This window comes from Salinicola sp. 4072 (assembly GCF_036663415.1).
Lineage (GTDB): Bacteria > Pseudomonadota > Gammaproteobacteria > Pseudomonadales > Halomonadaceae > Salinicola > Salinicola salarius_A.
The window spans coordinates 1-54,634 of sequence record NZ_JAXOVV010000007.1 but is presented as its reverse complement, the minus strand read 5'-3'; the positions used below and the strand labels follow the sequence as shown (position 1 = coordinate 54,634).

The 54,634-nt window shown below is 60.9% G+C and carries 59 protein-coding genes, 1 tRNA gene, 1 pseudogene and 1 riboswitch (1 of these 62 cut by a window edge); of the genes and pseudogenes, 29 read left to right on the top strand and 32 right to left on the bottom strand.

Annotated features, from left to right (window positions below):
* On the top strand, positions 1–675 hold the 3' portion of the coding sequence (gene dnaQ, locus R3F72_RS07210) for a DNA polymerase III subunit epsilon (RefSeq protein WP_071231232.1). It extends 75 nt beyond the left edge of the window; only the last 675 of its 750 coding nucleotides appear in the window; the start codon falls outside the window, past its left edge; it ends in the stop codon at positions 673–675.
* Positions 675–1,445, top strand: coding sequence for an NAD(+) diphosphatase (nudC, locus tag R3F72_RS07205; protein WP_087719427.1), 771 nt, complete (start codon positions 675–677; stop codon positions 1,443–1,445). Before dnaQ ends, nudC begins: the two co-directional genes overlap by 1 nt.
* 10 nt (positions 1,446–1,455) lie before the next feature.
* Here the strand turns inward: nudC and R3F72_RS07200 are convergent, their stop codons facing one another.
* A complete protein-coding gene (locus tag R3F72_RS07200) occupies positions 1,456–1,776 on the bottom strand; it encodes an SCP2 sterol-binding domain-containing protein (protein ID WP_179208896.1) in 321 nt (106 codons plus the stop codon).
* 238 nt (positions 1,777–2,014) lie between these two features.
* On the opposite strand from R3F72_RS07200, the gene sohB reads away from it, so the two are divergent.
* A complete protein-coding gene (gene sohB, locus R3F72_RS07195; RefSeq protein WP_071231229.1) occupies positions 2,015–3,055 on the top strand; it encodes a protease SohB in 1,041 nt (346 codons plus the stop codon).
* 45 nt (positions 3,056–3,100) lie between these two features.
* Here the strand turns inward: sohB and R3F72_RS07190 are convergent, their stop codons facing one another.
* On the bottom strand, positions 3,101–3,403 hold the full coding sequence (locus R3F72_RS07190) for an ArsR/SmtB family transcription factor (protein ID WP_071231228.1): 303 nt from the start codon (positions 3,401–3,403) through the stop codon (positions 3,101–3,103).
* Between the two features lie 270 nt (positions 3,404–3,673).
* On the opposite strand from R3F72_RS07190, the gene R3F72_RS07185 reads away from it, so the two are divergent.
* Both R3F72_RS07185 and R3F72_RS07180 read left to right on the top strand, forming a co-directional pair.
* On the top strand, positions 3,674–4,354 hold the full coding sequence (locus R3F72_RS07185; protein WP_087719423.1) for a 7-cyano-7-deazaguanine/7-aminomethyl-7-deazaguanine transporter: 681 nt from the start codon (positions 3,674–3,676) through the stop codon (positions 4,352–4,354).
* A 142-nt stretch (positions 4,355–4,496) separates the two neighbouring features.
* The gene (locus R3F72_RS07180) at positions 4,497–5,288 is read left to right on the top strand and encodes an alpha/beta fold hydrolase (protein ID WP_087719421.1); all 792 of its coding nucleotides are present in this window, start codon (positions 4,497–4,499) and stop codon (positions 5,286–5,288) included.
* A 26-nt stretch (positions 5,289–5,314) separates the two neighbouring features.
* Here R3F72_RS07180 and R3F72_RS07175 read toward each other — a convergent pair whose 3' ends face one another.
* From R3F72_RS07175 to R3F72_RS07160, 4 genes are all read right to left on the bottom strand, one after another.
* Positions 5,315–6,214 carry a hypothetical protein gene (locus tag R3F72_RS07175; protein WP_332779293.1) on the bottom strand — a complete coding sequence of 300 codons (900 nt, stop codon included), beginning with the start codon at positions 6,212–6,214 and terminating at the stop codon, positions 5,315–5,317.
* 24 nt (positions 6,215–6,238) lie between these two features.
* Complete coding sequence (locus R3F72_RS07170) at positions 6,239–7,261, bottom strand: ABC transporter substrate-binding protein (protein WP_247643241.1); 1,023 nt, start codon at positions 7,259–7,261, stop codon at positions 6,239–6,241.
* Between the two features lie 85 nt (positions 7,262–7,346).
* The gene (locus tag R3F72_RS07165; protein ID WP_087719418.1) at positions 7,347–8,123 is read right to left on the bottom strand and encodes an ABC transporter permease; all 777 of its coding nucleotides are present in this window, start codon (positions 8,121–8,123) and stop codon (positions 7,347–7,349) included.
* The gene (locus R3F72_RS07160) at positions 8,116–8,859 is read right to left on the bottom strand and encodes an ABC transporter ATP-binding protein (RefSeq protein WP_087719417.1); all 744 of its coding nucleotides are present in this window, start codon (positions 8,857–8,859) and stop codon (positions 8,116–8,118) included. The genes R3F72_RS07165 and R3F72_RS07160 overlap by 8 nt, the downstream gene beginning before the upstream one ends.
* A gap of 31 nt (positions 8,860–8,890) precedes the next feature.
* Positions 8,891–8,994: riboswitch (TPP riboswitch) on the bottom strand.
* A 120-nt stretch (positions 8,995–9,114) separates the two neighbouring features.
* Here R3F72_RS07160 and R3F72_RS07155 point away from each other — a divergent pair.
* A complete protein-coding gene (locus R3F72_RS07155) occupies positions 9,115–9,930 on the top strand; it encodes a hypothetical protein (RefSeq protein WP_143543273.1) in 816 nt (271 codons plus the stop codon).
* A gap of 348 nt (positions 9,931–10,278) precedes the next feature.
* Positions 10,279–11,988, top strand: a complete 1,710-nt coding sequence (locus R3F72_RS07150; protein ID WP_071231221.1) for a potassium/proton antiporter — start codon at positions 10,279–10,281, stop codon at positions 11,986–11,988.
* Positions 11,989–12,095: 107 nt separating this feature from the next.
* On the opposite strand, the gene R3F72_RS07145 is transcribed toward R3F72_RS07150, so the two are convergent.
* The 5 genes from R3F72_RS07145 to R3F72_RS07125 form a co-directional block, all read right to left on the bottom strand.
* The gene (locus tag R3F72_RS07145) at positions 12,096–12,311 is read right to left on the bottom strand and encodes a hypothetical protein (RefSeq protein WP_139284269.1); all 216 of its coding nucleotides are present in this window, start codon (positions 12,309–12,311) and stop codon (positions 12,096–12,098) included.
* 168 nt (positions 12,312–12,479) lie between these two features.
* Complete coding sequence (locus R3F72_RS07140; protein ID WP_071231219.1) at positions 12,480–12,782, bottom strand: hypothetical protein; 303 nt, start codon at positions 12,780–12,782, stop codon at positions 12,480–12,482.
* A 126-nt stretch (positions 12,783–12,908) separates the two neighbouring features.
* Positions 12,909–13,151 (bottom strand): DUF1654 domain-containing protein, encoded by a 243-nt coding sequence (locus tag R3F72_RS07135; RefSeq protein WP_087720369.1) that lies wholly within the window; start codon positions 13,149–13,151, stop codon positions 12,909–12,911.
* A gap of 148 nt (positions 13,152–13,299) precedes the next feature.
* A complete protein-coding gene (locus tag R3F72_RS07130) occupies positions 13,300–13,644 on the bottom strand; it encodes a hypothetical protein (RefSeq protein WP_332779292.1) in 345 nt (114 codons plus the stop codon).
* Positions 13,645–13,933: 289 nt separating this feature from the next.
* Positions 13,934–14,024 (bottom strand) — tRNA-Ser (locus R3F72_RS07125).
* A gap of 164 nt (positions 14,025–14,188) precedes the next feature.
* On the opposite strand from R3F72_RS07125, the gene R3F72_RS07120 reads away from it, so the two are divergent.
* From R3F72_RS07120 to R3F72_RS07095, 6 genes are all read left to right on the top strand, one after another.
* Positions 14,189–14,860, top strand: coding sequence for a Bax inhibitor-1/YccA family protein (locus tag R3F72_RS07120; protein ID WP_087720367.1), 672 nt, complete (start codon positions 14,189–14,191; stop codon positions 14,858–14,860).
* 112 nt (positions 14,861–14,972) lie between these two features.
* A complete protein-coding gene (gene tusD, locus R3F72_RS07115) occupies positions 14,973–15,365 on the top strand; it encodes a sulfurtransferase complex subunit TusD (RefSeq protein WP_087720375.1) in 393 nt (130 codons plus the stop codon).
* 14 nt (positions 15,366–15,379) lie between these two features.
* Complete coding sequence (gene tusC, locus R3F72_RS07110; protein WP_087720374.1) at positions 15,380–15,766, top strand: sulfurtransferase complex subunit TusC; 387 nt, start codon at positions 15,380–15,382, stop codon at positions 15,764–15,766.
* Between the two features lie 16 nt (positions 15,767–15,782).
* Positions 15,783–16,073, top strand: a complete 291-nt coding sequence (tusB, locus tag R3F72_RS07105) for a sulfurtransferase complex subunit TusB (protein WP_087720366.1) — start codon at positions 15,783–15,785, stop codon at positions 16,071–16,073.
* Positions 16,073–16,423 (top strand): TusE/DsrC/DsvC family sulfur relay protein, encoded by a 351-nt coding sequence (locus tag R3F72_RS07100; RefSeq protein WP_087720365.1) that lies wholly within the window; start codon positions 16,073–16,075, stop codon positions 16,421–16,423. The genes tusB and R3F72_RS07100 overlap by 1 nt, the downstream gene beginning before the upstream one ends.
* 18 nt (positions 16,424–16,441) lie before the next feature.
* On the top strand, positions 16,442–16,990 hold the full coding sequence (locus R3F72_RS07095) for an acyl carrier protein phosphodiesterase (RefSeq protein WP_087720364.1): 549 nt from the start codon (positions 16,442–16,444) through the stop codon (positions 16,988–16,990).
* 21 nt (positions 16,991–17,011) lie between these two features.
* Here R3F72_RS07095 and R3F72_RS07090 read toward each other — a convergent pair whose 3' ends face one another.
* The 5 genes from R3F72_RS07090 to R3F72_RS07070 form a co-directional block, all read right to left on the bottom strand.
* Positions 17,012–18,214 (bottom strand): molybdopterin molybdotransferase MoeA, encoded by a 1,203-nt coding sequence (locus R3F72_RS07090; RefSeq protein WP_332779291.1) that lies wholly within the window; start codon positions 18,212–18,214, stop codon positions 17,012–17,014.
* The gene (gene moaB / locus R3F72_RS07085) at positions 18,207–18,737 is read right to left on the bottom strand and encodes a molybdenum cofactor biosynthesis protein B (RefSeq protein WP_332779290.1); all 531 of its coding nucleotides are present in this window, start codon (positions 18,735–18,737) and stop codon (positions 18,207–18,209) included. The genes R3F72_RS07090 and moaB overlap by 8 nt, the downstream gene beginning before the upstream one ends.
* The gene (locus R3F72_RS07080; protein ID WP_087720362.1) at positions 18,734–19,069 is read right to left on the bottom strand and encodes a DUF1244 domain-containing protein; all 336 of its coding nucleotides are present in this window, start codon (positions 19,067–19,069) and stop codon (positions 18,734–18,736) included. Before R3F72_RS07080 ends, moaB begins: the two co-directional genes overlap by 4 nt.
* A gap of 58 nt (positions 19,070–19,127) precedes the next feature.
* Positions 19,128–19,760, bottom strand: coding sequence for a helix-turn-helix domain-containing protein (locus R3F72_RS07075; RefSeq protein WP_332779289.1), 633 nt, complete (start codon positions 19,758–19,760; stop codon positions 19,128–19,130).
* Between the two features lie 105 nt (positions 19,761–19,865).
* On the bottom strand, positions 19,866–20,801 hold the full coding sequence (locus tag R3F72_RS07070) for a histone deacetylase family protein (protein WP_332779288.1): 936 nt from the start codon (positions 20,799–20,801) through the stop codon (positions 19,866–19,868).
* A 153-nt stretch (positions 20,802–20,954) separates the two neighbouring features.
* Here R3F72_RS07070 and R3F72_RS07065 point away from each other — a divergent pair, with 153 nt between their 5' ends.
* The 4 genes from R3F72_RS07065 to R3F72_RS07050 all read left to right on the top strand — a co-directional run bounded on the left by R3F72_RS07065 (position 20,955) and on the right by R3F72_RS07050 (position 26,973).
* Complete coding sequence (locus R3F72_RS07065; protein WP_332779287.1) at positions 20,955–23,750, top strand: bifunctional acetate--CoA ligase family protein/GNAT family N-acetyltransferase; 2,796 nt, start codon at positions 20,955–20,957, stop codon at positions 23,748–23,750.
* A 204-nt stretch (positions 23,751–23,954) separates the two neighbouring features.
* On the top strand, positions 23,955–25,157 hold the full coding sequence (locus tag R3F72_RS07060) for a quaternary amine ABC transporter ATP-binding protein (protein ID WP_087720358.1): 1,203 nt from the start codon (positions 23,955–23,957) through the stop codon (positions 25,155–25,157).
* Positions 25,157–25,999 (top strand): ABC transporter permease, encoded by an 843-nt coding sequence (locus tag R3F72_RS07055; RefSeq protein WP_303853307.1) that lies wholly within the window; start codon positions 25,157–25,159, stop codon positions 25,997–25,999. The genes R3F72_RS07060 and R3F72_RS07055 overlap by 1 nt, the downstream gene beginning before the upstream one ends.
* Positions 26,000–26,088: 89 nt before the next feature.
* Complete coding sequence (locus tag R3F72_RS07050; protein WP_332779286.1) at positions 26,089–26,973, top strand: glycine betaine ABC transporter substrate-binding protein; 885 nt, start codon at positions 26,089–26,091, stop codon at positions 26,971–26,973.
* A 139-nt stretch (positions 26,974–27,112) separates the two neighbouring features.
* Here the strand turns inward: R3F72_RS07050 and pdxH are convergent, their stop codons facing one another.
* The 6 genes from pdxH to R3F72_RS07020 form a co-directional block, all read right to left on the bottom strand.
* Positions 27,113–27,763, bottom strand: coding sequence for a pyridoxamine 5'-phosphate oxidase (gene pdxH, locus R3F72_RS07045; RefSeq protein WP_332779335.1), 651 nt, complete (start codon positions 27,761–27,763; stop codon positions 27,113–27,115).
* 119 nt (positions 27,764–27,882) lie between these two features.
* A complete protein-coding gene (locus R3F72_RS07040; RefSeq protein WP_332779285.1) occupies positions 27,883–29,133 on the bottom strand; it encodes a hypothetical protein in 1,251 nt (416 codons plus the stop codon).
* Positions 29,130–29,516, bottom strand: coding sequence for a DUF2069 domain-containing protein (locus tag R3F72_RS07035; RefSeq protein ID WP_087720354.1), 387 nt, complete (start codon positions 29,514–29,516; stop codon positions 29,130–29,132). The genes R3F72_RS07040 and R3F72_RS07035 overlap by 4 nt, the downstream gene beginning before the upstream one ends.
* Positions 29,513–30,157 (bottom strand): NAD(P)H:quinone oxidoreductase, encoded by a 645-nt coding sequence (gene wrbA / locus R3F72_RS07030; protein WP_087720353.1) that lies wholly within the window; start codon positions 30,155–30,157, stop codon positions 29,513–29,515. The genes R3F72_RS07035 and wrbA overlap by 4 nt, the downstream gene beginning before the upstream one ends.
* Before the next feature lie 35 nt (positions 30,158–30,192).
* Complete coding sequence (locus R3F72_RS07025) at positions 30,193–30,537, bottom strand: arsenate reductase family protein (RefSeq protein WP_087720352.1); 345 nt, start codon at positions 30,535–30,537, stop codon at positions 30,193–30,195.
* A gap of 151 nt (positions 30,538–30,688) precedes the next feature.
* The gene (locus R3F72_RS07020; RefSeq protein WP_303853320.1) at positions 30,689–31,114 is read right to left on the bottom strand and encodes a gamma-glutamylcyclotransferase family protein; all 426 of its coding nucleotides are present in this window, start codon (positions 31,112–31,114) and stop codon (positions 30,689–30,691) included.
* A gap of 175 nt (positions 31,115–31,289) precedes the next feature.
* Here R3F72_RS07020 and smrA point away from each other — a divergent pair, with 175 nt between their 5' ends.
* A complete protein-coding gene (gene smrA, locus R3F72_RS07015) occupies positions 31,290–31,889 on the top strand; it encodes a DNA endonuclease SmrA (protein ID WP_087720350.1) in 600 nt (199 codons plus the stop codon).
* A gap of 90 nt (positions 31,890–31,979) precedes the next feature.
* Here smrA and R3F72_RS07010 read toward each other — a convergent pair whose 3' ends face one another.
* From R3F72_RS07010 to metH, 3 genes are all read right to left on the bottom strand, one after another.
* Positions 31,980–32,531: a DUF934 domain-containing protein gene (locus R3F72_RS07010; protein WP_087720349.1), complete on the bottom strand. Its 552-nt coding sequence runs from the start codon at positions 32,529–32,531 to the stop codon at positions 31,980–31,982.
* The gene (locus R3F72_RS07005; RefSeq protein ID WP_087720348.1) at positions 32,524–34,176 is read right to left on the bottom strand and encodes a nitrite/sulfite reductase; all 1,653 of its coding nucleotides are present in this window, start codon (positions 34,174–34,176) and stop codon (positions 32,524–32,526) included. The genes R3F72_RS07010 and R3F72_RS07005 overlap by 8 nt, the downstream gene beginning before the upstream one ends.
* Before the next feature lie 114 nt (positions 34,177–34,290).
* Entirely contained in the window at positions 34,291–38,070 is a 3,780-nt protein-coding gene (gene metH, locus R3F72_RS07000; protein ID WP_332779284.1) for a methionine synthase, read from the bottom strand.
* A 197-nt stretch (positions 38,071–38,267) separates the two neighbouring features.
* Between metH and nfuA the strand changes: the two genes are divergently transcribed.
* On the top strand, positions 38,268–38,855 hold the full coding sequence (gene nfuA / locus R3F72_RS06995) for a Fe-S biogenesis protein NfuA (RefSeq protein WP_071231194.1): 588 nt from the start codon (positions 38,268–38,270) through the stop codon (positions 38,853–38,855).
* Positions 38,856–39,085: 230 nt separating this feature from the next.
* Positions 39,086–40,066, top strand: coding sequence for a TAXI family TRAP transporter solute-binding subunit (locus R3F72_RS06990; RefSeq protein ID WP_332779283.1), 981 nt, complete (start codon positions 39,086–39,088; stop codon positions 40,064–40,066).
* 26 nt (positions 40,067–40,092) lie between these two features.
* Here the strand turns inward: R3F72_RS06990 and R3F72_RS06985 are convergent, their stop codons facing one another.
* Positions 40,093–41,064, bottom strand: a complete 972-nt coding sequence (locus tag R3F72_RS06985; RefSeq protein WP_332779282.1) for a DNA-binding protein — start codon at positions 41,062–41,064, stop codon at positions 40,093–40,095.
* Positions 41,065–41,241: 177 nt separating this feature from the next.
* Here R3F72_RS06985 and R3F72_RS06980 point away from each other — a divergent pair, with 177 nt between their 5' ends.
* On the top strand, positions 41,242–41,670 hold the full coding sequence (locus tag R3F72_RS06980; protein ID WP_087720343.1) for a SufE family protein: 429 nt from the start codon (positions 41,242–41,244) through the stop codon (positions 41,668–41,670).
* Here R3F72_RS06980 and yidD read toward each other — a convergent pair.
* The 3 genes from yidD to R3F72_RS06965 are packed head-to-tail and all read right to left on the bottom strand — an operon-like array spanning position 41,664 to position 42,904.
* Positions 41,664–41,972 (bottom strand): membrane protein insertion efficiency factor YidD, encoded by a 309-nt coding sequence (gene yidD / locus R3F72_RS06975; protein ID WP_442978336.1) that lies wholly within the window; start codon positions 41,970–41,972, stop codon positions 41,664–41,666. The genes R3F72_RS06980 and yidD overlap by 7 nt on opposite strands.
* 8 nt (positions 41,973–41,980) lie before the next feature.
* The gene (gene hisI / locus R3F72_RS06970; RefSeq protein WP_087720342.1) at positions 41,981–42,424 is read right to left on the bottom strand and encodes a phosphoribosyl-AMP cyclohydrolase; all 444 of its coding nucleotides are present in this window, start codon (positions 42,422–42,424) and stop codon (positions 41,981–41,983) included.
* 36 nt (positions 42,425–42,460) lie between these two features.
* Positions 42,461–42,904, bottom strand: a complete 444-nt coding sequence (locus tag R3F72_RS06965) for a transcriptional repressor (RefSeq protein WP_087720341.1) — start codon at positions 42,902–42,904, stop codon at positions 42,461–42,463.
* A gap of 499 nt (positions 42,905–43,403) precedes the next feature.
* Between R3F72_RS06965 and cyoA the strand changes: the two genes are divergently transcribed.
* The 7 genes and pseudogenes from cyoA to R3F72_RS06930 all read left to right on the top strand — a co-directional run bounded on the left by cyoA (position 43,404) and on the right by R3F72_RS06930 (position 48,705).
* Positions 43,404–44,396 (top strand): ubiquinol oxidase subunit II, encoded by a 993-nt coding sequence (gene cyoA / locus R3F72_RS06960; RefSeq protein ID WP_332779281.1) that lies wholly within the window; start codon positions 43,404–43,406, stop codon positions 44,394–44,396.
* 4 nt (positions 44,397–44,400) lie between these two features.
* Positions 44,401–46,383 (top strand): cytochrome o ubiquinol oxidase subunit I, encoded by a 1,983-nt coding sequence (cyoB, locus tag R3F72_RS06955; protein ID WP_332779280.1) that lies wholly within the window; start codon positions 44,401–44,403, stop codon positions 46,381–46,383.
* Positions 46,384–46,385: 2 nt separating this feature from the next.
* A complete protein-coding gene (gene cyoC, locus R3F72_RS06950; protein WP_332779279.1) occupies positions 46,386–47,003 on the top strand; it encodes a cytochrome o ubiquinol oxidase subunit III in 618 nt (205 codons plus the stop codon).
* 1 nt (position 47,004) lies between these two features.
* Positions 47,005–47,337 (top strand): cytochrome o ubiquinol oxidase subunit IV, encoded by a 333-nt coding sequence (gene cyoD / locus R3F72_RS06945; RefSeq protein WP_332779278.1) that lies wholly within the window; start codon positions 47,005–47,007, stop codon positions 47,335–47,337.
* Positions 47,295–48,239, top strand: coding sequence for a heme o synthase (gene cyoE, locus R3F72_RS06940; protein WP_332779277.1), 945 nt, complete (start codon positions 47,295–47,297; stop codon positions 48,237–48,239). Before cyoD ends, cyoE begins: the two co-directional genes overlap by 43 nt.
* Before the next feature lie 81 nt (positions 48,240–48,320).
* Positions 48,321–48,467, top strand: a pseudogene (locus R3F72_RS06935) (IS3 family transposase); the annotation flags it as partial.
* A gap of 76 nt (positions 48,468–48,543) precedes the next feature.
* Complete coding sequence (locus R3F72_RS06930) at positions 48,544–48,705, top strand: metal-sensing transcriptional repressor (protein WP_239496096.1); 162 nt, start codon at positions 48,544–48,546, stop codon at positions 48,703–48,705.
* A gap of 318 nt (positions 48,706–49,023) precedes the next feature.
* Here R3F72_RS06930 and R3F72_RS06925 read toward each other — a convergent pair whose 3' ends face one another.
* Positions 49,024–50,277 (bottom strand): IS256 family transposase, encoded by a 1,254-nt coding sequence (locus R3F72_RS06925; RefSeq protein WP_332779276.1) that lies wholly within the window; start codon positions 50,275–50,277, stop codon positions 49,024–49,026.
* 133 nt (positions 50,278–50,410) lie between these two features.
* Here R3F72_RS06925 and R3F72_RS06920 point away from each other — a divergent pair, with 133 nt between their 5' ends.
* Positions 50,411–51,316, top strand: a complete 906-nt coding sequence (locus tag R3F72_RS06920) for a cation diffusion facilitator family transporter (protein ID WP_087719749.1) — start codon at positions 50,411–50,413, stop codon at positions 51,314–51,316.
* 521 nt (positions 51,317–51,837) lie between these two features.
* On the opposite strand, the gene R3F72_RS06915 is transcribed toward R3F72_RS06920, so the two are convergent.
* Positions 51,838–54,378 (bottom strand): heavy metal translocating P-type ATPase, encoded by a 2,541-nt coding sequence (locus R3F72_RS06915; protein WP_256961291.1) that lies wholly within the window; start codon positions 54,376–54,378, stop codon positions 51,838–51,840.
* 85 nt (positions 54,379–54,463) lie between these two features.
* A partial coding sequence (locus R3F72_RS06910) for a transposase (protein WP_332779334.1) occupies positions 54,464–54,634 on the bottom strand: 171 nt, incomplete at its 5' end.

The window sequence follows — 54,634 nt, the reverse complement described above, 5'->3', positions numbered from 1 at the left end:
GGCATCGAACTGATCAATCGCCGTTTTACCGGGCGCACCTATCATCAGTACGTCAATCCGGAGCGGGATATCGAGGCGGAAGCCGTCGAGATCCACGGCATCACCAACGAACGAGTCGCCAACGAGCCCGTGTTTGCCCAGATCGCCGACGAGCTGTGGGAATTCATGCGCGGCGCGCAGCTGGTCATTCACAATGCGCCGTTCGATGTCGGCTTCTTCGATCACGAGTTCAAACTGCTGAAGGCGGTGCGTGGCGAGCCGGTGCTCGGCCCCGTGGCCGAGCATTGCAGCGTGCTGGATACGCTGAAGATGGCTCGGAAGATGCATCCGGGGCAGCGCAACAGTCTCGATGCACTGTGCAAGCGTTACGATATCGACAACGGCCAGCGCGTACTGCACGGGGCGCTGTTGGACTCCGAGATCCTGGCTGAGGTCTACCTGGCCATGACCGGGGGGCAGACCGCATTGTCGCTCGCCGGTAACGACGACGGTGATGACCGCGCGCCCGGCGCTGCCAGCGGCATGCGTCGGGTCGAACGAAACGGCGTGCCGCTGGCGGTGCTCAAGCCGAGCGAAGCCGAGTGGCAGGCTCACCAGCAGCGGCTCGAGCAGATCCGCCAATCGGCCGGGCAGTGCCAATGGGATGCCCTGGAAATGCCGGAGACCCAACACTGATGCTACACCGCGAGATACCGCCGATGGATGTCGTCGGCGGCTGGTTGCTGCGCATGGGCGAGAGCGGGGTTGCGCGGGCTGAATCCGGCAGCATGCTCGTCTATTGCGAACGATGGCCTGAACAGGCGCTGCGGCTGGGATACTGGCACGGCGAGCCGGTGGCCGTGGTGGTCGAGACAGACGGCGAAGACTGGCCGCCGTTTCGCGACTGGCTGGCACAGGCGTCGGCCTCGGAAAGTGAGCTGCTGGCGACCGCGCTGCAGGTGACACGGTGGGAGCGGGATCATCGCTTCTGCGGCCGTTGCGGTCACGCCACGCGGCGGCTGTCCCACGAGTTTGCCATGCAGTGCGACAACTGCGGCCTGCGCGGTTATCCCCGTATTTCGCCTTGCATCATCACGCTGGTGACGCACGGCAGGGACATGCTACTGGCGCGCAGCCCGCGATTCCCACCGCAGCGCTACTCGACGCTGGCGGGTTTCATCGAACCTGGAGAGTCGGTGGAAGCGGCCGTGCGGCGGGAAGTGATGGAAGAGGTCGGCGTCGAGGTGGGACGGGTGAGTTTCTTCAAGAGCCAGTCCTGGCCGTTCCCGCATTCGTTGATGATGGGGTTCTTCGCCGAGGCGGCCAGTCGTCGAATACGGATCGACGGCGAGGAAATCGTCGACGCGGCCTGGTTCACCCCGGAAAAACTACCTCAACTGCCGCCAACCTATTCGATTTCACGGCAGTTGATCGAGACACATCGCGGGGCGGTCGCCATACGCTGAACGTATCGGTTCAGACGGCGGATTTTCCGAACAGCTTGGGGAGCCGGCTGGCAAGGCCGATGTCTCCCTTGACCTTCACCTTGCCGGTCAGCAGCGCCTGCATGGCATTGAGTTCCTTTCTCACCAGTTTCATGAGCGTGGTGGTATCGCTCGAGATGGTGACGCTGGGCTCGGGGTGGCGCCCCGGCTGGATGTCGAGCGAGCCATGATCGATCGTCATGTGGTAGTCGTCGACATCGTCGAGATCGAACTGATAGACGGCCGAAACCGTCTCGGCAGCCTCGGTATCGAACCGGGCACGAAGTTTGGCGATCAACTGGTCGTCATCCATGATGATGTCTCCTGTAACAGAAGCGCTAAGCAAATCATCGCCGCTATTGCCATGCAAGCGGTGGAAGCGGGGAAGGCGATTTTCTTCGATGCCTCTGTCGAGAACGGGAATGTTCCGAGCCCTGCGAATCTCGATCCAGCAGCGACGGCAATTTGAACGGATAGTGAACGGCCGGGGCCGTGAATGGTTAGAACGATGAACGGCCAGGATCATGACTGGCTAGAACAAGGAGTATGACGTGATCGAATGGTTGGCCGACTACGGTCTCTTTCTCGCCAAGACGGCGACACTGGTGATCGCCCTCGGTGTGATTCTGATGCTGATCGCCCTCGGGCGTCGCAAGGGGCAGGGCAGCGCCGGATCGACGCTGAAAGTCGTCGAACTGGACGAGCGTTTTCAGCGTCGGCGTCGTCAGCTGCATCTGGCGGCGGTGCCCAAGGCAGGCCGACGCCAGTTGGCCAAGCAGTTGCGGAAGTCTTCCAAACTGGCCCACAAGCAGGAGGCGAAACGCGAGGCCGAGCGTGTCTGGGTGCTCGATTTCGAGGGTGACCTGAAAGCTTCCGGAACGCCGGCGTTGGCCGAGCTGGTATCGCTGCTGCTGGAAGAGATCAGGAGCGGAGACGAGATCGTGTTGCGTCTGCAGTCCGGCGGTGGCCTGGTGCACAGCTACGGCCTCGCCGCGGCGCAGCTGGATCGCCTTCGTGATGCCGGTGCCCGCCTGACCGTATGCGTGGACAAGGTCGCGGCCAGCGGCGGCTACATGATGGCGTGTTGTGCCAACCACGTGATTGCCGCCCCGTTCGCGGTCATCGGCTCGATCGGCGTCGTGGCGCAGATACCCAATGTCCATCGGCTGCTCAAGAAGCACGATGTGGATGTCGAGCTGCTGACCGCCGGGCGCTACAAGCGCACGTTGACGGTGCTGGGCGAAAACAGCGAAGAGGGGCGTGCCAAGTTTCTCGAGGATCTCGAGTCCACCCACGACCTCTTCAAGCATTACGTGGCCCAGCGGCGGCCCAACCTGGATATCGAGGCCGTCGCGACAGGGGAGATCTGGTATGGCAGCGAGGCGCTCGACGCCGGCCTGATCGATGCAGTGGGAACCAGTGACGCCTATCTGCTGGAAAAGCAGCGCCAGCAGGCACGCGTGCTCAATGTGGCGCTGGCATCACGTTCTGGCCTGATAAGCAAACTGGGTAAAGGCATGGAGAGCGGTCTGGAAAGAAGCGTGGACCATATTCTCCAGCGGGTCGAGGATCTGCGCTGGCAGCGCCGCTGACCCGCTCGGCACCGCCCGGCAATAGGCAAGCCGGGCGAAAGCGGCTCAGGCGATATCCAGTTTGCCGAGCGTCTGGATCAGGCGCTCGGCGACGTCGCCGTGGAGCGAGTAGTAGATCACCTGCGAGCTGCGGCGGGTCGTTACCAGGCCTTCCTGGCGCAGAACGGCAAGATGCTGTGATAGCGCCGATTGGCTCAGCGTCATTTCTCTATTGATCTGACTAACGGAATGCTCACCCTGCATCAGCAGGCAAAGAATACGCAATCGGCTCTCATTGGCGATCGCTTTGAGAGTCGCAGTGGCAGGACCGATCTGGTGGTCGCCGAGTGGGGTAATCATTGTCGTCATCGTGAAATTCCGCGTGCGCGTTGGCGGATCGCCTACACTGAACCCGCTGTTCAGTCATTGCTGATATTAGCGTGATGTAACTGAACGTTACAATGCTTTTTGGCGCGTATCTCCCGGGCGGCTGGTGATCGCAGTCGGGAGTCCCTATAATCGGCGCCCGCTTCAAGCCATCCGGCCACCATCGCCATTCAGAGGGTTCCCTAACCCCTCGGCCAACTCCGGTAATAGCTCTTTGAAAATGAGAGCTACGGCAAACGAAAAAGGTCTCTCATGTTGACACTCGACAATCGACAACGCCGACTCGCCCTGCTGTGGCTGGTCAGCTTCCACGTGCTGGTGATTACTGCCAGCAACTATCTGGTCCAGCTGCCGTTCACCCTATGGGGGCTCCATACCACCTGGGGGGCGTTCAGCTTTCCGTTCATTTTCCTGGCCACCGACCTGACGGTCCGATTGTTCGGCAAGGCGCCGGCAAGAAGGATCATCGCCAGGGTCATGGTGCCCGCGCTATTGATCTCCTATGCCGTGTCGGTGCTGTTTCAGCAGGGCCGGTTTCAGGGAGTGGAGGCGCTGGCCCAGTGGAACCTGTTCGTCGGTCGAATCGCGCTGGCCAGTTTCATGGCTTACGTGCTGGGCCAGCTGCTCGACATTCACGTGTTCGACCGGCTGCGCCGGCTCCGCGCCTGGTGGGTCGCGCCGACGCTCTCCACGATTCTCGGCAACCTGGCGGATACCTTCGCGTTCTTCGCCATCGCCTTCTGGCAGGGCCCCGATCCGTTCATGCGTGAGCACTGGGTGGAGATCGCCTGGTTCGACTACGCGGTGAAGCTGTCAATCAGCCTGATCTTCTTCCTGCCGCTGTACGGCGTTCTGCTGGCCTACCTGGGACGTCGCCTGCTGACGCAGGGGGATCGGCTCAATCTTCCTGGCTTGTCGCGCCAGCGAGGATAGCCGTCGCCGATTGTCGTCGCGCAGCGCAGGTCATCGAGCGCTGACGGCGTCTGCCCGCGTAGGGGCGGAGTCGAGTCCCGGGTTTTGTTATCCTTGACCGACCTGGCGGCCTCTCGAGCCGCCGGATTGGATTTCAGGAGGGATGACGTTGCAACTTCACTGTATCGATACCGGCGTCGCGGAGAGCGTCGATACCGCGATTCCGCTGGTCGTGCTGCACGGGCTGTTCGGTAGCGCCGACAACTGGCGCTCCCACATCAAGCAGTGGCAGGTCGATCGACGCGTGATCGCCGTCGACCTGCGCAATCATGGCCGCTCGCCTCACGTCGAGGGGATGCGATACGCGGCGATGGCGTCCGATGTCGTCGCGTTGCTGGACGAGCTCGATGTCGAACGCTTCGACCTGCTGGGGCATTCGATGGGCGGCAAGGTCGCGATGACGCTGGCACGGCTTCATTCCGCGCGGGTGGCGCATCTGATCGTCGCCGACATCGCGCCGGTGGCGTACGAGCACGGCCACGACGAGATCTTCGCGGCGATGCGTCGGGTCGAGACGGGGCAGCCGACATCCCGTCGCGAAGCCGCGGCGATAATGGAAGAAGAGATCGAGAGCGCGCCCACGCGTCAGTTTCTGGCGACCAATCTGGTGCGCGGCGACGATGGCGTCATGCGCTGGCGGGTCGGGCTCGACGAGATCGGCGCGGGGTACGAGGACATCATCGCACCGCCCGATGGCGATCAGCCCTTCGAAGGTCCGGCCTTGCTGATTCGTGGCGGTGACTCGCACTACGTTCTGGATCGTCATCGCGACGCGGTCGCAGCAATCATGCCCAACGTCGAATGGCAGACCCTGGAAGGCGCCGGCCACTGGCTTCACGCCGAACAGCCGGAGGCGTTCCGCGATGCCGTGAATCGCTTCACCGCCGCTTCCTAGCGACCCGTCGTCATGTCGGCTCGGTTCTATAACGGGTCGACTCCGCCATCGATTGGGATCGGCTCGATACCTGCGTCATCGGACGAGATGAAACGATTGAGGATACGATAGGTATCGATATCGAAACCGAGAGTGTCAGGCAAGGTGTCCAGATCATCGAGTCGTTCGACACTGCCTTGATAGTGCCAGTGATCGACGATGTGCAGGCCGACCTCGCCCTGATGATCGCTTTCCCTGAAGGCGACGCGGCCGGGCCAGGGCCAGTTCTCGATGCGCAGTTTCTCCATGGCATTCCGCGCTCGCTGGGTATGCGCTTCCAGGCTTTCCATCCCGCAGCAGGCGCCGAGGCAGCGGCCGATCTGATAGCCGAAGCAGCGTCCCTGTCCGGTTTCCAGCCCCAGGACACGCAGACACAGCGATTCGTCGTTGGCGATGTCCCGGAGCGTCATCTGGGCATCGCGGCGATTCCGAAACAGGCCGTAGAACCGTGTCCGTGCCGTTACCACCCATTGGCCGTCGGTGAGCGTCGGGCGATCATCGCCGTCGGGCCAGTTCCAGCTCACCATGCGTACACGCTTGCGTAGCTGCCGGTTGTAGAGCGGCACCCATCGCTTGATCAGGTCGGCCTCCAGCAACTGAGCGCCCAGGTCGCCGCTGGTTCGCATCCACGCGATGCGCCGGGTCTGCGCCATCATCTGGTCATGGCGACGGGAAACCGGCTGCTGCACGTGACTGCGAACACGGCTGCGCATGTTGATGCTCTTGCCGACGTACAGCGGCAGTTCATTCTGACCGAAGAAGACGTAGACCCCGGGCCGCGCAGGCAATGCCCCGAGGTCGTCGACGGTCGTGCTCGGCAGCGCCTGGGTCGGATCCTGCCGCGGGTCGTAATGCAGTGCGTCATAACGCGATGATATTGAACTCATATCACCAATCTAGACGATCTTTCGCTAGGGTGCGTTGAGATCCACTGCGAGGCGGGAGACCGGGCTCTGGGCCTTGACCTGGCCTCGTTCGAGCAAAAACGCCTCGAAATCGCGGTAGCGTTTACTGTCGAGTGCCGCCGGACGCAAGGCGAAGCGGGGCAGTGTGGCTTTCCAGGCGGCCGCGTTGAGCGGCGTATCCAGCGCCGGATCGTAGGCGATGAAACTCTGCCATGCGTCGTCCGGATGATTGATGATCCAGGATGTCGCCTCGCCGATGGCGTCCATGAAGCGTCGGTCGGCTTCGCGGTGCTGGTCCAGCGTCTCGCGATTGGCGACGAAGATCAGTTCGTCGTAGGTGGGCACGCCCTGTTCCTCGATATAGAACGCCTTGCCTTCGACCCCTTCCTGTTTCATCTGCGCCGGCTCGAAGTTACGGAAGGCACCGGTGACGGCGTCGACCTTTTCGCTGATCAGCGCCGGCGTCAGCGAAAAATTGACGTTGACCATGTCGACGTCGTCCAGGCTCAGGCCGCTGTTCTCGAGCATGGCCGACAGCAGAACCTCTTCGACGCCGCCGACTGAGTATCCGACCTTCTTCCCGGCGAGCTGGGAAAGGTCTTCGATACCGCTATCCGCGCGTACCAGCAACGCGTTCAACGGCGTCGCGATCAGTGTGCCGACGCGAACGACCGGAAGCCCCTGATCTACCTGCAAATGCAGCTGCGGCTGATAGCTGACCGCAAGATCGATCCGCCCGGCGGCGACCAGCTTGGGCGGGACGCTGGGATCGGCCGGGGCCTGAATGTCGACATCCAGTCCGCGTTTCTCGAACAGCCCGCGCTGCTTGGCGATGACGATCGGCGCGTGAACCGGATTGACGTACCAGTCGAGCATCACGCTCAGCGGAATCATCTGTGGCGGCGCCAAGGCATCTTCGTCTTCCTGCGCCAAGATCGGCGTCGCCAGGATCAGGCCCAGCAGCGCCAGGCTCATCGCCAGTCCGCGCCGCCACAGTGTCGATCGTTGGGTTGCACGTTGGGTTGCCATTGCTTGTTCCCCTGTCATTTTGATGTATTCATGAAGGCATGCATGGTTGATACGATTCGCTGGAAAGACCCGGTGTGATCTCGTTTCAAGGCCCGGATTCCACGCGATCCCGGTGCCAGGGCATCGACAGCCTCAATGCCGCATCGACGCCGAAGTAGAGCAGGACGGCAAACGCCACGAGCACGACCAGAGCGGCAAACATCAGGTCGATCTGCAACCGTGCATTGGCATTGAGCATCAAGTAGCCCAGCCCCTGGCTGGAGCCGACCCACTCACCGATCACCGCGCCGATCGGCGCCGCGCTGGCTGCCATCCGCAGCCCGGAAGCGAGCGACGGCAGGGCGGCCGGCAGTTGCACCTTCAGCAGCTGCTGGCGCCGGCTCAGCCCGAAGGTGCGGGCCAGATCGAGCCAGCCTTGTGGTGTCTGCCGCAGCCCGTCGTAGCCGGTCGACGCGACCGGAAAGTAGATGATGACCATGGCCATCAGAATCTTCGGGCCCAGGCCGTAACCGAGCCACAGCATCAGGATTGGCGCCAGCGCGAACAGCGGGATGGCCTGACTGATCAGCAATAGGGGCAGTAGCGTGCGGCGCAGGGCGCGGAAGCGAGCCAGCGCCAGCGCCGTTGCCAGCCCCAGCAGGATGCCGCCGATCAGCCCGGCCACTATCTCGATGGCGGTGATGCCGGCATGATGAGCAAGCAACGCGCGCTGTTCGATCAGCGCGCTACCGACGGCCGTCGGCGAGGGCAGGATGTAGCGTGGCACGCCGGTCAGCATCAGTACCAACTGCCAGATGGCAACAAGGACGACGAGCGCCCCCACGGGGCGAACGAGTCGGCCCGGTGCAATCTTCTCAAGCATGTGCCGACTCCTGCAGCCGAGTGACGAGCTCGGCCTGACGACGCTGCAGGTCGACATTGTCGAGCGGGCGCGGGCGAGCGCCTTCGGGCACGGGTATCGATACCAGGTGGGCGGGCTCACCCTGCAGGATCAGGATTCGATCGGCCAGGCGCAGCGCCTCGAGCGGATCGTGCGTCACCATGATTACCGTGCGGTCGGCCAGGAGCCGGCTGGCAAGGTCATGCAGCTCCAGCCGGGTAATGGCGTCGACCGCCGAGAAGGGTTCGTCCATCAGGACGACGCTGGCATCCTCGAACAGCGTGCGGGCGAGGGCGACGCGCTGGCGTTGCCCGCCGGAGAGTTCGTCCGGCCACTGGCCGGCTTTGTCGGCGAGACCGACCTGGTCCAGCAGGCGCTCGGCATGCTGGCGATCCTCGGGCTTGGGTCGCCCTCGCCAATGCGCACCCAGCATCACGTTATCCACCACGCGCTGCCAGGGAACGAGAAGGTCCTGCTGCGCCATCCAGGCGAGACGGCCCGCCAACGGCGCGCCGTCGCTGGTAGCGAGATCGAGATGATGGTTGTCAGGCAGTCTCAGGCTGGCGATCATGCGCAGCAAGGAACTCTTGCCGCTGCCGCTGCGACCGAGCAGGCAGGTCCAGCTGCCCGCATCGAACCGGGCCTGAAGCCCGTGGAACAACGGGCGATCGCCGAAGGTCAGCGAAGCCTGGCGGACGATGAGTCCGGGTGGTGGCATGACAACTCCCATCGGGGCCGGGCGAAGTCATGCGAGAACTGCTGGCATTTCCTCCGCCGGTATTAGCCGGTTCAGGTTCAAGGGTTGTGCATACCGCACTCTCAGCCCGTCGCATGGGCACCCCTATCCAGTGCCTGCGATTGTACGCCGACCATCACCGCCTGCCCACCGGCGATGATCGGACCGACACAAGGACGAAGTGCATTGACGATGCGAGACCTTGCGATCCGCGCGGATGACGAACTCACCCGGCGCATGACAGCGTTGACGGGCAAGTCGCTGACGCCGTTGGCGCTACGCTGGCCGGACAGCGCCAACTGGCTGTGGCGTAGCGAAGAGCTTTCCCCGCAGTTGCTGAAGTTGGCGAGGAGATCGCCCGCAAACGACGGTTTCTGGTGGGGTATCCAGCAGCTGTTCGGGTTCGACCGTTGGCAAGTTCCCGAGGCCCTGACCCGCGTGCCGGGGTGGCTGCCACCCCATTTGCCGATGGCGCCGCTGCCGATGACGTTCCTCGACCGGCTGCAGCAGGCGCCGCTCTGGAGCCTGCCATGGCGTCATGCCGCCCCGCCTGTAATGAGCGAGACGTTGGCCGCGCGACTCGGCGATCAACTGGCGCTACTGCACCAGGAGGCACAGCCGGGGTTTGGTCACCCAGTTGGTGACATCTCGCCGCTGTCGAGTTGGCCGGAGCGTGCTCGCGCTTTCGTGGAGAATCACCCCCGGCGCGACTGGATAGGCCACATGCCGAGCTGGCCGCAGCCCGCGAAGAGCGTCTGGTGCCTGCCGGATCTGCGCAGCGATCAATTTCTCGAAGGCGCGACGGACTGGCTATGGAGCGACTGGGAAGCGCTGGTGTGGGCGCCGCTGGAGCTGGATCTCTGCCTGCTAGAACTGCTGCTGGAAAACGCCGGCCACCGCGATGCCTTCATCGCCGCTTATGGTCGCCGTCATCCGATACCGGATCTCACCGACTATCGCCCCGGAATGCGAGCGCTGGCGGTGCTGCTGGCGCTGCATGGAGAAGGCGCCGGGGAGCGGGTGATCGCCCATCCACACTGGCTAGAAGATTAAATTTGCAGCAATTTTCGACCCCGCAAGACTTCGCCTGCATGGCATACTAGGGTCTGTTGCCGTTTCATGCACGGCCGCGCCGGAACCAGTTTTTGTGCGGGGCAAGGCGTGAGGAATGTGATTTGGTCGTTCCAAATGAATGACGAAAAATGCAGCACCGTGCAAAAACCGGCCCGGCCCTTCGGGTTGCGCGGCAAATGGCGCCATGCGGCGTTGCGGGATTGGAAAAGGGAACCACCCTTATCGGCATCCCGCGCCTGGCCTGACACCATTTGGCGCAGCAACGCGGTTCGCGCCGAAACGGCAACAGACCCTGGATCATCCCGACTCATAACCGATGGCTGAGAATTGGACTCGATCAATAGCCTGTTTCTTGTGTGTGGGGCACTGATAGCCCTCAGTATTCTGGCCAGCCGGGTGTCGTCCCGGATCGGCGTACCGCTGCTCGTTCTCTTTCTGGGCCTGGGTATGCTCGCCGGGGAGGAAGGTGTACTCGGCCTGCAGTTCGATGATTACTCTCAGGCGTTTCTGATCGGCCACCTGGCGCTGGCGATGATTCTGCTCGACGGCGGCCTTCGCACGCGCTTCCGGACCTTCCGCGTGGGGCTCAGGCCGGCACTGTCGCTGGCCACCATCGGGGTCTTCCTGACCAGCGGTATTCTGGGCCTGCTGGCCATGTGGCTAATGGATCTGACGCTTACCGAAGGCTTGCTGGTGGGGGCGATCGTCGGCTCGACGGACGCCGCAGCGGTCTTCTCCATGCTCAAGGGGCAGGGCGTCAATCTCAACGAGCGCGTGGGGGCAACGCTCGAGATCGAATCCGGTACCAACGATCCGATGGCGATCTTTCTCACCATCACTCTCGCCGAATTGCTGACCGGTGCCGTCGGAGGTGTATGGGAGACGCTGATGCGCTTCTTCCTGCAGTTCGGGCTGGGGCTTGCCGTCGGGTTGGGCGGCGGCTGGGTATCGGCCAAGCTGCTGCGTTATCTGGATCTGGCACCGGGGCTCTATTCGCTGTTGGCGCTCGCGCTGGGGTTCTGCATTTTCGGCGCCACCAGCGCTGCTGGCGGCAGCGGCTTCCTGGCCATCTATCTCACCGGTCTGATGATCGGCAACCAGCCCGGTCGCCATCTCACGCATATTCTTCCCGTCCACGACGGGCTGGCCTGGCTGAGCCAGATCGGGTTGTTCCTGGTGCTGGGTCTGCTGGTCACGCCGTCGGAGATGATCGATTACGCGATACCGAGCGCCATCCTGGCCGTGGCGTTGATCGTGCTGGCACGTCCCGTCGCGGTGGTGGCTTCGCTGGTGCCGTTCTTCAATTTCCGGTGGCGAGAGATCGGTTTCATTTCCTGGGTCGGGCTGCGCGGGGCCGTTCCCATCGTGCTGGCGATCTTCCCGGTCATCAGCGGTGTCGAGAACGCCACGCTCTATTTCAACGTGGCGTTCTTCGTCGTCCTGATCTCGCTGCTGCTGCAGGGCTCGACACTGGCGCGGGTCGCCCGCTGGATGCGGGTGGTGCTGCCGGAAACCACGACGCCCGATCGACGCGGGCAACTGGGCGTGCTGCCGGAGAACGACTACGAGATGTTCGTCTACAAGGTCGAGAATGAATCCCTCGATGACGTGCCGATTCGCCTGCTGCGCCTGCCATCCGGTACGCTGATCTCGGCGATCTTTCGCCAGCACGCCATGCTGCACCCCAAGGGGAGTACGCGCTTGCGGCTGAGTGACGTGATTTGTCTGATCGGGCGGACCGGCGATCTGCCATCGCTCAACCGGCTGTTCAACGGCGAGGCCAAGCTCAAGCGGGAGCGTGCGTTCTTCGGTACCTTCACGCTGGATGGCGAGGCCCTGATGCAGGAAGTGGCCAACGCCTACGGTTTGACGCTGAGTCCCGGAGAGCAGGAGATGACACTAGGGGAGTTCGTGGCGCTGCGCGTCGGCGGCCATCCCGTGGTCGGGGACGACGTCGACTGGCATGGGTTCCACTGGGTCGTCAGCGAGATGGAAGGGAATCGCGTCACGCGAGTGGGTCTACGTCTCTATCATTGATCGTCGAAGCGGCTGGGCTTCGCTTCTGAAACAAGGCTACGGGGGCTGCATTAATGGCCCCGTAGCGGCGTCTGGTGTCTGTGTAGTTGTGTAGTCGAAAAAGCGTATTACTCGACGTCTGCATCGTCGGTGGGGTGGTCCAGCCGCTTGCCAGTCTCCCGAGACGTCATGCTGTTCATGCTGTCGGCTCGCTTCTGTGCCTGGGCGGCTTCCGGAAAATGCCCCAGGCTGCCACCCGTGTCGCCATCGTAGACCTCATAGCTGACCTGTTGGGGGTTGCCGGGTAGATGTGTCTTTCTGATCTCGACGAACGGTTCTGCCATGATGGAATCCTCCAGGAAAGACATCGATTTTCAGGTTAGTTGAGACGCCGGCGTTGTACAGCGAATCCATCGGCCGGGTGAGGCGCTTCATGCTATGGGAGGCGCCTCGAGCGAAGTGGAGCGCGGCGGCTTGGGCGAGTGCTTGTGAGTCCACGAGGGCCGCGAAGTTCAATCCGGATCCAGATCCCACTGCAAACCGAACTGAAGGCCATTGATCGCTTCGTCGATGAAGCCACTACCTTGATCGTTGCGGCTATCGTCAGCCAGTTCCAGTGCCATTTGCCTCTGGGGGTCCGGCCAACCCAGGCGCGCCATGCATAGCTGATATTCACGTTCGCCAGCGATCTGGTGCGTCTGACGCTCGCAGGTATTGCTGTCCCGCAGGAAATTCGTGGCTGTCAGCCGCGGCGTCGCCGACACGCAGCCTGCCAATAGAAGAAAAACGACAAAGAAGATTAACGCGCGGTGCATTGGCAACATCATTAGAGACTAGTCGCAGGGTAGCACCGTCCGCCCCCCTATCCGCATCATCAATCAAAAAAACGAATGAAGGATATCTCTGCTTCGATCCCGCGCAGACACCTTCGGCGATCTGAATCACGAAGCGAGGCCCGAGGTGGGCGAGCACCAGTTGAGCAATACGTCATGGCGGGTGATGTGAATGACACGGATGCTATCACTGTCTTCGAACTGCTCGACAAACCGTTCCCAGGCATCGACGGGCTCTCCGTCCCCTCGGCTGATCGTCACCTGATGACGACGATTGGCGTGTGCCACAGAGATGAGCTTTTCCGCCCGGCGTACGAGTCTGGCTTCAGGCGTTGGGAAGAGGATGACCATCGAACGCTCCGAGATGACTGTTCATGCATACAGTATCGGTCAGGAGAGAGGCGAACACAAACGGAACGCTCAACCGAACCGAGCGGGTAGACGCCTTGCACCGCCATATCGAACCAAGCCCGCACGGTCTCCGGTGCTGAAAGCGAACTCAGTGCGGATGGCTCTCCATGTACGACTGGATGGCGGACATGGTGGTCTGCATATCATCGCAGAACGACTGGGACGGCTGGAAATCGGCGCCGCTCGCCAGCTTCTTCATCTCCTCGTCATGGTTGGAAACCCGACCATTCTCGCGCAAGCCCCTCGCCATGCTCGCCAGTTCCTGCTGGGTCTGCTGGGGGTCGTCACTGCTGGCGATGAACGCCTCGATCTGCTGCGTCTGCTCGCCGACATGTTTCATCAAGCTATCTGCCGAGCATTCGAAGTCGGCCGCAGACGCCTGGGTTGACCCGATGATGGCGCCCAGCGCCCCGGCAACGAGAATATTTTTCATGGAATTCAAAACGATACCTGTCTTCTGATGAATGGTATCCACTATGACAGTTTTGGCGGTCGCTCTCTAGCGTGGGCGGCGTTTTGGCTGGGCGATTAGTGAAGCCTGATGGATGTCGATCTACAGAGCGATGTTGAATGAGAGCCTGGCCTGCCTAGATGTCTTCACTAACATAAAGATGGAAAAGGACACATTGTCGTGTGTGTGCCAGTAGCAGAAGAGAAATGGATTGAACAATCCAGAAACGAAAAAAGGCCAGCTAAGTAGCTGACCTTTCTCGAAAAAAAAATGGCGGAGGGACAGGGATTCGAACCCTGGGTAGGCTATTAACCTACGCCGGTTTTCAAGACCGGTGCATTCAACCGCTCTGCCATCCCTCCGTCTTACGGCGAGGCATAGTACCAGCTCGGTCGAGAACGTCAATGGGTTCTTTAGCTTTCAATAAGTTATTTCTTTCCCGGGGGCTTCCGTAGCGCTTGTCAGGGGAACTTTGCAAGGGCATTCTGGTCTATGGGTGAGTTTCAATAGAACTGAGGGGACTACAATGGATTATCGAACATCGCACGACGTCGCCGATCGTCGATCGAGCGCGGTCAGCACCAACAAGGTGTTGCGCAACACCTACATGTTGCTGGCCATGACACTGCTGTTCTCCGCCGTGACCGCTGGCGCTGCCGTGGCCATGGGCGTTACGCAACTCAACATCTTCGTATTTTTCATCGGCGCATACGGTCTGATGTTCCTGGTGCACAAGACGGCCAACTCCGGCGCGGGCATTGCGGCAACGTTTGCCTTCACCGGTTTCATGGGCTTCACGCTGGGGCCGATCATCGACCTCTACCTGTCGATTCCCAACGGCGCACAGCTGGTCATGACGGCGATGGGCATGACGGCGGCCACGTTCCTGGGGCTTTCCGCCGTTGCGCTGATCACGCGCAAAGACTTCAGCTTCCTGGGTAACTTCATGATGGCGGGTGCCATCGTGCTGGTACTGGCCATGGTGGCGGCGCTGATCTTCAACATCCCGGGGCTGGCGCTGGCGGTTTCTGCCGGTTTCGTGCTGTTCTCCTCGGCGGCGATCCTGTACCAGACCAGCGAGATCGTGAATCGCGCGGGTGAGACGAACTACATTCTCGCGACCATCACGCTGTATGTGTCGATCTACAACCTGTTCGTGAGCCTGCTGTCGATCCTGGGCGTAATGTCCGACGACTAGCATCCAGCTCGATGGTTCCATCGACGGCATCGAGGCCCCACTACGGTGGGGCCTTGTCGTTTGGTACCATGGCGTTTTGGGATTCACGAAACGGAGCGACCGATTGCCGATGCTGACCTACGCTCTGTTGGTGCATGCCGCGCCTTACAGCCATCAATCCGCGCTCTCGGCGCTTCGTTTCGCGGAAACCGTCGTGGCGAGGGGGCACCGTCTGAAGACGGTCTTCTTCTATCATGACGGGGTCCACAACGCCTCGGCGCTGATGTCACCGCCGCAGGACGAAGTACACCTGGCCGATGGCTGGAAGCGCCTCCACGAAGTACATGGCGCCGAACTTCTGGTGTGCGTGGCGGCGGGGTTGCGTCGGGGCGTGCTGGATACCAGCGAAGCCAGCCGTCACGGCTTGGCTGCGCATAGCGTCGAGCCACCGTTCGAATTGACCGGCGTCGGCCAACTGGTCGATGCCATGCTAGCCAATGATCGACTGATCACCTTTGCGCCATGACGACTTTTTCTGATATGGAAACCGTTTCTGATGTAGAAACCGTGCCGCAGGACCTGCTGATCGTGCTGCGCCATCCGCCACACGGCTCGCAATGGCTTCGCGAGGGGCTCGACGTCGCGCTGGTGGCGGCCGCCTTCGGCCAGCGGGTCGGGTTGCTGTTCCAGGGCGACGGTGTCTACGCGCTGCTGAAAGATCAGCAGGCGGGTGCCTTGGGGCAAAAGGGCACCCACCCGCAGATGGCGATGCTGGAGATGTATGACATCGACATGCTTTGGGTCAGCGAGACGGCGCTCGCCGAGCGGGAGCTTTCGGCCGACGACCTGATGTTGCCGATGGTGCCACTGAATGCCGAGGCGGTGGCCGAGCTCTTCGCGCGCCATCCTCGTACCTTGATCTTCTAGGCCCGGAACGACGCCAATGCTGTTGCATCTGCTCAATCGATCCCCGCAGTCGCTATCCGTCTATCGAGAACTGGGCGAAGCCTTCGGGGCCGACGATCATCTTCTATTGATCGAAGACGCCTGTTATGCGGCGCTACCGTCGGCCAGCGCCGCGCTCGAGCCCTTCGGGGGGCGCGTGTCGGTGCTGGCGGAGGATCTGGCATCCCGGGGGCTGGCCGAGCGGGTCAGCCCGGCCATCGCGGTCGTCGACATGAACGGCTTTCTGTCGCTGACGGAAAGCCATCAACGCTGTGTGAGCTGGTTCTAATGGCAACGACAACTGCAAGAACACTGTTGGTGGAAGGGCAGCCCATCGCGCTGGACCCGGAGGGGTACCTGGTCTCTCTCGACGACTGGTCGGAAAGCGTCGCCGAAGCGCTGGCGGCGGATGACGGTCGTGAGCTGACGCCGGCCCATTGGGAAGTGATCGCGGTATTGCGAGACTTCTACCAGCGCTTCGAGGCCGCACCGGCCATGCGCCCCTTGGTCAAGGCAGTGAAGCAGTCGCTGGGCGAGGAGAAGGGCAGCTCGATCTACTTGATGCAGCTGTTCCCCGAAAGCCCGGCCAAGGTCGGCGCCAGGCTGGCCGGCCTGCCCAAGCCGACCAACTGTCTCTAGCGCCGGTTACCAGACTTCATGAACTTTCTCGCTCACGCCTGGCTTTCGCGCCACGGCAGCGATGAATTCCTTTACGGCAACCTGATCGCCGACGGGGTCAAGGGGGCGGATCTCGAATCGTGGCCGGCAGCGGTCGCGTCTGGCATTCGTCATCACCGTCAGGTCGATGCCGCCATCGATCGGCACGCGGAAGTGTTGCGCCTGCTGCAGATGGCGCCGAAAGCCCAGCGGCGTTTCGCCGGTATCGCGCTGGATGTGGTGTGGGATCATTTTCTCGCCAGCCGTCATCCGGATGCGGCACTGGTGGAACGCTGTTACCGGGTCCTTGGCGAGCGGCAGGCGCCGGCGCGCCTGGAGAGGATGGTGCCAACGCTGATCGACGGCGACTGGCTGCGATGTTATGCCGATTTCGATTTCACCTGTCGCGCCATCGCCGGCATCGGCCAGCGCTTGCGCGGCCCCAACCAGCTCGCCGCGCTGACGCCCTGGCTGCGTGACGAGTACGACAATCTCGAAGCCGCTTTCGTCACGCTATGGCCCGACATGCAGCGCCGGTTCCGTGACTGAACCGACGCTTGCCGCCAGTCTTCAGTATTGAAGCCAGAGACAGTCGACACGATCGCCGGGACGGATATGGCTGTCGGACGGGATCACGGCGAAGGCATTGGTGGCCGCGCAGGAGGTCAGTACCGCCGAACTCTGTTCGGGATAGAGGCTGGCAGTGACTCGCTCTCCCTCGAACGCCAGACTGGCACGCATGTAATGGCGCCGCCCCTGTGTCCGGGTTTCGAACTGCGCTTCGGCGCTGACCACCGGTAGCGACAGCCTGTCGCTGCAGCCCTGCAGTTTGCCCAGCAGCGGGCGCAGATAGAGCCAGGCACCGACATAGCTCGAAACCGGATTGCCGGGCAGGCCGACCAGTCGGGTCCGGCCGATCGTTCCCAACGCCAGCGGCTTGCCCGGCCGCATCGCCAGGCGCCAGAGCGAGAGCTCGCCCAACTGCTCGAGCGCCGGCTTGACGTGATCCTCCTCGCCGACACTGACGCCGCCCGTGGTGACGATGACATCGGCCTTGGCCGCAGCTTCCCGCAGGCGCGCCAGGGTGGTATCGAAATCGTCGGCCACCTTGACCTGGCTGACGAGATCGCCACCGAAGCGGCGGATCAACGTCGCCAGCATCGGCCCGTTGCTGTTGTAGATCTGTCCGCGCGCCAGCGCCTGGCCGGGCTCGACGATCTCGTCGCCGGTGAGCAGCAGCGCCACCTTCGGCCGCCGCACCACATTCACCGTCGAGAAACCCTGTCCGGCGAGCAGCCCCAGGGCCGCGGCGCCGAGCCGCGTGCCGGCGGCCAGCAGAGGCTGCCCCGTGGCCACGTCCAGCCCACGGCGACGCACGTTCTGGCCAATCTGGGTCACCGGGACGATCGCGTCGTCGCCGTCCAGCTCGACGTTTTCCTGAATCGCCACGCAATCCGCGCCAGGCGGTATTTCGCTCCCCGTGAAGATTCGAGCACAGGTGCCGGGCGTCAGCGGCTGCGGCGGCTGGCCGGCGGGAATGCGCTGGGAGATCGGCAAGCGCTTGCCGCTGTCTCCGCTGAACAGCGCATAGCCGTCCATGGCGCTGTTGTCGGCCGGCGGCACGTCGATGGCGGCTTCCATATCGTCGGCGAGCACGCGATCGTCGGCATCGAGGCAGGCAATTCGCTCGCTCTCCAGGCGCCCGACGCCGTCGAGCAGCGCCTCTAGTGCCTGCTCGACACTCTGGAGTCCACTTTGGGGTTGCTCAGCCATGGCTATGCGTCCCCCTCTCGGGAATCACCAGGTTGGCGAAATTGCAGGGACGATGGCGGCTGTCCAGCTGCTCCTTGAGAATGCGATCCCAGCCGGTGCGGCAGGCGCCGGTCGAACCCGGCAGGCAGAAGATCACGGTGGCATTGGACAGACCGCCCAGGCAGCGGCTCTGGACGGTGGAGCTGCCGATCTCCTCGAACGAGAGCTGACGAAACAGTTCGCCGAAGCCTTCGATACGCTTGTCGAGCAGCGGGGCGATCGCTTCCGGGGTGGAGTCGCGTCCGGTGAAACCCGTGCCGCCCGTCGTCAGCACGACCTGCACGTCGTCATCGGCAATCCATCCGGCGACCACGGCACGAATCCGGTAGACGTCATCCGGCACGATGCACTTCTCGGCCAGCCGATGGCCGGCTGCCTCGAGGGCTTCGACGAGTGTCTGTCCGGAGCGATCGCTGCTCTCGTCACGCGTGTCCGAGATCGTCAGTACCGCGATCGACAGCGGAATCAGGGGCGAGTCGCTCATGAATTCTCCTTGCTGCCGTTGGCCTCGGCCTTGCGAGCCTGGCGTGCTTCCAGCGCGGCGAGCTGCTCGTCGCTGGCCGGGGCCTGATAGTGCATTTTCCACTCGGAATAGGGCATGCCGTAGACATATTCGCGCGCTGTCTCGTAATCCAGTTCGGTGCCGCGCGCTTCGGCCGCGCTGACCAGCCATTTGGACAGGCAGTTACGGCAGAAGTCGGCCAGGATCATCAGATCGATGTTCTGGACATCCTTGTTGTCGTCCAGGTGACGAAGCAGACGGCGAAAGGCGGCGGCTTCGAGTTCGGTGCGGGTCTGGTCGTCGAGGTGATGCATCGGGGACTCCCGTCGTTGCTGGAGATGAAATCGGGGATTAATAACGGTAGAAGCGTCGTCAGTCAGTGTCGCCGGGCGTGCAGACCGAAAGCACCACGGCGTCGTTCTCGCTCGTGGAGACCAGGGCATGGCCCATGTCGCTGTCGAAGTAGAGCGAGTCGCCGGCGACCATCGCCAGCGGCTCGTAGAATTCCGAATACATCAGGATTCTGCCCTCGAGAACCATCAGGAACTCTTCGCCATCATGGCGAACCCACTCCTGAAACTCCTCGAAGCGTCGAGCGCGTACGATCGTCTTGAACGGAATCATCCGCTTCTGGGCCAGCTGGCACGAGAGAAGCTCGTGCTCGTAGGTCGGGGTCGGGTGCTGCTTGCCGTCGCCGCGCGGGGTGAGGTCGCGACGGCCGCTGGACTGCCGTTTGGGCTTGGTGGGCTTGAGCAGTTGCGGCAGGTCGATGCCCAGACCGGTGATCAGTTTCTGAACGGCGGTGAACGTCGGCGAGATCTGGTTGTTCTCGATCTTGGACAGCGTCGAGCGGGCCAGCCCGGTGCGGGCGCTGACGTCGCCCAGCGTCCAATGGTTCGAAAGCCGTATCTCCTTGAGCCGCTCGCCCAGGCGAAGGGGTTCGACGAAGGCTTTGCGACCGGCGGCGATGCGCAGCGCGGCATCCTGATCGTTACTGGCGGCCATGAAACTCTCTGTCAGGAGCGTGGGAAAATCATTGTGCAGCATTGAAGGCCCAAGAATATCACAGCGCGGCGCCCAGGCCCTGCGCCGAAAGCGCTCGGCACGAAGTCAGGCCGAATAGGGATGGCCCAGCAATGCCGTCAGATGGGCTTCGACGCTCAGCGGCAGCGTCTTCAGGTGATAGCCGCCCTCCAGCACCGAGACCAGTTTGCCGCCGGCATGCCGCCGCGCGACATCCATCGCCAGTGTGGTAATCCAGTAGAAGTCATCGTGATCGAGCGCCAGTTGACCCAGCGGGTCGTCTCGGTGGGCATCGAAGCCGCTGGAGAGCAGCACCAGCTGGGGCCGATGCCGATCCAGGGCAGGCAGCCAAGCGGCTTCTACGGCTCTCCTGAAGCCGAGGCTGCCCGTGCCGGCAGCCAGGGGCGTATTGATGATGTTGGGCCATTCGCCCGTCAGGTAGCGCCATGGGTAGAACGCTTCCTGAAAACTGCTGCAGACCAGTATCGAGGAGTCGTCGTGGAAGATGTCCAGCGTGCCGTTGCCCTGGTGGACATCGAAGTCGAGGATCGCGATTCGCTCTATGCCGTGAACGGCGCGTGCGTGGGCGGCCGCCACGGCCACGTTATTATAGAAGCAGAAGCCCATCGCTAGCGCCCGCTCGGCATGGTGACCGGGCGGGCGCACGGCGCAGAAGACGTTGTCGGCACGGTTGCCGCAGACCAGGTCGACACCCCGGATCGCCGCACCGGCACCCAACGCTGCGGCCTCCAGCGAGTACGGTCCCATTCGCGTGTCGCTATCGAGCTGCTGAAGGCCGCTTTGTGGTCGCTGTGCGTCCAGTGCGCTGAGGTAGTCTGGGGCATGCACTCGCTCGAGCTGGAGGCGCGTCGCCGGCCCGGGCTCCGACTGCATCGTCTGCTGCAGCAGGCCGCTCAGCATGAGCCTGGCACGTATGGCCTCGAGGCGCATGGGAGACTCCGGATGGTGAGAGCCCATGTCATGCAGAACGATGTCGGGATGAGTGAGATACGAAGTGATCATGAGTCTCGCCAGCCGGTTCGAAGTCGCTTCATTCTGGGCGAGAGCGGTGTGCCGCGTCACACCGTTGTGCTTCGACTTTGGTCTATGAGGTAAACCTCGGCTGCCTGACCGTGTAGGGTTGAAAACCTCATAACCAACGTCGTGAGGTCCACCGTGGCCACGCAGTTTCTGCGCCGATTTTTCGCTCCGCGCTCATTGGCGGTGATCGGAGCTTCCCCCAAGCCCGAGTCGACTGGGGGAGTCGTTCTTCAAAACTTGCTTCTGGCAGGGTTTCCCGGCCCGATCTGGGCGGTCAATCCGCGCGGTTACAAGGAGGTTCATGGCGTGGCCTGCTTCCGGCGTATTGCCGACCTTCCCGAAACCCCGGATCTCGCCATCATTTGTTCGCCCTTGCACGGCGTGCCCGAGGTGCTGGAAAAACTAGGTGCCAGGCAGGTCAGGGCGGCGCTGATCGTGTCGGGCGGAGCGTCGCTTGGCGAAGGTGCCGAGGCGCTCGCTGGATCCCGGGGAGAAGGATCGCTGCGGGCGCGGCTGCAAAAGGCAACGCTGCAATCCGGCATGCGGGTACTGGGGCCAGAGTGTCTCGGCGTCGCGGTTCCCTCCATGCGGCTCAACGCGACCTACGCCAGTCAGCCGATTGGCGATGGCAGCGTTGCCTACCTGGGCCAGTCGGGCATGCTGGGCAACGCGATGATCGACTGGGCCGCTGGCCGCGAGGTCGGCTTTTCCCATCTGGTGACGCTGGGAGACAGCCTCGACGTCCAGTTGCCGGATGTCATCGACTACCTGAATCAATCCGGGCGCTGCCGGGCGCTGCTGCTGCATCTGGAGGCGTTCCGCAATGCGCGCCACTTCATGACGGCGCTGCGTGAATCGTCGCGTAACCATCTGGTGCTGGCGATCAAGAGCGGGCGCACCGCCGAGGCGACGCTGAGCCCGGTTGCGCCGACGGCCGGCATCGATCGTCGCGATGCCATCGTCGATGCCGCGCTGGCCCGTGCCGGGGTCGTGCGCGTCGACGATTCCGACGAACTGTTCGATGCGCTGGAAACGCTGTCGCGGTTTAGGCCGCCGAAGGGCGATCGTCTGGCGATCGTCTCCAATGGCGTCGGTCCGGCGCTGCTGGCGATCGACAAGCTGATCGACGGCGGCGGTCTGCTGGCCGAGCTCAGCGAGACATCCGCCCAGGCACTGATCACGCGGAAGCTGGACGTCAGCCGCCCGGGACGCAATCCGGTCGATCTGGGCGGCAGCGCCACGCCGGAAGATTATCTGAGTGCGCTGGAGATCGTGACGCGCGACCCTAATGTCGATGCGGTGCTGGTCTTGCACGCGCCGACACGACTGGCGCCATCCCTGGCGACCGCCAATGCGCTGGTCGAGGCGCGCCAGCGCTTCCGGCATCGCCTGCTGGTGAGCTGGATGGGGCTGAAGGAGGCGCTGGATGCCCGTGCGGCCTGCAACCGCGCCGGCATTCCCAGCTACGTGTCGCCGGAGAAGGCCGTCAGAGCCTTCCTGCATCTGGTGCGCTATCGCCAGGTCCAGAACCTGTTGCAGGAGACCCCGCCATCGCTGCCGTTCGGCTCCAGTGCCGAGATGCGCCAGTGCTGTCATGCGCTCATCGACGATGCCCTGGCACGCCAGCGGGATCGGCTGACCCATCAGGAAACCGGCGACGTGCTGGGGGCCTACGGTATCGAATGTGCCCCCAGCGAGTACGTGTTCGATCTGGAGCAGGCGGAGCGGGCCACCGAACGGCTGCAGGGGCCATGGGCGGTCAAGGTCGTCCATCGTGACAACTGCGAACCGTTTCGCTATGGCGGGGAATCGCGTCGGCAGGCTGTCTCGCTGATTCAGGACCTGGAGCAGCCCGGCAGCGTGGTAGATGCGGTCGTCCGTCTGGAGGCGCGTGTCAGTGAAGCGCTGCCGGACAGCCCCATCTACAGCTACTGTCTCCAGACCATGCAGCGCGGCAAGGGCTCGCTGCAGTTGTGTGCCGGCATCACGCGAGATGCGGAGTTCGGCCCGGTCATCGTCTTCGGCACCGGGGGCTACAAGATCGATGTCATGGCGGATCGCCAGACGGCGCTGCCGCCGCTCAACATGCGGCTGGCGGAAGAGCTCATCGACCGTACGCGGGCAGGTCGACTGATTCGCGAACACAGCGACGATCCCCGGGAAGCGATCGTCTGGGTCTCTCGCCTGCTGGTCAAACTGTCTCAGATGGCTTCCGACCTGCCGCGCCTCAAAGGGCTCGAGATCAATCCGCTGTTGCTCAATCACGAGGGCCTGCTGGCGGTCGATTTCGCGCTGGATCTGGGGGCGGCATCGATACAGGCGATCATGCCGTACCCGGAACAGCTAAGAGAAACGGTGATGCTGGCGGGAATGGACGTCGAAATTCGTCCGATTCGAGGTGAGGACGCGCCGCTGATTACCCGTTTTCATACCTTCCTGTCCGAGCAGAGCATTCGTTACCGCTACTTCCACCACAAGGCGGTGCTGTCGACGCGGGATCTCGCCCAGCTGAGCCAGATCAACTACGACCGCCAGATGGCGTTCATCGCGGTTCGTCGGCGTGAAGAGCTGGCGGATGCGGAGGCCAGCGACAGTGGGCCAACCGGCGAAGAGATGCTGGGCGTGGTGCGGGTGTGGAACGATCCCGACAACATTCGTACCGAATTCTCGATCATCATCCGTGATGATTTCCACGGTATCGGTCTCGGACGTCGTCTGATGCGCAAGATGATCGATTACAGCCGTCAGGTGGGGACGCTTGCCATGGTGGGAACTGTCATGAACGACAACCTGCCGATGCGACACCTGTTGGCGAGTCTGGGGTTCGAGCTGCGCACGAATATCGAAGAGGGTGTGCTCGAAGCCACGCTACGGCTGAATGATCCGCAGAGCGATTGGCAGCGCCACCGCCTGGAGGCGGCACTGGACTGACGACACGGGAAGATTTAATCGCTGAGGGAGAAGGTAGAAAGCGGCAATAAGTTGAACGACCATTCAATTATAGGATATTGTCGTTTGAAGGGTTATTGATAAAACCGTATGATACGAAACCTAACAACACTAACAGATACCGTTCGACACGCGCGTTAACCGCTACGTGAAGAGCTTCTTCTGCTTTGCCAACCTAGGCCTGACATGACCGACACACAGCAAACCAAGATTCAAGTGCGAAACTTGAGCAAGGTGTTCGGCGACGACACCAAGAAAGCGCTCAAGCTACGTGACGAGGGTCTCAATCGCGCCCAGATCCTCGAAAAGACCGGGCAGACGCTCGGACTCTCCAACATCAATTTCGACGTTCGGGAAGGCGAGCTTCTCGTCATCATGGGCCTCTCCGGCTCAGGCAAGTCGACCTTGATTCGTTGTCTTAACCGCCTGATCGAACCCACCGAGGGTGACATCATCATCGGTGGGGAGAACATTCCACAGCTGAGCGACAAGGCGCTTCTGCACTGTCGTCGTCGACACTTCTCGATGGTGTTCCAGAATTTCGCCCTGTTCCCGCATCGCACGGTGCAAATGAACGCCGAATATGGGCTCGAGATTCGCGGCATCGACAAGGCCGAACGGGCCGAGAAGGCCAGGAATTCCCTCAAACAGGTGGGTCTCGAGGGTTGGGAGAATGCCTATCCCAACCAGCTGTCCGGCGGGATGCAGCAGCGTGTCGGCCTGGCTCGTGCGCTGGCCAACGATTCCAGCGTGCTGTTGATGGACGAGGCCTTCTCCGCCCTCGACCCGCTGATCCGACGCGACATGCAGCAGGAGCTGATCGAGCTGCAGCATCGGATGAAGAAGACCACCATCTTCATCACCCACGATCTCGATGAAGCGCTCAATATCGGTGATCGCATCATTCTGCTTCGTGATGGCGAGATCGTGCAGATCGGCACGCCGGAAGAAGTGCTGACACGTCCTGCCGACGACTATGTCGCTCGCTTCACCGAGGGTGTCGATCGCTCTCGCGTGGTGACGGCACGTCGCGTCATGCGCCCGGTTCGCGCCACGGCCCGCCACGACGACGGCCCGCGCACCGTACTGCGCAAGATGAGCGAGAATGCGCTGGATTCGATCTACGTCGTCGATCGCGAGCGCAAACTGCTGGGAATCCTGGAGGCCGATAGCCTCGATGAGGCGGCGAAGGCCGGCAAGGATTCGATCCAGGAACTGCTAGTGACCGACTTCCCTCGTATTGGACCGGACGAGCCGCTGGCAACGCTGTACCCCATGTTCCAGGGAAAGAGCATCCCCGTGGCGGTCATCGATGACCAACAGCGGCTGCTCGGCGTGGTGGTCAAGGGTGCCGTACTCGAACAACTGGCGCAGACGGGAGAAGAATGATGGATTTCGATATTCCAAGAATTCCGCTGGGCGACTGGATCGAGGGCGGACTGGATTTTCTGACTACCGAGTTTTCCGGCGTTACCCGGGCGATTTCCCGCGGTACGCAGACCGGTATCAATCTGCTCAACGACGGGTTGATGTGGCTGCCTGAATGGGCGCTGATCGCCGCAGTGGCGCTGCTGTGCTGGAAAGCCGGAGGGCGGCGCCTGGCGATCGGGGCGCTGATCGGCCTGTCCCTGATCTGGAACCTCGGCCTGTGGAACCCGATGATCCAGACCCTGACTCTGGTGGTCATCGCCACGCTGGTGGCCATCGTGATCGCCTTGCCGCTGGGGATTCTGGCTGCGGTATCCGATCGCTTCTACAAGGTGATCATGCCGATCCTGGACTTCATGCAGACGATGCCGGCATTCGTCTACCTGATTCCGGCAATTCCGTTTTTCGGTATCGGCTCGGTATCTGGCATCTTCGCCACGGTGATCTTCTCGATGCCGCCAGCCATCCGCTTCACCACGTTGGGGATTCGGCAGGTGCCGAAGGACCTGATCGAAGCAGCCGACGCCTATGGCTCCACGCGTAGTCAGAAACTGATCAAGGTCCAGCTGCCGCTGTCGTTGCCGACGCTGATGGGTGGTGTCAACCAGACCATTATGCTGGCACTGTCGATGGTCGTCATCGCGGCGATGATCGGCGCCAACGGCCTGGGTAGCGAAGTCTGGCGCGCTATCCAGCGGCTACGCCCGGGTGAGGGCTTCGAGGCTGGTATCGCGGTGGTCATCATGGCGATGTTGCTGGACCGACTGACGCAATCTCTCAGCGGTGGCAAGAAGACGAAGTAGCGCAGGAAAGCCATGCAAAGTCCGATGCTGTCGGCGGCTCTGTCGGCAGCATGGATTGCGGTATGTAAACCATAAGAAGGGGAAAGTCGATGACACGCAACGCAATGTCACAAGCCGTTCGCTATGGCGCCTTGATGATGGCTGCCGGCATCAGCATGACCGCCGGTGTCGCTCAGGCGCAGGACAGCAAGGGAACCGTCAAGCTGGCCTACGTCGAATGGGCCTCGGAAGTCGCTTCCACCAACGTGATCCGCGCCGTGCTCGAAGAGCAGGGGTATGACGTCGAAATGAACTCGCTGGGCGCCGCCGTCATGTGGCAGGCCGTAGGCACCGGGGATGCCGATGCCATGGTTGCTGCCTGGCTGCCGACGACACACGGCGACTACCTCGAGCAGGTTCAGGACGAGGTTGAGGATCTCGGGCCGAACCTGGAGGGGACCAAGCTAGGCCTGGTCGTGCCGGCTTATACCGATATCGACTCCATCGAACAGCTCAACGACCACGCCGATGAGTTCGACGACAAGATCGTGGGTATCGATCCGGGAGCAGGCTTGATGGCGCAGGCCGAAAATGCCATCGACGAGTACGGCATCGATAACCTGCAGCTGCAGTCGAGCAGCGGTGCTGCCATGACGTCCTCGCTGGCCAGCGCGATCCAGAACGAGGAAGACATCGTGGTGACTGGCTGGACGCCGCACTGGATGTTCGCCCGCTGGGACCTCAAGTATCTCGATGACCCGAAAAAGGCGTTCGGGGAAGCCGAGCACATCAATACGGTCGTGCACAATGGGCTCGAGGAGAGGATGCCGGAAGCCTACGCCATCCTCGACAATTTCCACTGGACGCCGGATCAGATGGGCGAAGTCATGCTCATGAACCAGGAAGAGGGTTCGGATCCGTACGAGAACGCCAAGAAGTGGGTCGACGAGCATCCCGACGTCGTCGCCGAATGGACCGACGGTACGGCTGAATAACGATACTGTTAGCTTCGGTCGAAACTATTATCTTCGATTGAAGACACCGTTTCGGTGAAGGAACGCCCGGTCATATTGACCGGGCGTTTTGCGTTCGATTCCCGTGACCGAGGCTTCCGGGATGGCGCGACGTGAGCGGTCAGGGTGCCAGGCGAGTCCGGTGCCATTCCTGGGCCTGGTTGTCCCGGCGCGTATAGCGTACGCGGTCGTGCAGCCGGCTACGCTGGCCCTGCCAGAATTCGATCGTATGGGGCACCAGAAGATAGCCGCCCCAGTGCGGCGGTCGCTCTACCGCCTGATCGGCGTAGACCTGCTCGAAACGGGTCAGCCGTTCCTTCATCCAGTCTCGGTTGGGGATCTCGACGCTCTGCTGTGAAACCCAGGCTGCCAGCTGGCTCTTGCGAGGGCGGGTGGCAAAGTAGTCGTCCGACTGCTGGGCGTCGACCTTCTCGACGCTGCCTTCGACGCGAACCTGACGCTGTAGCTCTGGCCACCAGAACACGATAGCCGCATTGGGTACGTGGGCGAGCTCGTTGCCTTTCTGACTCTGATAATTGGTATAAAAGCGAAAACCCTGCGCGTCGAACCCCTTCAACAGCACGATTCGGGCGTGGGGATGCCCTTCGCTGTCCACCGTTGCCAGTGTCATGGCGTTGGCATCCAGTCCTTCGCTCTCGGTCGCTCGTTTCAGCCAATCCTCGAACAAGGGGAGTGGCGTATCGGGTGTATTTTCCGGCGCCAAGGCTTCGCCTTCGTAGTCCCGTCGCATGTCGGCGAGGTCGCTCATCAGTGATTCTCCGTGCAGACGTTATATGAATTGGTGACCATTGTAGCCTGACCGGCGGGTTCGATGATGTCTCCTTGCCTTAGTCATTAGCCTAGGGTCTGTTGGCGTTTCAGCGCGAACCGCTAACCCAGACGTGCGTGGAGCGCCAGCACGGCGCCGCAACAGAACCAGCCCAGCAAGGCGTAAGGCAGGTTCCAGCGCAGCATGTCCCGAACGGCAATCTGATAGCGCACGCAGATGGCCAGATTGCTGCCGGATAGCGGGCTGCTACCGGTTCCCAACGCCCAGCACATTAAAAACAGTATGCCGAGCAGGGTGGGATCGGGCTGGAGCGGCGCAATCAATGGCGCCAGGGTGGCGATGCCGATCAATGGGTGGATACCGGTAAACGAGATGATCACGATCATGCCGAGCGCAAACCAGGCGTGCCAGTGACCGAAATGATCGATCGGCAGGTCGAGCCCGTTGGGCAGACTGGCCAGCAGCGCCGCCAGCCCGGTAGAGATCACGCCGGCACCCAGGAACAGTGCGAACTGGGGAGCCAGCCGCTGCAATCCATGAGTGAACTGATGGCGGATGCGCTCGCGCCGGTGACTTCGTGGCATCAACAGAAACGAGAACAGCGGCGCGACGATGGCGATGATCAGCGGGATCGAGAGCCCCGGCCAAAGCAGGTGCAGCACGATGACTACGAGCGCCAGCAGGCAGGGCATCAGCAGCGCGCTCTTCTCGATGGGATAGCCGGTGAAGGGGGCCTTCAATCGCCAGACATCGACCCAGTTGAGGATCAACAACAACGCCGCTGCCAGCAGACCCCACGGCACCAGGTTCAAGTAGTTGAGCCCGGGCGCGTAGGTCAGCGCCACGCCCATGGCGACGAAGAATGGCGACCAGGCCGCGGCGGCAGTGAAACCTCTCCCGAGGATGAGCGCCTGCGAGCGAGTCAGTTTTCCCTCCTGCTGCATGCGCTCGCCAAACAGGAAGACCACGGAGAGATTGATGGCCGCCCCGAACAGGTGGGCGCCCAGCATGGTACCGATCATGCTGCCGGGGCGCTGGTTGTTTCCGGTGGCCATTGGCGTGGCCATGGTGAGAAAGCTGACGCCGGCAAACATCATCAGCAGCGATTGATTGATGGTGAGCGCTTCCAGCAAGGGGTAGCGCGTCCCGCGGATCAGAGCCACGCTCCACAGCAGCAGGCCAATGGCGAAAAGCGTGCCGGCCTGGCGGCGCGAGGTTCGCGGCAGCGTGCGGAATAGCCGCAGCGTCGCCAGCCAGGCCAGTACGGCGGCCGGCCAGACCGGCCAGCCGAACAGATTGGAGGCCACGCTGAGTACCAGCATGGCGAGGATCAGGACGCTCGAAGGCCTCATGAAGCGCGGCGATCGAGCCTGCCGCGCAAGCGGGCGTATCGATAGGCCATGACCGCCAATGCGCCGGCGGCCACGACTTCGGCAAACACCAGCACCGAACCGCCACCCTTGCTAACGATCATCAGGCCTTGCACGACGTAGAGCACGCCCAGCGCCGTCAACCAGATGTGGCCGCGGCGCCGCTGCATCAGCAACGTCGGCAGAAACAGTACCAGTGGCAGGATTCTCACCAGCAGTGCGGCGATCTGCGCGTGTTGCTGGAGGTAATGCCAGATGCCACTGATCACCAGCAGCGCCAGCAACGCCGCATACGCGATCCATACCGCGCGGCGGGCTGTGCCGAGAGCCGCGGTCTCCGATCGGGAGGTGGGAGCTTCATTCATGAGCGGCCATCCCTCATCGCCTTGAGCGCCAGGGAGAGCTGGGCGAGGCGGCGACCTTGCGCTACCGCCAGCTTGCGCTCATCGGCGTCGACTTCCCGATCTGCGTTCGGCCCGGCCAGATGGCTGGTGCCGTAAGGCGTTCCACCGCTCCGAGTGCTCAACAACGTTGTCTCGCTGTAGGGCACGCCAGCATACACCATGCCGTGATGGAGCAACGGGATCAGCATGGTCAGCAAGGTGCTCTCCTGCCCACCATGCAGGCTGGCGGTCGAGGTGAACGCCGTGGCAGGCCGGTCGACCAGAGCCCCGTTCATCCAGAGTCCGCTGGTCGTATCGAGAAAATACTTGAGCGGCGCGGCCATGTTGCCGAACCGTGTCGGACTGCCCAGCGCCAGGCCCGAGCAGTGGCGTAGATCATCTTCGTCGACGTAAATGGCACCCTCGTCGGGGATTTCCGGCGCAGTCGCCTCGCAGACGGGCGAGACCGCCGGGACGGTGCGCAGACGCGCTTCAATGCCGGAAACGCTCTCGACTCCGCTGGCCAGCTGCTCCGCGAGTGTCTTCGTTGCCCCCTGTCGCGAGTAATAGAGCACCAGAACGTAAGGCGTGGTAGGGCCGGTAGCGGCCGTGTGTGCGGTCATGGCTGTTCCTCGAGAGCAAGCGAAAATCAGGATGATTAGATCAGTTGAAGAACAGCCTGTGGCGGACGTCCGATGACCGCGTATTCGCCGTCATCGGCGATCGGTCGTTGCATGAGACGCGGATGTTCGGCTATGGCGTCGATGATCTGGGTTCGTGTCGGTTCTTCGATGCTCAGAGCTTTCCACTCTGGTTCTTCGCGACGCAGTATGCGGTCGGCATCGTCGCCCAGGCGCCTGGCCAGGCCCTCCAGTTGCTCGCGGGAAAGAGGGTAGGACAGGTAGCGATGTTCGATGACCTGAATGCCTCGAGACTCCAGCAGGGCCAAGGCTTCGCGTGACTTGGAGCAGCGAGGATTGTGGTACAGCGTGAGCGTTGACATCGGGACGAGAGGACCTTGTATGGCAGAGCGTCTTTACAAAAATATGCTGAGGGCGATAACCGCATTGTAGCGGTTGTGGCAATGGCGCCTCAATTGAGTGTTGGAATGGGACATCCGAAACTTTATACCGTTATCTTATTTTGTTATCCATTCAATCGGGCAATCGTTTATAGACCCAGGCAGTAGTACCGTCGGCAAGCTTGACGCTTTCACGCGTGTATCGAATGCCCAGCCGTTCGTAACGGTCCAGCGCTTTCAGGGCGGCAGGGTCGATCGTCAGAACCTCACCATGCACTTCGGCACCCGGCTGTGGCTGGATGTCGAGATCCTGACGATGATATCCCGACAATGTCGCCTCACGCGTTTCGATTGGCTTGCCCATAATGATCCAGCGCAGCCAGTCGTAGCGCAGCGTGCCATAGACGAAAACGTCCTGCTCCGGAATCCGCTCGTCGATAACGGCAGTTTCCGAAGGGTGGTAGCCATACGGGCTCATGAAGGTGTACCAGAAGCCTCCGGCACCGATGGCGACTCCTACGATCAGCAAGATGAAAAGCCATTTGCAAAAGCGTCGCATCACGAAAAATTCCTATCGGCATGGCGGGGTGCGAGAACCATTGTCATCTATCTCCACAAGATACTGATACTGCCTGTCGGCAAGAGGGGTGCCATGACATTGATCATCACATCGAACCCCATGCTAGCATTTGAAGTCCAAGCGCTAACCACGTTACTGACGGAGGAACGCCATCATGAGTCACGCTGCCAACGACTACCAGGCATTCCGCGAAGCCTTGGGTAACGATGTGCAACCCCTCAAAAAGGGTCGCGATAAGGTCGCGATGGTTCGGGCCCAGACGTCACCCTCCGATGCCCAGCTGGCGCGCCGCGAGAGTGCCTTGCAGACCAACGAAGATGAACGCGATTTTCTCTCCGATGAGTTCGTCGACCTGGTTGGTGCGCATGATCCCATCGAATTTCGCCGTGACGGTATTCAGATTGGCGTACTGGAGCGATTGCGTCATGGCGGCTATGATGCCGAGGCGCGTCTGCACATCATGCGCATGCCGGTGATCGAGTGCCGTCGCGCGGTATTCGGCTTTCTCCGCGATGCCTACGAGCACGACCTGCGCAGCGTTCTCATCGTTCACGGGCGCGCTCGTGATGACGATGGGCACGCCAACATCGTGCGGTCGTATCTCAATCACTGGCTCAGGCAGTTCGAGCAGGTACAGGCGTTCAGTACGGCGCCGCCTCAGCAAGGCGGGATGGGGGCCACTTTCGTGATGCTGCGCAAGTCCGATCGCGCCAGGGCGCGCAACCGGGAGCGTCAGCAAAAGCGGCGGGGCTGAGGCGCCGCCAAGAACGAAAGAGTGAGTGCAACGCAAAGACCCCAGCCGAAGCTGGGGTCTTTGCCGATCGATACGGAAACCGTTGCCGGCTTACCGCTCTCGCAGGCGGCGAGCGAAAAGTGGCTCGCTCAGATCCACCGCGGGCTGGTAGCTGACGCTGAAGGCCTTCAGCGCATTCAGGGCGGATTCGATGTCCTGGTCTTCCCGCAGCGCCAGTGCATCGAAGCCACAGCGACTCATATAATAGAGCTGGTCGATCAGCACGTCGCCGATGGCACGAACTTCGCCGGCGTAACCGAACCGCTCGCGCAGGAGCCTGGCCAGCGTATATCCACGGCCATCGGTGAACGCGGGGAAGTCGACCGCGACCAATGCCGCCTTTTCCAGCGAGGCCGCCAGCGCTGGCGTCAGCTCGGTGTCGCTCGGCAGCCACGGGGCCAGATCATCGCGGTCGGCATGGTATTGCCAGAGCGCCAGCGGCACGATGGCGGGGCGCTGATCCGGTAACGCCTCGTCGCTGCGGGATAGCACCCACGTATCGGTCACGTGCTTTTCCAGCTTGATCAGTGCGCTCGTGGCAGTGGCAGCCGGGGCTGCCTGAAGATCCGGCTCGGGCGATAATTCAGGCGTATGGTCAGGCATAGACGCGCTCCTTGAACGGTTGGTGGCCGATACGGCGATAGGTATCGAGGAAACGCTCTTCGTCCAGCCGCTTTTCGACGTAGACCTGCAGCACCTTGTCGATCACGTCCGGGACGTCCTCCCGATAGAAGGAGGGGCCCAGAATCTTGCCCAGCGACACGTCGTCGTCGGCGTTGCCGCCCAGCGAGATCTGGTAGTACTCCTCGCCTTTCTTGTCGACGCCGAGAATGCCGATGTTGCCGACGTGGTGATGCCCGCAGGCGTTCATGCAGCCGGAGATGTTGAGATCGATCGGTCCCAGATCATAGAGGTAATCCAAGTCGTCGAAGCGCTCCTGTATCGCCTGGGCGATGGGGATCGACACCGCGTTGGCCAGCGAGCAGTAGTCGCCGCCGGGGCAGCAGATGATGTCGTTAAGCGTGCCCACGGTAGGATTGGCCATGCCCAGCGCCTCGAGCTGCTGCCACAAGGCTTCGATTTCGTCGACCGGAACGTCGGAGAGCACCAGGTTCTGCTCGTGGGTGACGCGCAGCTCACCGAAGCCGAAGGTTTCGGCGAGATCCGCCACGGCATCCATCTGATCGGCGGTGACGTCGCCCGGCGCATGCTCGCGACGCTTGAGCGACAAGGTCACTGCCTTGTAGCCCGGCACCTTGTGATCCATGACGTTGTTGGTCACGAAGCGAGCGAAAGCCCGGTTCTCCTGGCGCAGCTTCTCGTAAGCGACAATGGCCGATTCCGCCACCGGCCGGCGATCGGGTTCGGGGAAGTGGGTGCGTGCTTCGTTCACCGCGTCTTCGTTTAGCGTCTGGCTGCCGTCCTTGAGGTGAGCCCATTCGGCTTCGACGCGACGCGTGAACTCCTCGATGCCCAGCGCCTTGACCAGAATCTTGATTCGGGCCTTGAACTTGTTGTCGCGACGACCGAACTGGTTGTAGACGCGGACGATGGCCTCGAGATAGGTGAGCAGGTGCTGCCAGGGCAGATCGGCACGGACCACTTCGCCGATCATCGGCGTGCGGCCCATGCCGCCGCCGGCGAGCACGCGGAAGCGGAGTTCGCCGGCGTCGTTCAAAAACAGCCGCAGGCCGATGTCGTGGACGTGAATCGCGGCGCGATCTTCGGTGGCACCCGTGACGGCAATCTTGAACTTGCGCGGCAGGTAGGCGAACTCGGGGTGCAGCGTGGACCACTGACGGATCAGTTCGCACCAGGGGCGCGGATCGACCACTTCGTCCTTGGCAATCCCGGCGAACTGGTCGCTGGTGGTATTGCGGATGCAGTTGCCGCTGGTCTGGATCGCGTGCATCTGTACCTTGGCCAGGTCCGCCAGGATATCGGGTACGTCTTCCTGTGCCGGCCAGTTGAGCTGCAGGTTCTGGCGTGTGGTGAAGTGGCCGTAGCCGCGATCGTAGCGACGGGTAATGGTCGCCAGCGCCCGCAGCTGATGGCTGCTCAGCATGCCGTAAGGGATGGCGATGCGCAGCATCGGCGCGTGGCGCTGAATATAGAGGCCATTCTGCAGCCGGACCGGACGAAACTCTTCCTCACCGAGCTTGCCGGCAAGGTAGCGATCCATCTGGTCACGGAACTGCGCAACGCGCTCGTCGACGAGCGTCTGGTCATAAGAATCGTAGCGATACATCGGGCCTGATCCTGCTAGTCATGGATTGCCAATGGGTGCACCTTACCGCGAGCGCTTTATTCTACAAAAGAATAAATACTCATAATTTCTTGCTTTATCGTCATAACACGGCGGTCAGGATGCTTGTGCCGAGCGTGCGTCTCTATAATCGTCAGGATCATAGGAGAGCACAGGCGATAGCCAACGTTCCAGTTCCGCCATCGGCATCGCCTTGCGTCGTGCCAGTGACTCGACCTGATCTCGGCCGATCTTGCCGGTGGAGAAATACTTCGACGCCGGATGGGCGAAATACCAGCCGGACACCGCCGCGGCCGGCCACATGGCATAGCTGTCGGTCAGGGTGATGCCGGTGTTATCGGTGGCCTCGAGCAGGCGGAACAGCGTGGCCTTCTCGGTGTGGTCGGGGCAGGCCGGGTAACCGGGAGCGGGGCGGATGCCCTGATATTTCTCGGCGATCAGGGCGTCGTTGTCCAGGCTTTCCTCCGGCACGTATCCCCAAAACTCCTTGCGTACGCGCTCGTGGAGCCGCTCGGCGAACGCCTCCGCCAGTCGGTCGGCCAGTGCCTGGACCAGAATGGCGTTGTAATCGTCTCCCGCGGCCTCGAAGCGCTTGGCCAGTTCGTCGGCACCGTGCCCGGTCGTGACCGCAAACCCGCCGATCCAGTCGAGCTTGTCGCTGGGCTTGCCGCCATCCAGATAGCGCGGGGCGATGAAGTCGGCCAGGCTGTGGCAGATACCATCCCGACCCTTGGTACTCTGCTGGCGAATATGATGGAGCCGTTCGATCACGGTTTCGCGACTTTCATCCGCGTAGACTTCGATGACATCGTCATCGATGCTGTTGGCCGGCCAGAGGCCGATCACGCCACGCGCCTGAATGTGTCGCTCGTCGATCAGCTTGCGCAGCATGGCCTGGGCATCGCGGAACAGATTGCGTGCGGCCTCGCCGACCACCTTGTCGTCGAGGATGCGCGGGTACTTGCCCGAGAGTTGCCAGGTCATGAAGAAGGGCGTCCAGTCGATGAACTCGACCAGCTCTTCGAGATCGTAGTCGTCGAACACGGTGAGCCCGGGCTGGATCGGCTTGACCGGCTCGAACTGGTCCCAGTCGATCTTGAGCCGTTGCTCCCTGGCCGCGGCGTAGTCGAGATCGGCGGCCTTGGGACGGCGCTTGGCGTTGCGCTCGCGAACCTGCTGGTACTCCTGCCGGATCTCGGCAAAATAATCCGGCTTTTGCGTCGGCGAGAGCAGGCGGCTGGCAACACCCACGGCGCGGGAGGCGTCACTGACGTAGATCACCGGCTCGTCGTACTGGGGCGCGATCTTGACCGCGGTATGGGCTTTCGAGGTCGTCGCGCCGCCGATCAGCAGCGGCAGCTCGAAGCCCTGTCGTTTCATCTCCTTGGCGACGTGAACCATCTCGTCGAGCGAGGGGGTAATCAGGCCGGAAAGGCCGATAATGTCGGCATTTTCCTCGCGCGCGGTCTTGAGGATCTTGTCGGCGGGTACCATGACGCCGAGGTCGATCACGTCGTAGTTGTTGCACTGCAGTACCACACCGACGATGTTCTTGCCGATGTCGTGAACGTCGCCCTTGACCGTCGCCATGACGATCTTGCCCTTGGACTGCACCTCGCCGGATTTTTCCGCTTCGATATACGGGATGAGATAAGCGACGGCCTGCTTCATCACGCGGGCCGACTTGACCACCTGAGGCAGGAACATCTTGCCGGCACCGAACAGGTCGCCGACCACGTTCATGCCATCCATCAGCGGGCCTTCGATCACCTCGATCGGGCGTTCGGCAGCTAACCGGGCTTCTTCCGTGTCGGCTTCGATATAGGCGGTGATGCCCTTGACCAGCGCGTGTTCGATACGCTTGTCGACTTCCCAGCTACGCCACTCGAGGTCTTCCTTCTTCTGCGCGCCGCCGCCATCGCCGCCTCCGTTTTGACGATAGCGCTCGGCAATGTCGAGCAGCCGTTCGGTGCCGTCGTCGCGACGATTGAGCACGACATCTTCCACGGCTTCACGCAGCTCGGCCGGGAGGTCGTCATAGACTGCCAGCTGGCCGGCGTTGACGATCCCCATCGACATGCCGGCCTTGATGGCGTGATAGAGAAATACCGAATGAATCGCTTCGCGCACCGGGTTGTTACCGCGGAACGAGAACGAGACGTTGGAAACGCCGCCGGAGATCATCGCATGGGGCAGATTCCGGTGAATCCACTGGGTCGCCTCGATGAAGTCCACGGCGTAGTTGTTGTGCTCCTCGATCCCGGTGGCGATGGCGAAGATATTGGGGTCGAAGATGATGTCTTCGGCGGGGAAACCGATATCGTCGACCAGCAGCCGATAGGCGCGCTCACAGATTTCGGTCTTGCGCGCGAAGGTATCGGCCTGGCCTTCCTCGTCGAACGCCATCACCACGACGGCGGCACCGTGACGGCGGCACTCGTTGGCCTGGTGACGAAACGACGCTTCGCCTTCCTTCAACGAGATCGAGTTGACGATTGCCTTGCCCTGAATGCACTTGAGGCCGGCCTCGATGATCGACCACTTCGAGGAGTCGACCATGATCGGGACGCGCGCGATATCGGGCTCGCCGGCGATCAGGTTGAGGAAGCGCACCATGGCTTCCTCGGACTCCAGCATGCCTTCGTCCATGTTGATGTCGATGACCTGCGCGCCGTTCTCGACTTGCTCGAGTGCGACTTCCAGTGCCGTGGTGTAATCCTCTTCCTGGATCAAGCGTTTGAAACGCGCGGAGCCGGTCACGTTGGTGCGTTCGCCGACATTGACGAACAACGAGTCCGCTTCGATGTTGAACGGTTCGAGGCCGGACAGGCGGCAGGCGGCAGGGCGCTCAGGAATAGGGCGGGGCGCCACGCCGTCGACGGCGCGCTTGACCGCCGCGATGTGTTCCGGGGTCGTACCGCAGCAGCCGCCAATGACGTTGATCAGACCGCTCCGGGCAAACTCGCCGACGATCGCCGCCATCTCCTCGGCGCTCTGGTCGTACTCGCCGAACTCGTTGGGAAGCCCCGCATTGGGGTGAGCGGAAACGAAGGTGTCGGCCTTGTTGGAAAGTTCCTCGAGATAGGGCCGAAGCTCTTCGGCACCAAGCGCACAGTTCAAGCCGATCGACAGCGGCTGGGCATGACGCACGGCGTTCCAGAACGCCTCGGTGGTCTGGCCGGAGAGCGTACGCCCGGAGGCATCGGTAATGGTGCCGGAGATCATCACCGGTACGCGCTCGCCGCGGGACTCGAACAGCGCTTCCAGTGCGTAGATCGCGGCCTTGGCATTGAGCGTGTCGAAGATCGTCTCGATCAGGATCAGATCGGCGCCGCCTTCGATCAGGGCCGTGGCGGCTTCGGTGTAGTTGTCGCGCAGTTGGTCGAATGTCACGTTGCGCTTGGCGGGGTCATTGACGTCCGGCGACAGCGATGCGGTGCGTGAGGTCGGGCCCAGCACGCCGGCGACATAGCGCGGGATGCCGGTTTCCGCGGCGACCGCATCGCAGACTTCGCGTGCCAGGCGGGCAGCCTCGCGGTTGAGCTCGGCCGTCAGCGACTCCATGCCGTAATCCGACTGCGAGAGCCGCGTGCTGTTGAACGTGTTCGTCTCGACGATGTCCGCCCCGGCTTCGAGGTAGGCTCGATGGATCGATTCGACGATATCCGGGCGCGTCAGCGTGAGCAGGTCGTTGTTGCCCTTGAGCTCGCTGGGCCAGTCGGCAAAGCGCTTGCCACGGAAGTCCGCTTCCTCGAGGCGATAATCCTGCAGCATCGTGCCCATGCCGCCATCGAGGATCACGATGCGCTCGCCTAGCGTCTGTCTCAGTGCCTGGCTCAACGGATCGGGCGAAGCAGCGGTGTCAATGGCAGGCATGATGGCAACTCTCCAACAGCGAGGGAAACGATTTGCGTCCCGTCCGAGACGCCAGGGGGCCGCATGGTATCAGAAAGGGGCATGTGGCGGGACTTTAACGGCGATCCGGCCACAAGCCTGACTAAATCACTCGGGATTGTTTTGGTGGCCGCTTTTTCCTACCATAACGGTACATCTCAAGCAGAGTTCGCAGTCTCATGAGCCAACCGATTCAGATCACCGAAAGCGGCCAGGAATATCTGGCCGAATTGCTGGCCAAGCAGAACGTCGACGATATCGCCGTACGTGTCTTCATCACGCAGCCCGGTACGCCGTACGCCGAGACCTGCCTTGCCTACTGTCGCCCGGGGGAAGAAGAGCCGAGCGACGAGCGGCTCGAGCTGGAGAAATTCAGCGTCTATCTCGACAAGAATAGCGTGCCGTTCCTGGAAGAGGCCGTCGTCGACTTCAATCCAGACCGTATGGGTGGTCAGCTAACCATCAAGGCGCCCAACGCCAAGATGCCGAAGGTCAACGCCGACAGTCCGCTCGAGGATCGCGTCAACTACATCCTCTACAGCGAAATCAACCCGGGCCTGGCGTCTCACGGCGGCGAGATCCGTCTGATTCAACTGACCGAGGAGCAGATCGCCGTGCTGCAGTTCGGTGGCGGCTGCCAGGGCTGCGCGGCAGTGGATCTGACGCTCAAGGAAGGGGTGGAAAAGACCCTGATGGAGCGTATCCCGGAACTGGCAGGCATTCGCGACGTGACCGATCACACCGATACGACCAATGCCTACTATTGAGTAATCTCCACGACTACGGTTTGTCGCTGAGATAGCGCCAGAGCGCGCTTCGGGCGGAACCGGGGATCATTTTCTGCGGGGGAGCCTTCAGCAGGGGCTCCCCCGCATTTGTTTGTATGGTTATTGTCTCGTTGCGAGTTCGTGTCGAATTTCAGCTTCTCCGCCTATGGCCGATAGTTATCTAAAACAGGATTGAACGATCCAGCAGTGCTGGTAGCGGAGATCAGTCAATGCGTTCGTCACGTGGAAAGCGGCTTTGCCGTGGTCATCTGGTTTTTTTCCTTTTGATATCTACCTGTCTGCCTGCATGGGCGGATTCCCCGCTCGTGATCGGTACCGGTGGAAGCGCTGGTGTCTATCTACCGGTAGGGAAGGCCATGTGCGAGCTGTACCGGCAGGCCACGGGGACGGCGTGCCAGGCGTTGACGACCGGCGGCTCTCTCTACAACGCCAGCGCCATTCGCAACGGCGATCTGGATTTCGGCATCGTCCAGTCGGATATTCAGTATGCGCTCTTCCACGGCACCGAGCAGTTCTACGATAGCGGACCCAACGAGGGTGTAAGAGCGCTTTTCTCGCTGCATGCCGAGGCGTTTACCGTGGTCGCCAAGCCACCCGAGATTCGCAATTTCGACGACCTCGAGGGCAGACGAGTCAACGTTGGCAACCCTGGCTCCGGCCAGCGCGCCACGCTCAACTTGTTGCTGGAAATGAAGGGGGAGACGGAAGGCATCTTTGCGCTGGCCAGCGAGCTGAAGCCTACGGACATGAGCCGAGTCATGTGCAGCGGGAAACTGGATGCGTTCCTGTATGTGGTGGGCCATCCCTCGCAGGCGATCGACGAGGCGACTCGGGGCTGCGGAGCCCATCTGGTCAATGTGGCGGGTCCTGAGGTGGATGCGCTGATCGAGCAGATGCCGTACTACGGCCTCACCGTGATCCCCGGTGGCACCTATGCCAATAATCCCGACGACACCGTGACCTTCGGTGTTCGGGCGACGTTACTGTCGCGCAAGGATGTCGACGAGGAAAGAGTCTACCAACTGGTCAAGGCGGTATTCGAGCACCTGGATGCGTTTCGCCGGTCACACCCTTCGCTGGCGACATTGACCCCGTCCGCCATGGTTCACGAAGGGTTGACCGTACCGCTGCATGCAGGCGCGAGACGCTACTACGAAGAGGTCGGTTTGCTGCCACCCGGCAGCGAATGACTCGAGGTGGCAGGCTTCGGCAGGCTTCAACTGGCCGTTGGGGGCAGGGCAGCACGAGACAGACGCTCGTGAAGCTCCCGGTTGGCTACCCGTAGATTCTTGAGCTCGCTCTCCAGCCGCTGGCGTTCCTGCTGCATGGATTTGACCCGGTCATCGCTGACCCGCTTTTCACTCTCGGTCTGTTCCATGTGCACCTTGTCTGCACGCAGCGATTCCTGAAGCTGACCATACTGCCGGCGCTGTTCGGAGAGATCCTGCTGCAAGCGTTCGCAGCGCTGATCCAGCGAGGTCAGGCGCTGCTCGTACTGTCTTTCCTGTTTCAAGCGCTCCTGACGGGCATCTTCCAGCAATCCCATCAGCCGCGTCTCTGCTGATTCGTGGCGTTTTTCTTCCTGCGCGAGCTTGGCCTGATTGGCCTGATGCTGTTTGGCCATCGCGTCGCGGTGCTGTCTTTCGGCCTGCTCCAGACTGGACTGGTGGCGCTGGCAGGCCTGCTCGAGTTGCAGAATGCGCTTCTGCTGTTGGCTTTGGGCGGATTGCAGTGACTGGAGTTCGGCCTGGAGATGAGCGGCTTCCGTCGTCTTGGTCTCGAGCCGTTCCTGAACGCGGAGCATATGGTCGTTGAGTGCCTGCAGCCGCTGCTCGGCATTCTCGCTCTGGCGTTGCGCCTGATGACTGATCTCGTCGGCCTCGCGGATCTGCTCGTCGGCTTCCTGCCGGTAGATCGCGAGCTTTTCGTAAGCTGCCTGTTGTGCCTTGTCCCAGATATCGGCTACCCAGATATCCAGGCCTTCCGGGCGCTCGAGGGTGCGCGGGATGGATTGCACCGAATCCCCATTCTGGCGCAATCGCCATTCCCGCAGATGGTCGCTGATCGTGGTGTAGCTGCCCGTGCCGAGAAGCTCACGTATCTTCTGAACGCTGGCCGCCTCGCCACGTTTCTGCAACGTGTCGATGGCGTGGCAGACGTCATCGTAACGAATTCCATTTCGTGCCATGTCGAATTCCCTTGTGTTGCGAATGATCCTGGAGCTTCTGAGAACTCTCGGGATACAGCATAGATGCTTTACGTAAAGTGTATACGTAAAAATTTCCGTGTCATATCAGATCATCTCCTCTATGGGGATACGTTCGCCCAGGCCCTATAATGAAGATATTCAAATATAGGAGGCGTCATGAGTATTGGACAGGCCCAGGCCGAGTTGCTGGATGAATTCTCGATGTTCGATAACTGGATGGATCGTTATCAGTACATCATCGACATGGGACGCCAGCTGCCTGACTATCCCGAGTCGGACAAGGTGGCGGCCTACAAGATCGAAGGGTGTCAGTCGAATGTATGGCTGCGATCCACGCAAGAAGCGGGGCGACTGCATTTTCTGGCCACATCGGATGCGGCCATCGTCAGCGGGTTGATCGCCATTCTGATGCGCGTCTACGATGATCGCGAACCGCAGGAAATTCTCGAGGGCGAGCCCCAGTTCCTCACCGAGTTGGGCCTGGACAAGCACCTGTCTCCGACGCGCAGTAACGGCCTGCATGCCATGATCGAGCGGATCTACGCCATCGCTCGTGAAGCCCAGGCCCACCAACAGATTCACTGACCGCCCGGTTCGTTACCGTCTCGCTTGTCGTCGCCAGCGCCGTTGTCCGGCCGGCAGTGGCAGGATTTCCGCTGAGGTTCCGGCACCGGATCGACGCCGCCGGCGTGGAAGGGATGGCATTTCGACAGGCGTCGCAAGGTCAGCCAGCCTCCACGCCAGGGGCCATGAAGGCGAATGGCTTCCAGCGCATAGCTGGAACAGGTCGGCCAGAATCGGCAGCGCGGGCCGAGCAGGGGGCTGATGCCGTAGCGATAGCCCTGAATGACGGCGGTCATCAGCCAGGTCGCGAGCTTGGCGATCACGTCACGCCTCAGCGCTTTCCGCCGTAGAGTTCTTCCTTCGATATCAACGGCTCGCTGTCGATTTCCCCAGCCGTCGGCGTGAGCCGGAGGTAGAAGCAGCTACGGCGGCCGCTGTGGCAAGCGGGGCCGGATTGGTCGACCTTGAGAAGCAGGGTGTCTCCGTCGCAGTCGAATCGCGCCTCGACGAGATGCTGCTGCTGACCCGAGGTTTCGCCTTTGCGCCAGAAAGCCTGTCTCGAGCGAGACCAGTAGCAGACTCGGCCCGTCGACAGCGTCTCTTCCAGTGAGGCGCGATTCATCCAGGCCATCATCAACACTTCGCCGCTATCATGCTGCTGGGCAATGGCAGGTATCAATCCGTCGTCATTCCACTTGGCCGCCGACAGCAAGTCGGATAGCGGCACCTGGGTATGGGTGGGCGATTGTTCGAGATCGTGGAAAAAACCGGACATGAGAGTTCCGTCGAGCTGAAGGTGAGCTTTGCGTGATCAGGCCTTGTCGAGACAGGCGTCGCAGGCGCCGAGCAGCTCGATGGTCTGGCGCTGGATCGTGAACCCGCGTTCCCGTGCCGTGGATGCCAGCATTTCACCGACGGCTTCCTGATGGAGTTCCTCGACACGTCCGCAGTGACGACAGATCAGCAGCTGGAACCGATGGACATGCTCGGGGCACGGACAGGCGATGTAGGCATTGAGCGATTCGATGCGATGGACCAGACCTTGCTCGATCAAAAAATCCAGTGCCCGATAGACCGTTGGCGGTCTCGCTGACGCATGTTCGTCCGACAGGCGACCGAGCAGATCGTAGGCTTTGAGACCACCCGGCGTGCCGGAGATCATTTCCAGTACGCGACGGCGGATCGGCGTAAAGCGTACGCCGCGTTCCTGACACTGTTGATCTGCCTGTCTGAGCAGCACATCCGAATCGAGCATCGAACTTCCCGGTAAGTATCGAGAGGGCCACATTCTACGCGTTAGCGCTGGAAGGGACCACCGAACAAGGAACCCCCGGACGGGGACGATCACCATTCGTGGGAATCCGACATACCAGCGTATGCAAGAATGAGGGTCGTATAGTGCATTTAACATAATATATATTATGCGAAGTTAAGCGGGAATACGATTCTACCGGTTCATCTGCGGCTGGCCCTCGGTTCGCAGGCACGCTTCGATATCGTTTTTCGTATGCCATATTTCGAAATATCCTGGGGTCACCATCGAGTTGCGCTACGCTGAAGAAAGCGGCGAAAAAATAGCGCGCGACATTCTGCGACAAATCGCCACACTGACAGCCAGTTTCTCCTCAACGTCTGATTAACAGCCGTTTTTTCGGTACAATGCCTACCGCGAAATCCCTACTTCGTTGGCGACGTCCGATGCTCGGTACGCCATTGCGCGTCGTGTCAGAGTTGTCAGCCCTGGCTAGCGGCGTATGATGCAGGCCGCTAACCGATTGTTGCAGGGCCGAAAAGCTTTCCTCCACTGGGGTCGTGAGATGAGAAAAAGGAACTCCCTCAAGTATTTGAGTGTGATGACGTGGTTAACCGCGCCATTGTTGTTGAGCGGCTGTGGCTCAGCGCTGATGGATCCGACCGGCGAGATTGGTCAGGGTCTGAAATCGCTGATCGTCACGGCCTTTGGCTTAATGTTGATCGTGGTCATTCCGGTCATTGTGATGACCATTCTGTTTGCGTGGAAATATCGCGGGACCAATCTCGCGGCCAAGTACACGCCAAACTGGGAACATTCGAACATCATCGAGATATTTGTCTGGGCAATTCCGTGCGTCATCATCTTTTTCCTCGCCATTCTGACCTGGCAGACGTCGCACTCCTACGACCCGCACAAGCCGATCGCCAGCGAAGATGAAACGATGACCATCGATGCGATTTCGCTCGACTGGAAATGGCTCTTCATCTATCCGGACGAAGGCATCGCCACCGTCAACGAGCTGGCCATTCCCGTCGACACGCCGGTTCACTTCCGCGTGACCTCCGGCACCGTCATGAACTCGTTCATGATTCCGACGCTGGGTAGCCAGATCTACGCCATGGCCGGTATGGACAACGATGTCTATCTCGAAGGCAACGAGATCGGCACCTTCCGTGGCCGTTCGACCCAGTACAGCGGCGAAGGCTTCTCGGAAATGCTGTTCGACACACACGTAACGTCGGATGCGGATTTCCAGGCATGGGTCGACAAGATCAAGCAGTCACCCAACACCATGATGTTCCCGGAAGACTATGAACAGATCGCCGAGCCTTCCATTGCCCATCCGGTGGAGTATTTCTCTCAGGTTTCGCCTGATTTCTACGGCGACCTGATCAATAGTTACAAAGCGAGTCATGGCGGCAGCGACAGTCATGGCGAGCAAAACGAAGCACGGGAGTCTTCAATGCCCATGAGTGCGCAGGCAGCGGAGTAACGTCATGTTCGGAAAACTCAGCTTAGATTCGATTCCATTTCACGAACCGATCATCATGGTCACCGCGGCGGCCATCGGCATCATCGGTGCGCTGATCGTCGGTCTGATTACCTACTATCGCAAATGGGGCTACCTCTGGACCGAGTGGGTAACGTCGATCGATCACAAGAAGATCGGTGTGATGTACTTCCTCGTCGCCCTCGTCATGCTGATTCGCGGCTTCGCCGATGCGATCATGATGCGAACGCAGCAAGCCATTGCTGCCGGTGGCGCCGAGGGCTATCTGCCTCCCGAACACTACGATCAGATCTTCACCGCCCACGGTGTCATCATGATCTTCTTCGTCGCCATGCCCATGGTCATCGGTTTGATGAATCTGGTCGTGCCGCTGCAGATCGGCGCTCGCGACGTGGCCTTCCCGTTCATGAACAACCTGAGTTTCTGGCTGTTCGCGGTGGGCGTGATTCTGGTGAACATGTCTCTGGTTATCGGCGAGTTCGCCAAGACCGGCTGGCTGGCCTACGCGCCGCTATCGGAGTTGAAATACAGTCCAGGCGTTGGGGTCGACTATTGGATCTGGGCATTGCAGATATCGGGGATCGGGACCACGCTGACGGGTATCAACTTCTTCGTCACCATCCTGAAGATGCGCACCAAGGGCATGACACTGTTCCGCATGCCGATCTTCACCTGGACGGCACTGTGTGCCAACGTCTTGATCATTCTGTCGTTCCCGATTCTGACGGCCACTATCGCCCTGCTGACGCTGGACCGCTATCTGGGCATGCATTTCTTCACGAATGACATGGGCGGCAGCCAGATGATGTACGTCAACCTCATCTGGGCCTGGGGCCACCCTGAAGTCTATATCCTGATTCTGCCGGCCTTTGGCGTCTTTTCCGAGGTCATCTCGACCTTTACCAAGAAGCGTCTGTTTGGCTACAAGACGATGGTCTGGGCAACGGCTGCCATTACGGTGCTCTCCTTCATCGTATGGCTGCACCACTTCTTCACCATGGGTGCGGGCGCCAACGTCAACGCCTTCTTCGGCATCATGACGATGATCATCGCCATCCCGACCGGGGTGAAGATCTTTAACTGGCTGTTTACCATGTACCGCGGCCGCATTCAGTTCACGACACCGGTACTGTGGACCATCGGCTTCATCATCACCTTTACCCTGGGTGGCATGACCGGCGTCATGCTGGCCGTGCCGGGCGCGAACTTCGTGTTGCACAACAGCCTGTTCGTCATCGCCCACTTCCACAACGTCATCATCGGCGGCGTGGTGTTCGGCATGCTGGCCGGCCTGACCTACTGGTTCCCGAAGGCGTTCGGCTTCAAGCTGGATGAAAAATGGGGCAAGCGTTCCTTCTGGTGCTGGTTGGTGGGCTTCTACCTCGCCTTCATGCCGCTCTACGCGCTGAGCTTCTTCGGTGCCATGCGTCGTATGCAGTCCTACGAGCAAAGCGAATGGCAGCCATTGATGATCGTGGCCTGGATCGGCGCCGTGGTTATCGCCATGGGTATCGCCTGTGTCATCATCCAGATGATCGTCAGTGTTCGTGACCGCGAGAAAAACCGCGATCTCACCGGCGACCCTTGGGATGGCCGTACGCTGGAGTGGTCCACCTCCTCTCCGCCCCCGAACTACAACTTCGCCTATCTGCCGAAGGTCGATTCTATCGACGCCTATTGGGAGATGAAGCAGCAGCCGGGTGGCTTCAAGCGCGAGCTGGCGACCAAGTTCGAGGACATCCACATGCCCAGGAACACGGCGGAAGGGCCGATCCTGTCCCTGTTCTCCCTGTTCTTCGGCTTTGCCTTGATCTGGCACATCTGGTGGCTGGCGGGTCTGGGGGCCATCGGCATGTTCGTGACGTTCATGTTCCGTATCTTCAATAACGATACCGACTACCACGTCAGCGCCGCGGAGGTCGAAAAGACCGAACGTGAATACCACAAACGGTTGGAGATGCAGGCTTAATCATGGCAACCGACACAATCAAGCAACATGACGCTCATGCCCACGACGGGCATGAGCACCACGACGCGGGTGCAATGAAGATCTTCGGGTTCTGGATCTACCTGATGAGCGATCTGGTGATCTTCGGGACGCTGTTCGCCACTTTTGGGGTGCTGGCCAACGCCACTGCGGGTGGTCCGACCTCGCAGGAGATCTTCGAGCTACCTTTCGTGCTGGTCGGGACGTTCCTGCTGTTGATCAGTAGTTTCACCTTCGGTCTGGCGGTCTTGGCGCAGAATGCTGGCGACCGCGGCGCCGTCCTCAAGTGGTTGGCGGTAACGTTCCTGCTGGGCTTTGGCTTCGTCGCGATGGAGGTGTACGAATTCCATAACCTCATCGCCGAAGGCTACGGTCCGGACCGTAGCGCCTTCCTGTCAGCCTTCTTCACCCTGGTGGGGACCCATGGTCTGCACGTGACCTTTGGCCTGATCTGGATCGCGATCATGTTCTTCCAGATATCCAAACGCGGGCTGGACAGTGTGACCAAACCCCGAATGCTGTGCCTCAGCCTGTTCTGGCACTTCCTGGACATCGTCTGGATCTGCGTCTTCTCCTTCGTCTATCTGATAGGAGCCATGTGACATGAGCGATATTCACACTTCGCACGATGGCGCCAGTCATGGCAGCTACAAGTCCTACATCATCGGGTTGATTCTTTCGATCGTGCTTACGCTGATTGCCTTCGGCGTGGTCATGACCGGCAGCTTCAGCATCCCGGTCATGATGGTCACGGTCGTGGTGACTGCCGTGATTCAGGTTCTCGTGCAGCTGATTCTCTTCATGCACCTGAATACCAAGGCCGAAGGCGGCTGGAACTTCGTTTCTATCGTCTTTACCGTCGGTATTCTCGGCCTGATCGTTGGTGGTTCGCTATGGATCATGCACAACATCCACATCAACATGATGCTGAACTAAGCCCGCAAATGGCCTTTAAGCCCTATTTGCTGCTTACCAAGCCCGGCATCATCTTCGGTAATCTCGTAACAGTCATCGGCGGCTATTTTTTGGCCGCCGGTGGCCATTTCGAGCCATGGTTATTCCTGGCAACGGTGTTAGGCACTTCGCTGGTCGTGGCATCAGGATGCGTTTTCAATAACGTGATCGACCGTGATATCGACGGCCATATGGCGCGGACTCGATCCCGGGCCATGGTGACCGGCGAGATTTCGATTCCGATCGCCCTGCTGTTCGGGTGCTTGCTGGGTATCGTCGGTTTTGGCCTGCTGGCGTGGATGACGACGCCGTTGGCTACCGGATTCGCGGCATTTGGTTTCGCTATCTACGTTGGCGCTTATAGTCTCTATCTCAAGCGTCACTCGGTCTACAGCACGCTGATCGGAAGTTTATCCGGCGCATCGCCACCGGTGATCGGATACTGTGCGGTGACGGGCACGTTCGATCTGGGTGCCCTGCTATTGCTGATCATTTTCAGCATGTGGCAGATGCCGCACTCCTATGCGATTGCCATCTTTCGCTTCGACGACTACGCCTCGGCATCGATACCCGTTCTACCGGTGAAGCACGGCATCGCGGTGGCCAAGCGACATATCGTGATCTACACGGTGCTGTTCGTGATCGCCTCGGTCATGCTATCGGTTGCCGGCTATACCGGATGGGCCTACGCCATCGTTGCCGTTGCCGTGGGCGGTTACTGGCTCAGTATTACGCTCAGAGGCTTCCGAACCACCAATGATCAAGCCTGGGCTCGCAAGGTCTTCGGTATCTCGATCGTGGTGGTAACTGCATTGAGTGTCATGATGTCACTGGATAGCCGAATGCCGATAGCCGAATCGCTGCTGTCGCTTGCATCAGGATGATCGGATCGAGATTGACGGATTGACCTTCCCCCTGGTTTAAGTCCGCCCACAATGTGAGAAGCCGCCGCTCCAAGCGGGGCCAATTTGTCCATGGAGCGGTTATTTCGAAGCTACAAGAGCGAATGGATGTCCGCGACCGGTTACTTATCGGTGCGTTAGGCTTTACGGGATATCGGCTTCTACCTGATGCTGCGCTACAACCAGCAGCGCCCCTACATGCATGCATGACGTTCCTTGTGCCTCTTCGTTATTTCACGATGGCCATTTCGTGTGATGGCTATCGATCACAAAAGCGTGCCGATGAGTGCTGCAACAGATCGCCGCGATTCGCGGGGCGGTGAATGGGTTGATGGCCGCCGTCATGGAGGGGCACCTGACTGATCACGTCGTCAGGGAGCCCGAACTGGCGCAGCGGCAACAAGACTTGGACGCGGTACTACAGGTCATTAAGTCCTACCTCAAGTAAGGCAGATAAAAGCCTGGCACACGGAAGACTCAAAATGAATGAGAGTAAAAAAGCAAGACCACCACCACCCGCTCGAAGAAAAGGCTCAAAGGCACTGGCGCCGGTACGACGATCACCAGCGACTAGGATGACTTCTGCTACGGGACGACAGCCGTGGCGAGCCACGGCTTCCTTTGTGAATATATCCAATCGTAATGTGGCAGGTGCAAACTGCCTTTCATTAGCGCGGAAAAACATATCGACCCAATGGCCTGATAGAGAGTGAGAGCGGCTCGCGGGGAATCTCGATGAGTTATTGTCAAATCTGGTGGATGACGGTCAGGCCGCATTCCTGTCTGATTGATCGGTTATCTGCTCTCCGTCCTGGAACTTGACGTTGCTGACGACCAGTTCCAGCTTCTGGAAGTGCTTGATACGTCTCCAGCGTTTTTGGGCGCTCTGAAGCAACTTGAATACCATCGACAGGGTCGTCGCCCGAGAGCCGCAGTTCCGGCTCCGCTTGCTGCGCAGACGGACCGTGGCGAAGGATGACTCGATCGGGTTAGTGGTGCGGATATGCACCCAATGCTCTGCCGGGTAGTCGTAGAACGCCAGCAGCGACTCCCGATCCTTGGCCAGGCACGCCATCGCCTTGGGGTACTTGGCCTCGAAGCGTTTCAGAGTGCGATCGAAGGCCTTGTGTGCCTCGTCGCGGGTCTCGGCCATCCAGATGTCATGCAGGTCTGCCTTGACCTTGGGCTGAACAGACTTCGGCAACTTATTCAGTACGTTAGCCGTCTTGTGAACCCAGCAGCGTTGATGGTCGGTTTCCGGGTAGACCTTGTTCAACGCCGCCCAGAACCCCATGGCGCCGTCGCCGACCGCCAGTTTGGGAGCCGTAGTCAGGCCGCGTTCACGCAGGCCCGTCAACAGGGTCTCCCAACTGGCCGCCGACTCGCGAAAGCCATCCTCGACGGCCACCAGTTCCTTTCGCCCTTGCTCGGTAACGCCAATGACCACCAGCAGGCACAGACGGTCATCCACTCGCACATTGCTGTAGACACCGTCGGCCCACCAGTAGGCGTAACGGCGATCCGACAGGTCCCGCTGACACCAAGCCCTGTGCTCGTCGAGCCAGTGGGCTTTCAATCGCGAAACCGTGTTGGCCGACAAGCCCTTCGCCTGGTCACCCAGCAGGGCCGACAGGGCCTCCTGGTAGTCGCCAGTGGAGATGCCCTTGAGATAAAGCCAGGGGATCAACTCCTCGATGCTGCGGGCCCGCTTCAGATAGGGCGGCAACAGGGTACTGTTGAAGCAGGCCTGGCCGCCACTCCGATCCCGTACCTTGGGGACCTTGACGGTGACCTCACCGATGCCGGTCTGCACAGTGCGCTCCGGCAAATGGCCGTTGCGTACCACCGCCTGTCGACCATCCGCCAGGGTCGTGTCGGCATACTGGGCCAGGAAAGTGGCCAGTTCGGCTTCCACGGCCTTGGCGATCAGGTCTCGTGCCCCTTGGCGCAGCAACTCATGCAACGGGTCGGTGGCCTCGGGTTCTGGCTGCGATAAGGCTCGGAGGGTAGAATCGGTCATGGCGTATCCACTCGTGTTGATTGAGATCTTGGTCGTGATCAATCAACAGGATACGCCACCCTTCCTACCTTCTCTCATACACCAGAAATCACCATAGCTCAATCTCGATGGCCAATATACGAAGGAGGCATCAATGTCAGACCACAATCATAGCCATAGTGGCGGCAAGACCTTGTTGTTTGCACTGGTCTTCACTACAGGTTTTGCAGCTGTCGAAGTATTCGGCGGCCTGATAGCTGATTCGCTTGCCCTGTTATCGGACGCAGGCCACATGCTTACCGATTCATTGTCGTTAGGGATTGGTGCCTTCGCCGCTTGGCTGGCCAAGAAGCCGGCATCGCGTCAGCATTCCTTTGGACTCAAGCGCGCCGAAATTCTCGGAGCCCTGTTTAACGTGCTGTTTATGTTCGGAGTGATTGTATTTATCGCCTATGAAGCGATCCGCCGCATGGCAGACACCCCCGCTGTTGCCGGTGGCATGGTTTTGGCGATCGGCGGGCTCGGTTTGCTGGTGAATATCGCAGTGGCTTGGGCGCTGATGCGTGGAGAGCAGACTATGAACGTTCGCGGAGCGCTCCTGCACGTAATGGGAGACTTGCTGGGCTCGGTCGCTGCGCTGGTTGCCGGGGCGGTCATTTATCTGGGCGGGCCGCCCATTGCGGACCCGATCCTGTCTCTTTTCGTCAGCCTATTGATTCTGGTATCCGCCGTTCGACTACTGCGTGAGGTGACGCAAGTGTTGATGGAAGGCGTGCCAGAAGGAATCGATGCACATGAAGTCGGCTGCGCCCTTGTCCGGGTCGACGGCGTTTTTGCTATCCATGACATGCATATCTGGAGCCTATCATCAAACAGTCAAGCTCTAGCGGCGCATATTGATGTGGAAGCGATGGGACGATGGGAAGAGATACTGCCGCAGTTGCAAACGATATTGCGGGGGCGCTTCGGTATTGAGCACACCACCTTACAACCCGAGGATGCCGCTATCCGTCACGTTTGTGATGCCGATCCTGATTGCGGGGCTGGTGATGTGAATTAGGAGACCACAGGCAGCAGAGCCCCGTCTAGGCTGCATGTAACAGCGTCAATAAAGAATAGCAAGCCCCCTAGGGGGCTTGCCTGCTTCTGAACCGCTCCTGCCGTCGTGCGGACACCTTTCGGTTGACGAGACCAGCGGCATATCCACGCCAAGATCGGGGGTGTGGAGATGTCATGGGCTCTATGCCTGGCTGGAAGTGTTTATGAATCCATTCTCGCTACGATGACCATGTGACTCTCGGCGTTCTGCCAATAGGACAGCATGAACCGTGCTGCTTTCATTGAGGCGTTTCTCTTGCTGACCAAGTTGCGACAATGCGGACGCTTCCATACCCACGCCGTCGTCCTCAATGTCAATAATCCGTTATTTCTGTGTATGCGACATGCCACGCGTCCGCGAGACCTCCGCAACCAGCCCGCCACCGAAGTTTCCCAACGCGGGAAGCAATGCCAGGCCGAACACCATCCAAATGCTATCCATGATCACCTTCCCTGGTCGATGTCTAGCTCTAGCACTCGCCTTCAAGCACTCGCCGGCGAAGCGGCCTGGCCCGAGCTTTCCGGCGGCACATTGACGGAGGCTCCACCGCCGCGTGTCGGGCCCTGTCGATTCTCGAACCGTAACAGACGCAGCGCATTCAGCGTCACTAGTACGGTGGCGCCGGTATCAGCCATGATAGCCACCCACAACCCGGTCAGACCAAACATGGTCGTCAACAGGAATACCGCCTTCAGGCCCAGCGCGATGGTGATGTTCTGGCGAATATTGTTCATGGTGGCGCGAGCCAGACGAATCATAGTCGCTATGTCGGTCACGCGATTACGCAGCAAGGCGCCATCGGCCGTTTCCAGGGCGACATCGGTGCCCGAGCCCATGGCCACGCCGACGTCGGCGGTGGCGAGTGCAGGCGCGTCGTTGATCCCGTCGCCCACCATGATCACCCGGTCCTTGGCGACCATTCCCTTGATTGCCGTGACCTTGTCGTCAGGCAGCAAGCCTGCCTGGAACTCGATGCCCAGCGGATCGGCAATCGCTTTCGCGGTACGGGGGTTGTCACCGGTCAGCATCACCGAGCGGATGCCCAGTGCCTGGAGATCCTTGATGCCGTCGATGGCGTCCGTGCGCGGCTCGTCACGCATGGCAATCAGTCCGACGATCGCGCCGTCCCTAAACACCACGACGGCCGTCTTGCCCTGCTCCTCCAGCGCAGCGATCCGCGTCTTCAGAGCCTCTGTCAGTACGCCCTGGTCTTCAGCGTAGCGTGGCGAACCGACATAGCTACGATGACCGTCCACGCTTGCCTCGACACCATGGCCGGCGATGACGCGTGCGTCCGACCCTTGAGAAAACGCGATATGACGCGATTCGGCATGATTCAACACCGCCTCGGCGAGCGGGTGGCTGGAGCCGGCCTCGACACTGGCGGCTAAGGCAACGACATCAGCCTCATCGTGGTCATCGGCAGCCGCTTGCACGTCGGTAACGACTGGTTTCCCGGCGGTCAGGGTGCCGGTCTTGTCGAAGGTCACGAGGCTAGCCTTGGCGGTGGACTCGATCACCGCGCCCCCCTTCAACAATAGCCCGCGGCGTGCCCCGGTAGACAGCGACGAGGCGATCGAAGCCGGTACCGAAATTACCAGCGCACACGGGCAGCCAATCAACAGCAGCGCCAGGGCTCGATAAGTCCATTCACCCCAAGCGCCGCCGAAAAGTAGCGGAGGAATGATCGCAACGAGTAGCGCGGTACCGACCACAGCGGGCATATAGACACGGCTGAAGCGATCAATGAAACGCTCGGTGGGCGCACGGGCTTCCTGTGCTTCTTCCACCAAGCGGATGATCCGCGCGATAGCATTGTCTTCGGGCGCCTTGGTGACGCGAATACGCAGCACGGCATCATTATTGATGGACCCGGCGAAGACCGACTCGTCGAGGGTCTTGCTCTTGGGCACCGATTCACCGGTCACCGGCGATTCATCGATAGAAGACGTTCCTTCAACGATCTGCCCATCGGCAGGAATCCGGTCGCCGGGTCGCGCGACGACGATCTGACCAATCTTCAGATTCGCGGCATTGACCTTGCGAGTCGCCCTCTGTGCGTCTTCGACCAGCGCGCTCTTGGGCACTAGATCACCCAGCGCGCGAATACTCGAGCGGGCACGATCCGCGGCCACCCCTTCAAGCACTTCGCCGACGGCGAACAGGAAGACCACCAGCGCCGCCTCCTCGGCGGCACCGATGATCAGCGCGCCACCGGCAGCGATGGTCATCAGCATTTCTATCGTGAATGGCATGCCCGCTCGTGCAGCGGAAAAAGCACGTTTCGCTACGGGAACCAGCCCGACCAGACACGCCAGGATGAAGCCCCAATAAGCCAGAGACTCCGAGGCCACCAGGCGCACCGCCACAGCGGCCAGCAGGACAGCCCCGGTCATGACCACCAGCCGGCCCTTGCCATGCAGAAACCAGCGTTTCGGTGAGGCCGACACTGCCTCGGCGACGCCTTCGTCAGCTGTGGAGCTGGCGCCATTGGAGCCATTACCGGTTATGGCGGTGCGCGGCGTTACACTGTAACCGAGCCGCTTGATCGATTTCTCGACGCTGTCCGGCGAGGTTTGCTGTTCGTCGAGCTTCAGCGTGAGCGTCTCGTTCATGACCGACACTTTGACGTCGGAGACTCCCGGCAGGTTCTCCACACCGCCACGAATTTTCGCCGCGCAACTGGCGCAGTCCATGCCGCCGACCTTCCAGCTGAGCGTGCTCTCGGCGTCGGCCCGATCAGGTACCGTCACCGTTTCCGCGTCGTTGTCTTGAGCGTTACCGTCACAGCAAGGTGAATGACATTCGGATGAGTTTTCTGGACTGGCAGTATCAGAATCAGGCATGAATTGGACGGAATAGCCAAGTCGCTCGACGGTCTTCGCGACACGCTCCATCGAGGTTTGTTGCGTGTCCAGCCCAAGCCTCAGCGTCTCCTTCATCACCGAAACCTGAACGTCGGAAACGCCTTTCAAGCGTTCCACCGCACCACGGATCTTACCGGCACAGCTTGGACAGTCCATGCCTTGAACGGTCCACTGGTATGTGTTACCGGATGCTTCGGTATGTGTAGCTGGCATGAAAAGTTACCTCGTTCAATTTCTGTGTTTAAACTCTAAACCTTCTACGCTCTGTCTGAAAAATAGACCCGTAACAGCGCTCGATGCAGGCCAGCGTGACCATGGCACGGTAACTTTTTGCCAGCTTGTCGTAGCGAGTACAAAGTCGCCGCTTTTCCTTCATCCAGCCAAATAGACGCTCTATCACATTGCGACGCCG

What these genes read in the sequence shown, in the direction of transcription:
- nudC (WP_087719427.1), top strand. Translation starts at nt 675, where the DNA reads ATGCTACACCGCGAGATACCGCCGATGGATGTCGTCGGCGGCTGGTTG.
- R3F72_RS07200 (WP_179208896.1), bottom strand. Translation starts at nt 1,776, where the DNA reads ATGGATGACGACCAGTTGATCGCCAAACTTCGTGCCCGGTTCGATACC.
- R3F72_RS07190 (WP_071231228.1), bottom strand. Translation starts at nt 3,403, where the DNA reads ATGACGACAATGATTACCCCACTCGGCGACCACCAGATCGGTCCTGCC.
- R3F72_RS07185 (WP_087719423.1), top strand. Translation starts at nt 3,674, where the DNA reads ATGTTGACACTCGACAATCGACAACGCCGACTCGCCCTGCTGTGGCTG.
- R3F72_RS07180 (WP_087719421.1), top strand. Translation starts at nt 4,497, where the DNA reads ATGACGTTGCAACTTCACTGTATCGATACCGGCGTCGCGGAGAGCGTC.
- R3F72_RS07175 (WP_332779293.1), bottom strand. Translation starts at nt 6,214, where the DNA reads ATGAGTTCAATATCATCGCGTTATGACGCACTGCATTACGACCCGCGG.
- R3F72_RS07170 (WP_247643241.1), bottom strand. Translation starts at nt 7,261, where the DNA reads ATGGCAACCCAACGTGCAACCCAACGATCGACACTGTGGCGGCGCGGA.
- R3F72_RS07165 (WP_087719418.1), bottom strand. Translation starts at nt 8,123, where the DNA reads ATGCTTGAGAAGATTGCACCGGGCCGACTCGTTCGCCCCGTGGGGGCG.
- R3F72_RS07160 (WP_087719417.1), bottom strand. Translation starts at nt 8,859, where the DNA reads ATGCCACCACCCGGACTCATCGTCCGCCAGGCTTCGCTGACCTTCGGC.
- R3F72_RS07155 (WP_143543273.1), top strand. Translation starts at nt 9,115, where the DNA reads ATGACAGCGTTGACGGGCAAGTCGCTGACGCCGTTGGCGCTACGCTGG.
- R3F72_RS07145 (WP_139284269.1), bottom strand. Translation starts at nt 12,311, where the DNA reads ATGGCAGAACCGTTCGTCGAGATCAGAAAGACACATCTACCCGGCAAC.
- R3F72_RS07140 (WP_071231219.1), bottom strand. Translation starts at nt 12,782, where the DNA reads ATGCACCGCGCGTTAATCTTCTTTGTCGTTTTTCTTCTATTGGCAGGC.
- R3F72_RS07135 (WP_087720369.1), bottom strand. Translation starts at nt 13,151, where the DNA reads ATGGTCATCCTCTTCCCAACGCCTGAAGCCAGACTCGTACGCCGGGCG.
- R3F72_RS07130 (WP_332779292.1), bottom strand. Translation starts at nt 13,644, where the DNA reads ATGAAAAATATTCTCGTTGCCGGGGCGCTGGGCGCCATCATCGGGTCA.
- R3F72_RS07120 (WP_087720367.1), top strand. Translation starts at nt 14,189, where the DNA reads ATGGATTATCGAACATCGCACGACGTCGCCGATCGTCGATCGAGCGCG.
- tusC (WP_087720374.1), top strand. Translation starts at nt 15,380, where the DNA reads ATGGAAACCGTTTCTGATGTAGAAACCGTGCCGCAGGACCTGCTGATC.
- tusB (WP_087720366.1), top strand. Translation starts at nt 15,783, where the DNA reads ATGCTGTTGCATCTGCTCAATCGATCCCCGCAGTCGCTATCCGTCTAT.
- R3F72_RS07100 (WP_087720365.1), top strand. Translation starts at nt 16,073, where the DNA reads ATGGCAACGACAACTGCAAGAACACTGTTGGTGGAAGGGCAGCCCATC.
- R3F72_RS07095 (WP_087720364.1), top strand. Translation starts at nt 16,442, where the DNA reads ATGAACTTTCTCGCTCACGCCTGGCTTTCGCGCCACGGCAGCGATGAA.
- R3F72_RS07090 (WP_332779291.1), bottom strand. Translation starts at nt 18,214, where the DNA reads ATGGCTGAGCAACCCCAAAGTGGACTCCAGAGTGTCGAGCAGGCACTA.
- moaB (WP_332779290.1), bottom strand. Translation starts at nt 18,737, where the DNA reads ATGAGCGACTCGCCCCTGATTCCGCTGTCGATCGCGGTACTGACGATC.
- R3F72_RS07080 (WP_087720362.1), bottom strand. Translation starts at nt 19,069, where the DNA reads ATGCATCACCTCGACGACCAGACCCGCACCGAACTCGAAGCCGCCGCC.
- R3F72_RS07075 (WP_332779289.1), bottom strand. Translation starts at nt 19,760, where the DNA reads ATGGCCGCCAGTAACGATCAGGATGCCGCGCTGCGCATCGCCGCCGGT.
- R3F72_RS07070 (WP_332779288.1), bottom strand. Translation starts at nt 20,801, where the DNA reads ATGATCACTTCGTATCTCACTCATCCCGACATCGTTCTGCATGACATG.
- R3F72_RS07060 (WP_087720358.1), top strand. Translation starts at nt 23,955, where the DNA reads ATGACCGACACACAGCAAACCAAGATTCAAGTGCGAAACTTGAGCAAG.
- R3F72_RS07055 (WP_303853307.1), top strand. Translation starts at nt 25,157, where the DNA reads ATGGATTTCGATATTCCAAGAATTCCGCTGGGCGACTGGATCGAGGGC.
- R3F72_RS07050 (WP_332779286.1), top strand. Translation starts at nt 26,089, where the DNA reads ATGACACGCAACGCAATGTCACAAGCCGTTCGCTATGGCGCCTTGATG.
- R3F72_RS07040 (WP_332779285.1), bottom strand. Translation starts at nt 29,133, where the DNA reads ATGAGGCCTTCGAGCGTCCTGATCCTCGCCATGCTGGTACTCAGCGTG.
- R3F72_RS07035 (WP_087720354.1), bottom strand. Translation starts at nt 29,516, where the DNA reads ATGAATGAAGCTCCCACCTCCCGATCGGAGACCGCGGCTCTCGGCACA.
- wrbA (WP_087720353.1), bottom strand. Translation starts at nt 30,157, where the DNA reads ATGACCGCACACACGGCCGCTACCGGCCCTACCACGCCTTACGTTCTG.
- R3F72_RS07025 (WP_087720352.1), bottom strand. Translation starts at nt 30,537, where the DNA reads ATGTCAACGCTCACGCTGTACCACAATCCTCGCTGCTCCAAGTCACGC.
- R3F72_RS07020 (WP_303853320.1), bottom strand. Translation starts at nt 31,114, where the DNA reads ATGCGACGCTTTTGCAAATGGCTTTTCATCTTGCTGATCGTAGGAGTC.
- smrA (WP_087720350.1), top strand. Translation starts at nt 31,290, where the DNA reads ATGAGTCACGCTGCCAACGACTACCAGGCATTCCGCGAAGCCTTGGGT.
- R3F72_RS07010 (WP_087720349.1), bottom strand. Translation starts at nt 32,531, where the DNA reads ATGCCTGACCATACGCCTGAATTATCGCCCGAGCCGGATCTTCAGGCA.
- R3F72_RS07005 (WP_087720348.1), bottom strand. Translation starts at nt 34,176, where the DNA reads ATGTATCGCTACGATTCTTATGACCAGACGCTCGTCGACGAGCGCGTT.
- metH (WP_332779284.1), bottom strand. Translation starts at nt 38,070, where the DNA reads ATGCCTGCCATTGACACCGCTGCTTCGCCCGATCCGTTGAGCCAGGCA.
- nfuA (WP_071231194.1), top strand. Translation starts at nt 38,268, where the DNA reads ATGAGCCAACCGATTCAGATCACCGAAAGCGGCCAGGAATATCTGGCC.
- R3F72_RS06990 (WP_332779283.1), top strand. Translation starts at nt 39,086, where the DNA reads ATGCGTTCGTCACGTGGAAAGCGGCTTTGCCGTGGTCATCTGGTTTTT.
- R3F72_RS06985 (WP_332779282.1), bottom strand. Translation starts at nt 41,064, where the DNA reads ATGGCACGAAATGGAATTCGTTACGATGACGTCTGCCACGCCATCGAC.
- R3F72_RS06980 (WP_087720343.1), top strand. Translation starts at nt 41,242, where the DNA reads ATGAGTATTGGACAGGCCCAGGCCGAGTTGCTGGATGAATTCTCGATG.
- hisI (WP_087720342.1), bottom strand. Translation starts at nt 42,424, where the DNA reads ATGTCCGGTTTTTTCCACGATCTCGAACAATCGCCCACCCATACCCAG.
- R3F72_RS06965 (WP_087720341.1), bottom strand. Translation starts at nt 42,904, where the DNA reads ATGCTCGATTCGGATGTGCTGCTCAGACAGGCAGATCAACAGTGTCAG.
- cyoA (WP_332779281.1), top strand. Translation starts at nt 43,404, where the DNA reads ATGATGCAGGCCGCTAACCGATTGTTGCAGGGCCGAAAAGCTTTCCTC.
- cyoB (WP_332779280.1), top strand. Translation starts at nt 44,401, where the DNA reads ATGTTCGGAAAACTCAGCTTAGATTCGATTCCATTTCACGAACCGATC.
- cyoC (WP_332779279.1), top strand. Translation starts at nt 46,386, where the DNA reads ATGGCAACCGACACAATCAAGCAACATGACGCTCATGCCCACGACGGG.
- cyoD (WP_332779278.1), top strand. Translation starts at nt 47,005, where the DNA reads ATGAGCGATATTCACACTTCGCACGATGGCGCCAGTCATGGCAGCTAC.
- cyoE (WP_332779277.1), top strand. Translation starts at nt 47,295, where the DNA reads ATGGATCATGCACAACATCCACATCAACATGATGCTGAACTAAGCCCG.
- R3F72_RS06925 (WP_332779276.1), bottom strand. Translation starts at nt 50,277, where the DNA reads ATGACCGATTCTACCCTCCGAGCCTTATCGCAGCCAGAACCCGAGGCC.
- R3F72_RS06920 (WP_087719749.1), top strand. Translation starts at nt 50,411, where the DNA reads ATGTCAGACCACAATCATAGCCATAGTGGCGGCAAGACCTTGTTGTTT.
- R3F72_RS06915 (WP_256961291.1), bottom strand. Translation starts at nt 54,378, where the DNA reads ATGGACTGTCCAAGCTGTGCCGGTAAGATCCGTGGTGCGGTGGAACGC.